Here is a 55609-nt window from a genome sequence, read left to right on the forward strand (position 1 = left end):
CGTCGCCGGGGTCGCCCTCGGGTCCGTCCGGATCCCCGTCGACGCCGTCGTCGAGATCCTCACCGGCCGGGCCGCCCCCTCCCCCTACCGCACGATCGTCCTCGACGTCCGGCTGCCCCGCGTCCTGCTCGGCGCGGTCGTCGGCGCCGGACTCGCCGTCGTCGGCACCGTCCTGCAAGCCCTCGTCCGCAACCGCCTCGCCGACCCCTTCCTGCTCGGGATCTCCTCGGGGGCCTCCACCGGCGCCGTCCTCGTGCTCGTCCTCGGCATCGGCGGCGGCGTGACCACCACCGTCGCCATGCCCGCCGGGGCCTTCGCCGGAGCCCTGCTCGCCCTCGTCCTCGTCTACGGCCTGGCCCGCCGCGGCTCCACCATGACCGGCGCCCGGCTCGTCCTCGCGGGCGTCGCCGTCTCCTACATCCTCTCCGCGCTGACCACCCTGCTGCTCGTCCTCGCCGGCCGGCCCGAACACTTCCAGGAGGCGATGTTCTGGTCCCTCGGCGGCCTCGGCAGCGCCCGCTGGGACACCCTCGCCCTGCCGGCCGTCGTCCTCGCCCTCGGCATCGCCACCCTGCTCACCCTCGCCCGCCCCCTCGACCTGCTCCTCGTCGGCGAGGAGGGCGCGACCGTCCTCGGCCTGGACACGGCCCGCTTCCGCGCCGCCGTCTTCGTCCTGGCCTCCCTCGTCACCGCCGTCATGGTCTCCGTCAGCGGAGCCGTCGGCTTCATCGGCCTGATGGTCCCGCACGCCGCCCGCATGGCCGTCGGCGCGCCGCACCGCCGCCTGCTGCCCGTCGCCGCGCTCGGCGGGGCGACCGCCCTGGTCCTGGCCGACCTCGCCGCCCGCACCGTCGCCGCGCCCCAGGACATCCCCGTCGGCGTCCTCACCGCACTGACCGGCGGCCCGTTCTTCCTCTGGCTCATGCGCCGCCGCGCCGAAGGGAGCCCGGTATGACCGAGCTGCGCACCCGGGAACTCTCGTACGGGACGCGCCTGCGCGGCGTCGACCTCACCGCACGCCCGGGCGAGACCGTCGGACTCGTCGGCCCCAACGGCAGCGGCAAGACCACCCTCCTGCGCTGCGTCTACGGCACCCTCACCCCCACCTCGGGCCAGGCGCTCCTCGACGGCGTCGACGTGCACGCCCTCGGCCCCAAGGCGCGGGCACGCCGCATCGCCACCGTCCCGCAGGACGGCGACGCCGAGTGGGAGCTGACCGTCCGCGAGCTGGTCGCCCTCGGCCGCTCCCCGCACAAGCGCTTCTGGGAGGGGGACTCCGGCGACGACCTCGCACGCACCGAGGCCGCCCTCGCCCGCGTCGGCATCGCGGACCTCGCCGACCGCCCCTATCCCACCCTCTCCGGCGGCGAACGCCGACGCGCCCTCGTCGCCCGCGCCCTCGTCCAGGAACCGGCCCTCCTGGTCCTGGACGAACCGACCAACCACCTCGACATCCGCTACCAGTTGGAGGTCCTGCGCCTCGTCCGCGACCTGGGCACCACCAACCTCCTCGCCCTCCACGACCTCAATCTCGCCGGCCTCTACTGCGACCGGCTCTACGTCCTCGCCGCGGGCCGGATCGTCGCCGAGGGCGCGCCCGCCGAGGTCCTCACGCCGGAGCTCCTCTCGGCCGTGTACGGGGTGGAAGCCGAGGTCGTACCGCATCCCCGGACCGGTACGCCGACCGTGCTCTACCTCCCGGGTCCGCCTGTCGAGCGCCATTCGTCCGTCATGTGAGATCACATTCCGAAACCCGGACCGGGAATCGATACGATGACCGCATGGTTTCCCACGACGTGAGCGAAGTGACGCCGGGCAGCGTGCTGCTCGTGGCGCGGTTGCACGTCGACCTGTGCCGCCTCGCCAGCGCAATGTGAGCGGGGGCGCACACCTGCGCACCCAGGAGCACGAACCCCCGCGCGGGGGCATTCAGAGCCGCGCGCCTTTCACGCCACTTCCGACAGGAGCCCACGCCATGGCCATCGAGGTCCGCATCCCGACCATCCTCCGCACCTACACCGACGGCGCCAAGGCCGTCGAGGGCAGCGGTGCGACGCTCGCCGAGCTCTTCACCGACCTCGAGACCCGTCACGCCGGCATCCAGGCCCGGATCGTCGACGAGGCCAAGGGTGGCGAGCTGCGCCGCTTCGTCAACGTCTACCTGAACGACGAGGACGTCCGCTTCCTGGACGGCATCAACACCAAGCTGGCCGACGGCGACAACGTCACGATCCTGCCGGCCGTCGCCGGCGGCATGGTCTGATCCACATGCGATACGACTCCCCGCTGGCGGCGGTCGGTAACACCCCTCTGGTCCGGCTGCCCCGGCTCTCGCCCTCGGACGACGTCCGCATCTGGGCCAAGCTGGAGGACCGCAACCCCACCGGCTCGGTCAAGGACCGCCCCGCGCTCCACATGATCGAGCAGGCCGAGAAGGACGGCCGGCTCACCCCCGGCTGCACCATCCTGGAACCGACCAGCGGGAACACCGGCATCTCGCTCGCGATGGCGGCCAAGCTCAAGGGCTACCGCATCGTCTGCGTCATGCCGGAGAACACCAGCGAGGAGCGCCGGCAGCTGCTCACCATGTGGGGCGCCGAGATCATCTCGTCCCCCGCCGCGGGCGGGTCGAACACCGCGGTACGGGTCGCCAAGGAGATCGCGGCGGAGAACCCCACGTGGGTGATGCTCTACCAGTACGGCAACCCGGACAACGCGGGCGCCCACTACGCCACGACCGGCCCCGAGATCCTCGCCGACCTGCCCTCCGTCACTCACTTCGTCGCGGGCCTCGGCACCACCGGCACCCTCATGGGCGTCGGCCGCTATCTCCGCGAGCACAAGCCGGACGTCAGGGTCGTCGCCGCCGAACCGCGCTACGACGACCTGGTCTACGGCCTGCGGAACCTGGACGAGGGCTTCGTGCCCGAGCTCTACGACGCCTCCGTCCTCACCACCCGCTTCTCCGTCGGCTCGGCCGACGCCGTGACGCGTACCAGGGAACTCCTCCAGCAGGAGGGGATCTTCGCCGGCGTCTCGACGGGCGCGGCGCTCCACGCCGCCATCGGCGTCGGCAACAAGGCCGTGAAGGCGGGCGAGAGCGCGGACATCGTCTTCGTCGTCGCGGACGGCGGCTGGAAGTACCTGTCGACCGGCCTCTACACGGCGGCGACCACGGAAGAGGCGATCGAGACGGTCCAGGGCCAGCTCTGGGCGTAGCCCTCGCGGGTCCCCCTCAGGACGGGGCCAGCTCTGGGCGTAGCCCTCGCGGGTCCCCCTCAGGACGCCAGATGGCGGACCTGGTCCCAGACGACCGGGTCCGCCGTTCCCACTCTGCGCCGGAACTCCCACACCGGGACCTCCCGCAGCTCGTCCGTCTCCAGGAAGCTGGGCCGCCCCCGGGCATCCCCCACCGAACCGGGCGGGAGCGCGATCACCCCGGGCCGCTCGTCGTGGTACTTGCTGGTGATCTTGGCGACGAGCGCGGAGTCCCCCCGCAGCGCCAGCACCAGACACGGACGGTCCTTCGAGCCCGGCCCGTCCTCGTAGGGCACGTCCGCCCACCAGATCTCGCCCGCCCGCGGCACCCGAGCGGGTGCCTTTCCCGGGGCGCGCGGCCGTACCGGAGGGCGCGCGGGCGGCCGCGTCCGCCCTCCGGGCCGCCGACCCGACCGCTTCAGGCCGTCCGCCACCGCCACGACCAGCGCGATCACCACGACCGCGACGAGCGCCGGCCACCAGGACGTGTCCATACCCCACGACGTTACCGGCGACCCGTATCCCGCGCTCTCCCGCCCCAGGTCCATCCGAACCGGTGACAGAGCCCGTGAGTTCGCCCACAACGGGACGCTGCGGAGGAGCGACGAGCCCTGACGCGCCTTACGCTCGACGCATCGCACGACCTCCCCCGCCGCTCTCCGCCCTCGGAGGTTCACGCTCCATGAAGCTCACCGTCGTCGGCTGCTCCGGGTCCTTCCCGTCCGCGGATTCGGCCTGCTCGAGCTACCTCGTAGAGGCCGACGGCTTCCGGCTGCTCCTCGACATGGGCAACGGCGCCCTGGGCGAGCTGCAGCGCCACATCGGTCTGTACGACCTCGACGCCATCTTCCTCAGCCACCTCCACGCCGATCACTGCATCGACATGTGCGGGTACTTCGTGGCCCGCTACTACCGCCACGAGGGCGGCCGCTGCGCGCCGATCCCGGTCTTCGCCCCGGAGGGCGCGGAACAGCGCCTGACCACGGCGTACGCGGACACGCCCTCGGAGAAGTCGATGAGCGAGGTCTTCGACTTCCGGAACCTGAAGTCCGGCTCCTTCGAGATCGGCCCCTTCTCCGTGCGTACGGAGAAGGTGTGCCACCCGGTGGAGGCGTACGCCATCCGGATCGAGCACGGCGGCCGTTCCCTCACGTACTCGGGCGACACGGGTGTCTGCGAATCGCTGCACGAACTGGCGGACGGCACGGATCTGTTCCTGTGCGAGGCGTCCTTCACCCACGGCAAGGAGGACATCCCGGCGCTCCACCTCAACGGCCGGGAGGCGGGCGCGGAGGCGGCCCGCTCCGCGGTGGGCCGGCTGGTCCTGACCCACATCCCGCCGTGGACGGACGGCGCCCAGAACCTGGCGGACGCGCGGGCGGTCTACGACGGGCCGTCGGAGCTGGCGTACGCGGGCGCGGTGTACGAGGTCTGAGGCGCCGCGCTTCGAGGAGTACGGGAAGGGCCCCGGAACCTTTCGGTTCCGGGGCCCTTCCGTGTGCCGCGCGTGGGCTCGGGGCTACTTCGCCTCGGCCTTCAGCAGCTCGGCGAGCTCCTCGTCGGACTCGCGGCCCGGCGTCGGGAGGTTGAACTTGGTGATCGCGAAGCGGAAGACCACGTAGTAGACCGCCGCGAAGCAGAGGCCGACCAGGGCGAGGCCCCACGGGTTGCTCGCGATGCCGAGGTTCAGCAGGAAGTCGACCGCGCCGGCGGAGAAGCCGAAGCCGTCCTTCATGCCGAGCGCCCAGGTCAGCGCCATCGAGACACCGGTCAGGAGCGCGTGGATCGCGTACAGCACCGGGGCGATGAACATGAAGGTGAACTCGATCGGCTCGGTCACACCGGTGACGAAGGAGGTGAGCGCGAGGGAGAACATCATGCCGCCGACGACCTTGCGGCGCTCGGGGCGGGCGCAGTGGACGATCGCGAGGCAGGCCGCCGGGAGGGCGAACATCATGATCGGGAAGAAGCCGGTCATGAACTGGCCGGCGGTCGGGTCGCCCGCGAGGAAGCGCGCGATGTCGCCGTGCTTGCCCTCGAACTCACCGGCCTGGAACCAGGGGAAGGAGTTCAGCAGGTGGTGCATGCCGATCGGGATCAGCGCACGGTTGGCGACACCGAAGATGCCCGCGCCGACGGCGCCGGAGCCGACGAGCCACTCGCTGAGGTTGTGCAGACCGGTGCCCAGGACCGGCCAGATCAGACCGAAGACGATGCCGACGATCAGACCCGCGAAGGCGGAGAGGATCGGGACGAGGCGGCGGCCGCCGAAGAAGCCGGCCCAGTCGGGCAGCTTGGTCCGGTAGAACTTCTGGTACAGCAGGGCGACGACGATGCCCATCACGACACCGCCGAGGACGCCGGCGTTGACCGGGGCGTCGTTCATGACGATCTTGCCGTCGACGACGGACGCGACCTGCGGCAGGTTCTTGTCGGTGAAGGTGGCGAGCACCTTCTGGAAGACCAGGTAGCCGGTGACCGCGGCGAGCGCGGTGGAGCCGTCCGACTTCTTGGCGAAGCCGATCGCGATACCCACGGCGAACAGCAGGGCCATGTTGTCGAGGATGGCGCCGCCACCGGCCGCCATGTAACCGGCGAGCTTGTTGATGAAGTCCGGGAGGGACTCCTTGCCGAGCATGTCTCCCTGGCCGAACCGGACCAGGAGCGCGGCGGCGGGCAGCACCGCGACCGGCAGCATGAGGCTGCGGCCGATGCGCTGCATGACAGCCATCGCGCCGGCGCCCTTCTTCTTGTCGGCCGCGGGGGCGGCGCTAGCCGTGGACACAACTTCCTCCAGGGGGTTCCCCCGGCCGGAGGCTGGGGGAGGGCAAGGCGCCGCCAGGGGACAGGTGATTTCCGGGGGACGGCGTCGTCTCAGGGGAACGCGGTGGGCTGGACCGCGTGGTCTACACCAATGAGTGGTGTAGACCAGTTTTAGCACGTGAGACTTAGATAAGGAACCTGCGAATTCTGTGTGCCCGGGCCATCGCTCGGCGTGAACGGCGAAGGGCCCCCGGACCGTGTGGTCGGGGGCCCTTCGCCGTTCGGACCGGGGGCGAAAGTCCGTATCGGCTACGCCTTCGTGACGTCCCGGTCCATCTCCTCGCCCACCTCGTCCGGCTCGCGGCCCGGCGTCGGGAGATTGAACTTGGTGATCGCGAACCGGAAGATCACGTAGTAGACCAGCGCGAAGGCCAGACCGATCGGAATGATCAGCCACGGCTTGGTCGCCAGGTTCCAGTTGATGACGTAGTCGATCAGACCCGCCGAGAAGCTGAAGCCGTCCTTCACCCCCAGCGCCCAGGTCACCGCCATCGACACACCCGTGAGCACCGCGTGGATCGCGTACAGCACCGGGGCGACGAAGAGGAACGAGTACTCGATCGGCTCGGTGATCCCGGTGACGAACGAGGTCAGCGCGACCGACAGCATCAGGCCGCCCACCTCCTTGCGCCGGTGCGGCTTGGCGCAGTGCGTGATCGCCAGCGCCGCCGCCGGAAGGGCGAACATCATGATCGGGAAGAAGCCCGTCAGGAACTGGCCGGCCTCCGGGTCGCCCGCCAGGAACATCGGGATGTCGCCGTGGACGATCGTCCCGTCCGGCTTCTCGTACGTGCCGAACTGGAACCAGATCGGCACGTTCAGGAACTGGTGCAGGCCGATGACGAGCAGCGCGCGGTTCGCCACGCCGAAGATGCCCGAACCCCACGCGCCGAGCCCGACCAGCCAGTCGCTGAAGTTCTCCAGCGCGTCGCCGATCGGCGGCCAGACCCACACGCACAGGGACGCGAAGGCGATCGCCACGAACGTCATGATGATCGGCACGAGCCGGCGGCCGTTGAAGAAGCCCAGCCAGTCGACCAGCCTCTTGCGGTGGTAGCGCTGCCAGAACCAGGCCGACAGCAGACCGATGATGATGCCGCCGAAGACGCCCGGGTTCTGGTACGTGTACCCGCTGAACACCTGTTCCGGCGCCAGGCAGCCGCCGTTGACGTCCACCGTGCCCTCGGGGCAGTCCTCGGGGAACTGCCGCAGCACGTTGTAGTAGACGAGGAAGCCGACCGTGGCCGCGAGCGCCGTCGAGCCGTCCGCCTTCTTCGCCATGCCGATCGCGACACCGATGCAGAAGAGCAGCGGCAGGCCGAGATTGCCGTCGAGGAGGGCGCCACCCGCGCCGGCCATCACCTTCGCGACGTTGTCCCAGCCGAGCCCGTCCGCCCCGAAGACGTCCGGCTGTCCGAGGCGGTTGATGATGCCGGCCGCCGGGAGGACGGCGATGGGCAGCTGGAGGCTGCGGCCCATCTTCTGCAGGCCCTGGAAGAGGCCGCCCCACATCGATTTCTTCGGTGCGGCGGCGGCGCTGTCCGTACTCATCGACGTCCTCCCTGACCCGGAACAAGCCGGGCCCGACTCGCGTTGCACACTGGTGTAGACCAGTTGCGATAGGCTCCCGGAGCCCGCTGAGGGCAGGTTGCCGGTGATCGTCATCATTCGACAGAACGCAGGCACCCGCTCGCGAAGTTGGGCCAACCGTGGGTTACCGTGACAAAGCGGACCATCGGTGCGCCGAGACTCACGTTCTAAGACGGAACGGACAGGGAGAGAACATGGCCAGCAAGGCTGAGAAGATCGTCGCCGGGCTCGGCGGCATCGACAACATCGAAGAGGTCGAGGGCTGCATCACCCGCCTCCGCACCGAGGTCGTCGACCCCTCCAAGGTCGACGAAGCCGCGCTCAAGGCCGCCGGCGCCCACGGCGTCGTCAAGATGGGCACCGCGATCCAGGTCGTCATCGGCACCGACGCCGACCCCATCGCCGCCGACATCGAAGACATGATGTAACACCAGCCCCATCGGCCAAGGGGCCCGTTCCGGCAGGGGAACGGGCCCCTCGCCATGTACGGCTACGCTCGTGCCATGTCTCGTATCGACGGCCGTACCCCCGAACAGCTCCGCCCCGTCACCATCGAACGCGGATGGAGCAAGCACGCCGAGGGCTCCGTCCTCATCTCCTTCGGCGACACCAAGGTCTTCTGCACCGCCTCCGTCACCGAAGGAGTCCCGCGCTGGCGCAAGGGCAGCGGCGAGGGCTGGGTCACCGGCGAATACTCGATGCTCCCGCGCGCCACCAACACCCGAGGCGACCGCGAATCCGTCCGAGGCAAGATCGGCGGCCGTACGCACGAGATCTCCCGCCTCATCGGCCGCTCCCTGCGCGCCGTCATCGACTACAAGGCCCTCGGCGAGAACACCATCGTCCTCGACTGCGACGTCCTCCAGGCCGACGGCGGCACCCGCACCGCCGCCATCACCGGCGCCTACGTCGCCCTCGCCGACGCCGTCGCCTGGGCCCAGACCAAGAAGCTGGTCAAGGCCGGCCGCAAGCCCCTCACCGGCACCGTCGCCGCCGTCTCCGTCGGCATCGTCGACGGCACCCCCCTCCTCGACCTCTGCTACGAGGAGGACGTACGCGCCGAGACCGACATGAACGTCGTCTGCACCGGCGACGGCCGCTTCGTCGAGGTCCAGGGCACCGCCGAGGCCGAGCCCTTCGACCGCAAGGAGCTCAACGCCCTCCTCGACCTCGCCTCCGGCGGCTGCGCCGACCTCGCCGAGATCCAGCGCAAGGCGCTCGAAGGAACTCTCTAGGACACCACGGCGTCTCCATGAACACGGGCGTACGGCCAAGCCGTACGCCCGTACATCCACATCCCCTGGGGAGGACCCGTCTTGAAGCGCCGTCTCGCACTCACCGTGGCCTCGGCAGCCGTACTCACCACCACCCTCGTCGGCTGCGGAGCACTCGACAAGGCGATGGACTGCGTCGCGACCGCCGACGCGATAGCCACCAGCGTCAGCAAGCTCGAGCAGGCCGCCTCCAGCGCCTCCAACGACCCGACGCAGATCAACGAGTCCCTGAACGAGATCTCCACCGAACTCGGCAAGCTCAAGGACACGACGGACAACGCCGACCTCTCCAAGGCCGTCGACGACCTCACCAAGGGCGTCGAGTCCGTCAAGACCTCCGTCAACAACGGAGACACCACCCCGGACATCAAGCCGATCACCGACGCGGCCACCGAGATCGGCAAGGTCTGCACCCCGGGATAATCGGGAGCATGACCCGACTGATCCTCGCCACCCGCAACGCCGGGAAGATCACCGAACTCCACGCGATCCTCGCCGACGCAGGACTCACCCACGAACTCGTCGGCGCGGACGCGTACCCGGAGATCCCCGACGTCAAGGAGACCGGCGTCACCTTCGCCGAGAACGCCCTCCTCAAGGCCCACGCCCTCGCCCAGGCCACCGGCCTGCCGGCCGTCGCCGACGACTCCGGCCTCTGCGTCGACGTCCTGAACGGCGCCCCCGGCATCTTCTCCGCCCGCTGGTCCGGCACCCACGGCAACGACCGCGCCAACCTGGACCTGCTCCTGGCCCAGCTCTCGGACATCGACGACGCCCACCGGGGCGCCCACTTCTTCTGCGCGGCGGCCCTCGCCCTCCCGGACGGCCGCGAGCGCGTGGTGGAAGGCCGCATGGCCGGCACCCTCCGCCACACCCCGGTCGGCACGAACGGCTTCGGCTACGACCCGATCCTCCAGCCGGAGGGCCACGAGGTGACGTGCGCGGAACTCTCCCCGGAGGAGAAGAACGCGATCAGCCACCGGGGCAAGGCGTTCAGGGCGCTGGCACCGGTGGTACGGGAGCTGCTGGGCTGAGACGCCGAAGAGCGCGCCACCCTGGGGGTGGCGCGCTCTTCGGAGTGCGGCCGGAGGGACTCGAACCCTCAAGGGATTTCTCCCACAACTACCTAAAAGTTGCGTGTAGGCCAATTCCACCACGGCCGCCAGCCGCCTGCCATGGTAGCGGGCAGGCGGCGGCGTGGGCACGGGTGCCACTAGGTTGACCGTCGGCGCCTGCCTCCTCGGCACCATGTATCGGTGACCGCGTGACAATTGGGGCACAGCAGCCGCAGGTTCTCCGCGCGGTCGTCACTCCAGTCGCCGTTGGTGTGGTCGATCTCGAGGGTCATGGGCTTTCCGTGCCATTCGGGGCCGGTGCCGCATTCCGCGCACTTCTCCGGCACACCGATCTCGCAGAGGGCCCGACGCAGGATCACTGTCCTCGTTCGGCGCCGACCGTCGTGCTTCACCAGTACGTCGACGGCGCCTCGCAGCGGGGTGGGGCCAGGCTTGCCCCGCTGGTGTGCCTGACCGAGGAAGTGGCTCGTCGAGAGGCGGTCCTCATTGATCCACCCCTTCAGGAGAGCTCTCTGGTGGGAGTTGTCGGGCAGACCGAGAAGCCGCAAAGTGCTCGCCACCGAGAGGGATCCCGATACGGCTTCCGCCAGCTCCGCCGAGTTCGGTCGGGGACCCGACCTGCGGTATCCCCGTCGGGGGAAGTGCGACACATCGATGCCGTAGTGCTCGAAGCGGCCCCACAAGTACCGACGAAGGTGCCCGTAGGGTCGGGTGCCGAAGAACGCGATGACCTCCTCGATGGTCCCGCACCGCTCGGCCGCTTCGACCAGGCGCTCCCGCGAGTAGCGGGTTCCCGCGCTCATGACGAGGTCCCTCGGCGACGGCCCTTGCCCCGTCCTCGGTATGTGTCCGTCGTCGAGTGGCAGTTGGGGCAGAGGAACCGCAGATTCTCGATCCGGTTGTTGCGCCAGTCGCCGTCGATGTGGTCGATCTCGAGCGGGAGCGGGTGGCCTCGCCAGAACGCTTCGTTGCCGCAGAGCGCGCATCGCTCGGAGACGCCCGCCGCTGCCATCGCAGGCTTCAGACGATCGTTCGGGATCCGCCGTGCCCGGCTCGGAACCTGTTCGACGAGCAGGGAGGCGGGTGACCGCCGCCGGGTCTCGCCCGCCCGCGATGGCGGCCTGAAGTGCGAGGTGTCGATCCCCAGCGCACGGATCCGTCGGCTGATGTGCGTGTGTCGGCCGCCGACCATCTCGACCCCCAGGCGCCGCAGGACCTCGCTCACGCTCGTCGAGGCCGCCACCACGGGCTCAAGCACCTCCCGCGTCCACCGCGCCCCCTCCCGCTCGAAGTGCGACGTGTCCACTCCCAGCGCGCGCATCCGGTCATGTACGTATCGCCGCGTCCCGCTCTTCGGATCCACCCCCAGCGTCACCAACGCCTCCGACAGCGTCCGCGCCGACCCCGCCGCCTCCGACAGACGCTCCCGTGTGTACGGACTCTCCGGCATCCCCGCCCCCTCCGCCTCGACCACCTGTTCGTGGTCCCGTACGGAGTAACGAGCCGAATATCGGACGGTCACGTCGCAGCCCGTCCGAAATGCGGAACTGCCCGCGCCGCTCGCTGCGGTGCGGGCCGTTCCGGAGGATTCTCAGATCCCCAGGTCCTTGATGATCTTGGCCACGTGGCCCGTCGCCTTCACGTTGTACAGGGCGCGCTCGACCTTGCCGTCCTCGTCGACGATCACGGTCGAGCGGATCACGCCCGTCACCGTCTTGCCGTACAGCTTCTTCTCGCCGAACGCGCCGTACGCCTCCAGGGTCTCCTTCGACGGGTCGCCCACCAGCGTCACCTTCAGGTGCTCCTGCTCGCGGAACTTCGCCAGCTTCTCCGGCTTGTCCGGCGACACGCCGATGACGTCGTAGCCCGCGCCCGCCAGCAGCTCCAGGTTGTCCGTGAAGTCGCAGGCCTGCTTGGTGCAGCCGGGGGTGAGCGCCGCCGGGTAGAAGTAGACGATGACCTTGCGGCCCTTGTGGTCAGCGAGCGAGATCTCGTTGCCGTCCGCGTCGGGCAGGCTGAAGGCGGGGGCGGTGTCGCCGGGCTGAAGTCGCTCGCTCATGGCTCTCCTCGGTATGTCTGGGCGTACACGACCGAGCCTAATGGGGGCCTGGGACAGACCGCGGACGGAGAAACTGAGAGACTGTCCGTCAACGACCGATTACGACTACGGAGGCAGCGCGGTGTCGGAGGCCAGGACCCCTGCGCAGATCGAGGCGGACATCGTCCGCCGGCGCGAGCAGCTCGCCGTCACTCTCGACGAGATCGGCATTCGGATGCACCCGAAGACGATCGTCGGCGACGCGAAGGCGAAGGTCGTCTCCACGGTCGACCACACCGTCGGACGAGCGGCCGTCGCCGTCAATCGGACCTTCTCCGACGTGAAGGCCCGGTTCACCCACGACGACGGCGCACCGCGTCTGGAGAGGGTGGTTCCGGTGGCGGTGGTCGCCGTGGCGCTCATCGGGCTGCTCGCGGTCTCCACGCGCAAGCGCAAGGGATGACCCCTCCCGAGTACGGCCCGCACGCCCGGACAGGTAGGTTCGAGTCGTGAGCGACAACACGCACGACAAGCTGCCCATCCGGATGCTCCACGACCGTGTGCTGGTCCGGTCCGACTCCCCGGAGGGGGAGCGGCGCTCGGGCGGCGGCATCCTCATCCCCGCGACCGCCGCCGTCGGCCGCAGGCTGGCCTGGGCCGAGGTCGTCGCTGTGGGTCAGAACGTCCGTACGGTCGAGACCGGCGACCGCGTTCTGTACGACCCCGAGGACCGTGCCGAGGTCGAGGTGCGGGGCGTCGCCTACGTGCTGATGCGGGAGCGCGATCTGCACGCCGTGGCCGCGGACCGGTTCGAGGGGTCCACGGACACGACCGGGCTGTATCTGTAGGACCGTTCCGGACGCGGAACGCTCCGGACCGAGGGCCTGGTGACCGGTGTCACCAGGCCTTTCGCATGGATTTTGCTAGGCTGGGGACACCCGACGAGACGCGCCGTACCGGGCCCGCTGCACCGCAGTACGCAAAGACGACGCACCCCTGTTGTTCCGTCTCGCGGAGGTGTTCGTCGTCATGGCCTGGGTCCTTCTCATCGTCGCCGGTCTGCTCGAGGTCGGCTGGTCGGTCGGCATGAAGTACACGGACGGGTTCACCCGTCTCTGGCCGAGTGTCTTCACGGGCGCGGGGATCGTCGCCTCCATGCTGCTGCTGTCCCATGCGGCCAAGACGCTTCCGATCGGTACGGCGTACGGCGTGTGGGTCGGCATCGGCGCGGCGGGTGCGGCGGTGCTCGGCATGGTGGTGCTGGGCGAGCCGGCCACCGCGGCCCGGATCTTCTTCGTCTGTCTGCTGCTGGTGGCCGTGGTGGGTCTGAAGGCGACCTCGGGTCACTAGGGCGCCCGGCGGCTCCGTCGGTATTCGCTTGCGCTCCCCTGCCGTTCGGGTCAGTGTCGCGTGACACCTGACGAAGGCAGAGGGCATGACCACGCAGACCCATCCGGTCGACCACGAGCTCATCGAGGCGGCGGCGGACGTCGCCCGCACGCGTTGCCGGGGCGACAACCACACCATGGCGGCGGCCGCCCGTGTCGAGGGCGGCCGGATCGTCACCGCGGTGAACGCCTACCACTTCACGGGAGGGCCCTGCGCGGAGCTGGTCCTCATCGGGGCGGCGGCGACCCAGGGTGCCTACGAGCTGAGCACGATCGTGGCGGTGGGCGACCGCGACCGAGGGGTCGTTCCTCCGTGCGGGCGGTGTCGCCAGGTCCTCCTCGACTACTTCCCGGCCCTGAAGGTCATCGTCGGTGCGGGCGATCGCCTGCGGACCGTCCCGATCGCCGACCTGCTGCCGGAGAGCTACGTCTGGGCGGACCACCAGCTCGGCGACGAGTAGCCCGGCGCCGGTCGGCACACTCCCGCCGCCGCGGGCGGGAGGAACCGGTGGCCGCGTCGGGGGCGGGGGAGGTCGCAGCCCCCCTCGGCACGGTCACCGGCCTGCGGTGGTCACCGGCCTGCGGTGGTCACCGGCCTTCGGCGGTCATGGGCCCGGGGAGGCCGGTGGCGGTGGCGGTGGGGGAGCGGCTTCGGGGGTCGACGCGGAGGTGGCGAGGGGAGGCGCGCTTCCCCCGCCCCCACCGCCGTCCGTGCCACCGCCGTCCGTGCCCCCGCCGCTCGTGCCCTGCCCCGGGCGTACCGGTTCCGGTTCCGGCTCGGGCTGCGGTTTGGGGCGCGCCGGCCGCTGAGGTGTGTGCGCCGTCTGGGGTGTCTGGGGGCTGAGCGGCGTCAGCGGGACCGGTGGCGTCCGGGAGTGCTCCCGTGTCCGCTGCGGGCCCTCCATGCCCTCCTCGGACTCGTCCCACTCACCCCAGTCACCCCAGTCCCCCCACTCCTCCGATCCGTCCTGTCGCGTCGGGTCCCAGGACTCCTCCGCGCCCTCCCCGAGTTCGAGTTCGAACTCCCTCGGCTCCGTCCCGGCCAGCGCGTCCCGGGTGAACTGGCCCCAGATCGCGGCCGGTGGCCCGCCGCCGTTGATCCGGGGCAGTCCGAGCGCCCCGTACAGCGACTTCTGCTGCCCCGTGTCCGGGTCCTGCCCCATCATCGTGACCACCGTCGCAAGATCCGGGGTGTATCCGGCGAACCACGCGGCCCTGTCGTCCTCCGCCGTGCCCGTCTTGCCCGCCGCGGGCCTGCCCGCTGTCATGGCCGCGGTGCCCGAGCCGAACTCCACCACGCTCCGCAGGACCGAGGTCGTCGTGTCCGCGGCCTCCCGGCTCACCGCCTGCCGGCTGGTGGAGGCGGGCAGTTCGAGGTCCTGGCCGTCCTTGGTGACCTTCTCGACGAGGCTGTACGTGCCGTGGCGGCCGTGGTTGGCGAGGGTGGCGTACGCCTCCGCCATGTCGAGGACGCTCGCGGTGGCGGGGCCGAGCGCGATGGAGGGGGAGGCGTTGAGGTCGGGGGTGCTCTTCGGGACGCCGAGGGCGACGGCCGTCTCCTTGACCCTCGCGGGCCCGACGTCCACCGCCATCTGGGCGTACACGGCGTTGACCGAGCTGTCGGTGGCGGACCGTACGGTGATGTCGCCGAAGGACTCGTCGTCCTCGTTGCCCGGGGCGTAGTGGTCGCCGTTCCAGCCCTGCACGGGACGCTTGTCGGTGCCGTCGTAGTACGTGTTCGGGGTGATCCGCTCGCCCTCCTGGGTGAGCGATCCGTGCTGGAGCGCCGCGGCGAGGACGAAGGGCTTGAAGGTGGAGCCGACCTGGTAGTCGCGGCGCGTGGCGTTGTTGACGTACTGCCGGGTGTAGTCGATGCCGCCGTAGAGGGCGAGGACCCGGCCGTTCGCCGGGTCGATCGCGGCGCCACCGACCCGGACGAAGCGGTCGGTGGGGTTCCGTGCGGGGTCGAGCTTCGACATGACCTGGTCCTCGACGGCCGTGACGAAGGCGTCCTGCTTCTCCTTCTCCAGGGTGGTGGTGATGCGGAAGCCGCCGCCGGCCAGGGTCTTCTCGTCGACGATGCCGTTGCCGGTCAGGTAGTCCTCGACGGCCTGGACGAGATAGCCGCGCTGCCCGGAGAGGCCGGTGGCGGGCCGGGCCGTCTGCGGGGACGGGAAGACGGTGTCGGTCCGTTCGGCGCGGGAGAGCCACTTCTCCTTGACCATGCCGTCCAGGACGTAACTCCAACGGCCCAGCGCCTTGGTGCGGTTCTCCGGGTGGGTGGCGACGTCGTAGGCACTGGGGGCCTTGAGCAGGGAGGCGAGGTACGCGCCCTCGGCGGTGTCGAGGTGCCCGGCGTCCTTGCCGTAGTAGGCGCGGGCGGCGGCCTGGATGCCGTAGGCGTTGCGGCCGAAGTAGCTGGTGTTCAGATAGCCCTCGAAGATCTCGTCCTTGCTCTTCTCGCGGTTGAGCTTGATGGCGATGAAGAACTCCTTCACCTTGCGGGTGATGGTCTGCTCCTGGCCCAGGTAGTAGTTCTTGACGTACTGCTGGGTGATGGTGGAGCCGGACTGCCGGCCCTTGCCGGTGAGGGTGTTCCAGGTGGCGCGGACCATCGCCTTGGGGTCGACGACGGCTCGGTCGGAGTAGAAGTCGCGGTCCTCCGCGGCGAGTACGGCATGCCGGACGGACTCGGGGACGTGCGGGAGACGTACGTTCTCGCGGTTGACCTCGCCGTCGCGGGCGATCTGAGTGCCGTCCGTGTAGAGGTACACGTTGGACTGCGCGATCGCGGCGGAGTTGGCGGGCGGGATGTCCACGAGCAGGTAGCCGGCGACCAGCCCTCCCAGGAGCAGCAGCGCGCCGAGGAGGAAGGTGCCGAGGAGCGCCCGCAGGATGCGTCGGGGGCGGGAGCGCCGGGGGCGCTCGGGGGGCGGGGTGGGGACGGTGGGGTCCCTGGGCGCCCAGCGGGGCCGGTGTGGCTGGTCCTCGCTCATGGTGGAGCACTCCCGTACCGGATGAAGGGGATGGGCTCCCCCATACTGCACGCAACGGGACGAAACCTGAGGAATGCGACTCGTAAAGCACTCGCGTTGGCGGCGCGCGGCGTACTAGGGTCGTGCGCTTTGGTGCCGTCGGGGCACGGACTTCGATGCCACCGGGGCGCGGGGGAGACGGCGAGGACAAGGAGAGGGAACCGGGATGCGGTTGCTGTACGCGACGGTGGCCGCGGGTGGGTTCCGGCGCTACGCCACGTACCGGATGGCCACGGCGGCGGGGGTGTTCACCAACACCGTCTTCGGTTTCATCCTGTCGTACACCTATATCGCCCTGTGGGACGAGCGCCCGCAGCTCGGTGGGTACGACATGGCCGACGCGCTCGCCTATGTGTGGATCGGCCAGGGGCTGATCACGGTCTGCGGGCTGATGGGCGGCGGGTTCGAGGAAGAGCTGATCGAACGGATCCGGACGGGTGACATCGCCGTCGACCTGTACCGGCCGGCGGATCTGCAGGCATGGTGGTTCGCGGCCAACGCGGGGCGGAGCGCGTACCAGCTGCTCGGGCGCGGGGTGGTCCCGATGCTGGTGGGCGTGTGGGCTTTCGACATCACGCTGCCCGAGCGGGCGTCGACCTGGCTGGCGTTCGCGCTGGCGATCGCGCTGGGCGCGACGGTGAGCTTCGCGATCTGGTACCTGGTGGCGATGAGCGCGTTCTGGCTGATGGACGGGCAGGGCGTGGTGCAGGTGGCCTGGCTGGGAGGGCTGTTCTTCTCCGGGATGCTGCTGCCGCTGAACGTCTTCCCGGGTGCGCTGGGCGAGGTGGCGCGGGTGCTGCCGTGGGCGTCGATGCTGCAGATCCCGGCGGACGTGTACCTGGAGAAGTACGAGGGCTGGGGCCTTCTGGGGGCGTACGCCTTCCAGCTCGGCTGGGCGGCGGTGCTGCTGGCGGCCGGGCGGCTGGCGCAGTCCCTGGCGACGCGGAAGGTGGTGGTGCAGGGTGGGTGAGACGCGTGTGCGGGGGCAGTCGCCGGGCGAGCCGGGCGTCGACGGATCCGACGCGCGCGGGGCCCACGGCGTTGCGACGGCCGGGGCGGGTCCGGCCTCCCGGGCGTCCTGGCCGGTGGAGTCCTGGCGGACGTACCGGATGGTCGCCGGCATGTGGATCCGCTCGACGATGACGTACCGGGCGTCCTTCGCCCTGACGCTCGTCACCTCCTTCACCGTCACCTTCTTCGACTTCGTCGTGATCCTGCTGATGTTCGGTCAGGTGAAGGGGCTCGGCGGCTTCGCCTTCGCCGAGGTGGCGTTCCTGTACGGCGCGACCGGCACGTCCTTCGGCCTCGCGGACCTGACGATGGGCTCGCTCCAGCGGATGGGGAAGCGGGTGCGGGACGGCTCGTTCGACATGTTCCTGCTGCGGCCCGCGCCGGTGCTCGCGCAGGTGGCGGCGGACAAGTTCGCGCTGCGGCGGCTCGGCCGGGTGGCCCAGGGGCTGTTCGTGCTGATCTGGGCGCTGCTGCTCCTGGACGTGGAGTGGACGGCGCCGAAGGTGCTGCTGCTGCCGGTGATGCTCGTCTGCGGCACGCTGATCTTCGCGGCGGTGATGGTCGTCGGCGCGTCGGCACTGTTCTGGGCGCAGGACGCGGCCGAGGTGACCAACTCGTTCACGTACGGCGGGAACACCCTCCTGCAGTACCCGCCGACGATCTTCGCCCAGGATCTGGTGCGGGGTGTCGTGTACGTCGTACCGCTGGCGTTCGTGAACTGGCTGCCCGCGCTGTACATCCTGGGCCGGCCCGCGCCGGCCGGGGCGCCGTCGTGGCTGGCCTTCGCGTCGCCGCTGGTGGCGCTGGTGTGCTGTGCCCTCGCGGGGCTGGCGTGGCGCGCGGGACTTCGTTCGTACCGAAGCACAGGGAGCTGAGGCATGGCCTTCATCGAGCTGGAGGGTGTGGAGAAGGTCTTCACCGTCCGCAGGCGGGCGGGGCTGCTGCGCCGGGAGAAGCGTGAGGTCCGGGCGGTCGACGGGATCGGCTTCGGCGTGGAGCGCGGCGAGATGGTCGGTTACATCGGCCCCAACGGCGCGGGCAAGTCCACCACCATCAAGATGCTCACCGGCATCCTCACCCCGAGCGGGGGCCGGCTGCGGGTCGCGGGCATCGACCCGGCACGGGAGCGGACGCGGCTCGCGCACCGGATCGGGGTGGTGTTCGGGCAGCGGACGACGCTCTGGTGGGACCTGCCGCTGAGGGACTCGTACCGGCTGATGCACCGGATGTACCGGATCCCGGACGAGCGCTTCGCCGCCAACCTCGCCCGGTGCGTGGAACTCCTCGAACTGGGCGAGCTGCTGGACGTGCCCGTACGGCAGCTGTCGCTCGGCCAGCGGATGCGCGGCGACATCGCGGCGGCGCTGCTGCACGATCCGGACGTGCTCTACCTGGACGAGCCGACGATCGGCCTCGACGTGGTGTCGAAGGCGCGGGTACGGGAGTTCCTGCGCGAGCTCAACGCCACGCGGGGCACGACCGTGCTGCTGACGACCCATGACCTGACGGACATCGAGCAGCTGTGCAAGCGGGTGATGGTGATCGACCACGGCCGGCTGATGTACGACGGCGAGCTGGCGGGGCTCCACGAGGTGGGGGCGAGCGAGCGCCAGCTGGTGGTGGATCTGGAGCGCGAGCTGCCGCCGATCGAGCTGCCGGGCGCGCGATTCGTCCGGTCGGAGGGCCCGCGGCAGGTGCTCGCCTTCCCGGCCTCGGCATCGGCGGCGCCGCTCGTGGCGGCGGTGGCGAAGGCGTATCCCCTGGTGGACCTGTCGGTGCGGGAGCCGGACATCGAGGCCGTGATCGCGAAGATGTACGGAGAACGGGAACTTGAGGTGCGCCCGGGAAGTCCCTGATGTAGGGAGGTGGGGTGATGAGCGACACGAGGAGCGGGGCGCGGGCCGGGAAGGCCGGCGAGGCGCCCGGCGAGGCGCGGCGGCCGTTGGTGGCGTTCGCGTACACGGCGGCGGACGCGGAGCGGCATCGCGGGGTGCGCCGGATGAAGGCCCTGGCCACGGGTCTGCTCCTCGTGGTGGCGGTGATCTACGCCCTGGCGACGTGGGCGGAGAACGCGGGATGGGGCGCCTGGACCGGCTATGTGGCGGCGGCCGCCGAGGCCGGCATGGTCGGCGCGCTGGCGGACTGGTTCGCGGTGACGGCTCTGTTCCGGCGGCCGCTGGGCCTGCCGATCCCGCACACGGCGATCATCCCGACGAAGAAGGACCAGCTGGGCACGACGCTGGGTTCCTTCGTCGGCGAGAACTTCCTCTCGGCGGACGTCGTACGGGGCAGACTGCACGCGCTGGGCATCGCGGGCCGCCTGGGAGCGTGGCTGGCGGAGCCGGACCACGCGGACCGGGTGACGCGGGAGCTGGCCACGGCACTGCGGGGGGCCCTGACCGTCCTGCGGGACGCGGACGTCCAGGCGGTGGTCGGCGAGGCGATCACCCGTCGCGCGGAGGCGGCGGAGATCGCGCCCGGGATAGGGAAGACGCTGGAGAAGATCGTCTCCGACGGGGCGCACCACAGGGCCGTCGACCTGGTGTGCGCGCGGGCGCACGACTGGCTGGTCTTCCACGCGGACTCGGTGATGGACGCGGTCCAGGGCGGCGCGCCGGGCTGGACGCCGCGGTTCGTGGACCGCCGCGTGGGCGAGCGGGTCTACAAGGAGCTGCTGCGCTTCGTCACGGAGATGCGGGACATGCCGGGGCACCCGGCGCGCGGGGCGATCGACCGCTTCCTGACGGACTTCGCGGCGGACCTCCAGGCGGACACGGACACCCGGGCGCGGGTGGAACGCCTGAAGGCGGACCTGCTGGCACGTCCGGAGGTCCAGGACGTCATCGCCTCGGCCTGGTCGTCGGTGCGGGGCCTGATCATCGCGGCGGCGGAGGACGACAGGAGCCAGCTGCGCCTGCGGGCGCGGGCGTCCCTGATCTCGCTGGGCGCCAGGCTGGTGACGGACGGCCGCCTGCAGGCCAAGGTCGAGGGCTGGGCGGAGGACGCGGCGGCCTATGTGGTCACGACGTACCGCGCGGAGATCACATCGCTGATCAGCGACACGGTGGCGAGCTGGGACGCGGACCAGACGTCGAAGAAGATCGAGGCGAACATCGGCCGGGACCTCCAGTTCATCCGCATCAACGGCACGGTGGTGGGCGCGCTGGCGGGCCTGCTGATCTACACGCTGAGCCACGCGGCGGGCGGCTGAGGGCGGGGGCTGGGGGCGTCGGGGGTGGTGGGGGCTCGCGGTGGCGCCGGGAGGGGCGGTGCGGCGCTGGGGTCTGGCGGGCTCCGGGACCCGGGAGGGGCGGTGCGGCGCTGGGGCGGTGGCGCCGGGCGCCGGGAGGGGCGGTGCGGCGTCGGGGCGGTGCGGGGTCAGGCGGGCTCCGGGGCCCGGGAGGCGCAGTGGCGAGGTAGGGGGGGGAGGCGCTGGGCGGGAGGGGGTAGGGGACCAGCCCGCCCAGCGCTCATGGGGAGGGCACCGTTGAATACGCGGGGGAGCCCCGGCGCGTTCAACGCTCCCTCGAATTCATCCCTTGTTCCGGGTGACGGCCCACGAGGTCCCGGCCACGGCGCCGGCGACGGAGAACACGGCGGGCCAGGCCCCGACCTTCTTGGCCAGCGGGTGGGACCCGGCGAACGCGGCGACGTAGACGCCGGTCAGCGCGGCAGCGGCCTTCCCGCCGGCGACCTGCTGCCACTCCCGCGCGGCGACGGCCCCGGCCCCGGCAAGCACGACGCCCCCGAGGGGCCGCTTCTTGGTCCACCGCGCGACGGCGTACCCACCGACGAGTCCGACGGCGGCTATGGCGGGTGCGGGGATGCGGGGCATGGTGGGGCCTTTCTCGGTTCAGTTTCGTCGAGCAGATGCCGGCAAGTAGGAGATCACCGATTGATCAAATTTCGGCCAGCGGTGGCTGATTGATCGGAGAGGTGCCTGAAGTAGCTCGATTCCTTGGCAACATGTTCGCATGGTTGCGTATAGAGCTGTCTTCGGGCACGTCAATGACATCCTGCCGGGCACGCATTTCGGCTCGCGGAAGGAAGTGAAAGCTGCCGGCCTGCACAAGGAGGAGCAGGCGGGTATCTCGTGGGGTCGTGACACCGAAGGTAAGCGTGTGGCGGACGCCATCGTCTTGAACAACGGATACGAAGACGATCGTGATGACTGGGCCGACATCCTCTATACCGGGGCCGGTGGACGCAACCCCAACACTGGCCGCCAGGAAGCGGATCAGACGTGGGAGAACCCAGGGAATGACGGCCTTCGACGCAGCCGGATCATGGGACACGCGGTCCGCGTCATCAGAGGTTTTGAGGGGGAGCCTGACTTCTCGCCTGTCTCCGGATACCGCTACGACGGCCTGTACAGGGTGGTGGCGGAGAAGGAGGAGACGGGAAACGCCGGCTTTCAGATTCTCAGGTTCAAGCTGACTCGGTTGGTGGACGAGGAACAGGAGCTGACTTCGCTGGAGCAGCAGGTCGAGGACATCGTCCAGGGCGAAGCCCCGCGGAGGACTGCCACCGTAGAGCGCATCATTCGAGATACGGCGGTCGTCCGCAGGGTCAAGCGGTGGTACGGGTACCGCTGCCAAGTCTGTCGCGTGGCGCTGCCTGTGGGAGCCGACGGCAGGAACTATGCCGAAGGCGCCCACATACAGGCGCTCGGATCTGATCGTGGTCCGGACGTGGAGAGCAACGTTCTCTGCCTGTGCCCCAATTGTCACGTCCGCCTCGATCGTGGCGCTCTTTACCTGACGGACAACCTGGACGTAGTGGACCGGTTTCCCGAAGGTGGAGGCTCAGTGGTGCATCCGCTCTGGACGGTGGAGCAACACCGCATCAAGGCGCGATTCGCCCGTGCCCACCGCAGGTTTTGGAAGATCATGGATGACAACCAGCCGTAGTGAGCGGCGCCCCGCGAGCGCCTAGCTGTTCGCGCCCCCGTGGCACCCCCCATACCCCCGCCCCGACCCGCACCAGCAGGACGCCCCCCGGGCCGGCGGCCAGGCTGTGGCTCGGCCTCGGGCTGCCAGGGTGGTGGCGTACTGGGGGAGGAGGTCCGCGTTCGCGGGGGACGAGGACTCCGAGGCGGCGAAGGCCTCGTACGACGGGACCGTGGCCGGGACGATGCCCAGGTTGGGGGTGCCCGCCGCCGACAGTTCGCGGAGGGATGCCTCGATGTCCGTGAGGTGCGCCCGGTACGTGGGGTACTCCGCCTCCAGCTCCGGGTACGAGGCGAGGAGTTCGTCCAGTTCCCGTTCCGGCCAGTGGAGGACCGCCACCGGGAACGGGCGGGACAGGGCCGTGCGGTAGGAGCCCAGTTCGCTGCGGAGGCGCGTGATCTCGGCCTGGAGCTCCGCCGGGTCCGAGGAGCCGAGCGACCACAGGCGCTTCGGGTCGTGCAGCTCGTCCAGGGAGACGTCCCCTGTGTGCAGCGTGTCCGCCAGGGTGTCCCAGTTGTCGTGGGGCAGCGCCAGCATCCGGCGGACCCGGTGACGGGTGGCGAGCAGCGAGGTGGTGGAGTGCGGGAACTCCGCCGGCACCGACTCCGGTGCCAGCAGGCCGGCCGCCTCCGTCGCGTACGCCTCCGCGAGCTCCAGCTCGTCATGGGCTTCCAGCGTCTCGACCGCGATCTCCCACGGCCCCGCGTCCGCCGGTGCCGACGCCCGCACGCCTTCGATGATCGCCCGCGCCTCCGCCTCGTGGCCGTACTCCCACAGGTTCGCCGCCTTCAGCGCCCTGATCAGGTGGGGCGAGGCGGGCGAGGAGGCCAGGAGTTTGTCGTACAGCGCCGTCGCCTGCGGCCGTTCGCCCGCGAGCTCCAGATGCGCCGCTGCCCGGAGGAGCAGCGGTTCCTGGTCCTCGGGGTACCGCGCGGCGGTGCGCAGCAGACGCTCGGCTTCGGTGGCGTGGGCGGCAGGCGTGTCGGGGCGCATGTCGACCACCGTACTGCTGTACGGCCCTGGAGAGTTGGCGCGTCAGCCCTTATCGTGCCCCGCGTGCGGGACAGGGTGCCGGTCGTCGTTCAGACACGCGGGGTGCGGAGCACACCCGCGCGGGTGCTGTGGGTCGGCGCCGAGGCCGTCGTCACCTGCGGGGTTGTCCTGCTGCTCCTCGTCGTCCATCAGCTCTGGTGGACCAACCAGCAGGCCCGCGCGCAGGCCACCGAGCAGGTCCGCGCCCTCGAACGGGAGTGGGAGGGATCACCTCCGGCGCCGACGGTGGAGGAGCCGGCGGTGTCGCCCTCCGTGAGCGGCACTCCCGCGCCCGCCGGGTCCGCCCCCTCCCGGGCGGCCGAGCCCCAGGTCACGCCCGCCGTCCGCCCGCCCCTCTCCTCCGCGTACGCCATCCTCCGCATCCCCCGCATCGGCCTCACCGCCCCCGTCGCCCGTGGCGTCGGCAAGCGGTCCGTCCTCGACCGCGGGTACGTCGGCCAGTACCCCGGCACCGCCGCCCCCGGGCGCCCCGGCAACGTCGCCCTCGCCGGGCACCGCAACACCCACGGCGAGCCCTTCCGCTACATCAACCGCCTCCGTCCCGGCGACCGCATCCGGCTGCAGACCAGGGAGCGGGAGTACGAGTACGTCGTCGACCAGGTGCTCGCCCAGACCGCGCCCCGCGACACCGGCGTGATCCAGCCCGTGCCCCGATCCCTCGTCAAGCCCTCCTACGGGTACTCCGCTCCCGGCTCCTACCTCACCCTGACCACCTGCACGCCCGAGTTCAGCTCCGCGTACCGGCTCGTCGTCTGGGCGAAGCTCGTACGGTGACGCCCACGCCCACCCCCGCAGATCCGGAGGCTGCCGGTCCGGTCGGACGCGTCCCGCCCCCGCGCCGGCGACTCCTCGTTCCCGTCGACGCCGATCGTGTATAACGGCTGGGAGACGAGACGACGGATGACGACCGGGAGGGCGGCGCGGTGATCGGCAACCTGCTCCTGCGCGTACTCGCTCCCCTCTTCTTCCTGCTCGCGCTCGCCGATCTCCTCCTCTCCGACGGTTCGAGCCTCTCCGCCGCCGTCGCCCTCGCCGCGACCGGCGTCGTCTGCGCCCTCATCGGCGCTCCCGCCCCGGCGTCCGTACCGCCGACCCGGGTACGCACCACCCTGCGCGATCGCGAGCGGCGCACCGCCTTCCTGCCGCAGCGCGACCCCGACGCCTCCGGCCGCCGCAGGCCCCGGGCACCCGGCCGTCCCCTCCCGACGGCCGCGTAGGAACACCAGCACCACCCTGCGCGGATCCGTCCTGCCGAGACATCTCTCTTCCGGCACGACGAGACCCCTCGGAGGGTTCCCATGTCCGTTTTCGCCACCCTGGTCGAGCAGCTCGCCGACCTGCTCCAGCCGCTCTTCGCCACCACCGCGACCGCCGCCGCCATCGTCCTCTTCACGATGCTCGTCCGGCTCGCGATCCACCCCCTCTCGCGGGCGGCCGCCCGCGGTCAGAAGGCCCGCACCCGCCTCGCCCCGCAGCTCGCCGAGCTCCGCGCCAAGCACGCCAAGGACCCCGAGCGGCTCAAGAAGGCGGTCATGGAGCTGCACGCGAAGGAGAAGGTCTCGCCCTTCGCCGGCTGCCTGCCGAGCCTCCTGCAGGCGCCCGCCTTCCTCCTCATGTACCACCTGTTCTCCGGCGACCGCATGACCGGTCACACCCTCTTCGCCGCCCCGCTCGGCGACCACTGGGCCGACGCCCTCGGCCACGGCGGCCCCTTCGGCCCGGCCGGCCAGGTCTATCTCGTGCTCTTCGCGATCGTCGCCGCCGTGGCGGCCTTCAACTACCGCCGTACGAAGCGGCAGCTCGCCGCGCAGCCCCTCGACACCGGCCTCCCGGCGACGCCCGGCGCGGACACGATCAACAAGGTGATGCCGCTGCTCTCCTTCGCCACCCTGATCACCGTCGCCGTCGTCCCGCTCGCCGCCGCCCTCTACGTCGTCACCAGCACCACCTGGACCGTCTTCGAGCGGGCCGTCCTCTTCCGCGAGCAGCGCCCCGCCGAGGCCCTTGCTACTCAGGCGTAAGGGTCCAGTCCGTGAACGGGGTCTTGCCGAGTGGTCGAAACTCTTGGAGGATCGACCAACCTCCGATGGCCGCAACCCATCGGCCGGGGATCTGTAGGGCCTGACCCTGGGCCCACCTCGACCAAGGGAGAAGACCATGAAGCTGCTGCGAGTCGGTCCGGCGGGGGCCGAGCGCCCCGCCCTGCTCGACCAGGACGGGACGCTGCGGGATCTGTCGGCCCTGGTCGACGACGTCGACGGCAGCCTGCTCGCCGACGCGTCCGCGCTCGACCGGATCCGGGCGGCCGTCGGTGCCGGAGTCCTCCCCGCGCTCGACGCGACCGGGCTGCGGATCGGCCCGCCGGTCGGGCGGATCGGCAAGGTCGTGTGCATCGGGCTGAACTACCACGGGCACGCGGCCGAGACCGGCGCGGCGACCCCCGCCGAGCCGGTGGTCTTCCTCAAGTCCGCCGACACGGTCGTGGGCCCCGACGACACCGTGCTCGTACCCCGCCGCAGCACCAAGACGGACTGGGAGGTCGAGCTGGCGATCGTCATCGGCCGTACCGCCCGCTACCTGGAGACCGACGAGGAGGCCCTCGCGCACGTCGCCGGCTACGCGGTCGCCCACGACGTCTCGGAGCGCGAGTTCCAGATCGAGCGCGGCGGCACCTGGGACAAGGGCAAGAACTGCGAGACGTTCAACCCGCTCGGCCCGTGGCTGGTCACCGTCGACGAGGTGCCGGACCCGCAGGCCCTGTCGCTCAAGCTCTGGGTCAACGGCGAGCTGAAGCAGGACGGCCACACCTCGGACCAGATCTTCGGTGTCGCGGAGGTCGTGCGGTACGTCAGCCAGTTCATGACCCTGTACCCGGGCGACATCATCAACACCGGCACCCCCGCCGGCGTCGCGATGGGGCAGACCGAGCCGAAGCCGTACCTGCGGGCCGGTGACGTGGTGGAGCTGGAGATCGAGGGACTCGGCCGCCAGCGGCAGGAACTCAAGGACGCGTAGCCGACGCCGTGAGCGGCGCGCGGCGGTCGGTGCGGACACCGGCCGCCTGACCGGTTCGGCTGCCGCCTACGGTTCGGCCGGGGGTGCCTCGTCGCCGGTTCCGCGCCCTAGGCGGCGAAGCCGTCCAGGAGCAGGCCCAGTGCCTCGACCACCAGCGCGTGGTCCTCGGCCTGCGGCAGCCCCGACACCGTGACCGAGCCGATCACCCCCGCGCCCTCGACCGCGATCGGGAACGAACCGCCGTGGGCGGCGTACCGGTCGGGGTCGAGGCGCGACGACTGCTCGAACGTCGTGCCCTTGGCCCGGAAGCGGGCACCGACGAGGAACGAGCTCTCGCCGTACCGCTCCACGACCCGCCGCTTGCGGTCGATCCAGGCGTCGTTGTCCGCGCTCGACCCCGGAAGCGCGCAGTGGAAGAGCTGCTGTGCGCCGCGCCGGATGTCGATCGCGACGGGCGCCCCCCGCTCGCGCGCGAGGCCGACCAGGAGCGAGCCGAGGAGCCAGGCGTCGTCGTACGTGAAGTGGGGGAGGGTCAGGCGGGCTTCCTGGGCCTCGATCTCGGCGACCTCGCTCACAGCGTCACCGCGATTCCCTCGCGCGCGGAGCGCTTCGCCGCCTCCAGGACGTCCAGGGTGGCCGCGGCCTCGGCGGCGGTGACCGGGTTCGGGCCGGTGCCGCGGAGGGCGGCGGCGACGGCCGCGTAGTACGCCGGGTAGTCGCCCGGCAGGGTCTCGACCGGGGTGCCGCCGCCCGTGAGCGGGGACTCGCCGGAGCCGAGGGTGCCCCACAGCGACTCCGGCTCCACGCCCCACGGTGTGCCGGGCGTGGGCAGCAGGCCCTCGCGCAGGTCGGCCTCCTGGGGGTCGAGGCCGTACTTCACGAACCCGGCGCCGGACCCGAGGACGCGGAAGCGCGGGCCGAGCTGGGCGGTGGTGGCACTGGCGTAGAGGTGGGAACGGACGCCGTTCGCGTGCGTGATCGCGATGAACGTGTCGTCGTCGGTCTCCGCGCCCGGGCGACGGACGTCCGCTTCCGCGTACACACGCACCGCCGGACCGAAGAGGACCAGGGCCTGGTCCACGACATGGCTGCCGAGGTCGTACAGCAGCCCGCCGATCTCCTCCGGGGCGCCGGACTCGCGCCAGCCGCCCTTGAGCTGCGGGCGCCAGCGCTCGAACCGCGACTCGAAGCGCTGGACGTCGCCGAGCGCGCCGTCCGCGAGGAGTGCGCGCAGGGTGAGGAAGTCGTTGTCCCAGCGGCGGTTCTGGAAGACCGAGAGCAGCAGGCCCCGCTCCTCGGCGAGCGCGGCGAGGGCCCGCGCCTCGGCGGCCGTGCCGGCGACCGGCTTGTCGACGACGACCGGGAGCCCCGCTTCGAGCGCGGCGGTGGCGAAGGGGACGTGCGTCTTGTTGGGGGAGGCCACGACGATCAGATCGAGCTCGTCCGCCCGCGCCCAGAGCTCGTCGGGGGAGTCCGCGACCCGTACGCCCGGGTGCGCGGCGCGCGCCTGCGCCTGGCGCTCCGGGTTGCCCGTCGTGACCGTGTCGAGGACGAGGCCCTCGGTGGCGGCGATCAGTGGGGCGTGGAAGACGGAGCCCGCGAGGCCGTAGCCGACGAGTCCGACGCGGAGGGGGGCGGTGTCGGTGCCAGTCATGCGCCCCACTTAAGCAACGCTGTTGCCAAAGTGCAAGCGAGGGGGAGAATGGGGTGGTGAACAGGAGTGTCAGGGGTCTCAGGGGCGGCGCGGCCGGTGGAGTCGGTGGAGTCGGCGGGGCCGGCGAGGTGGGTGCGGCCGGTGTGGCGGGGGCCGCGGGGGCGGTCGGCGCGGCGGGCCTCGCCGGCGCCAATCTGCCGGCCCTGCGCAGCCACAACGCCGCGCTGGTGCTCGACCTGCTCCGTACGGCGGGGGAGGCCGGGATCAGCCGCCTGGAGCTGGCGGACCGGACCGGACTCACTCCGCAGGCGGTCAGCAAGATCACGGCGCGGCTGCGGGCGGAGGGCCTGGCGCGGGAGGCCGGCCACCGCGCCTCGACCGGCGGCAAGCCGCGCACCGTCCTGCGGCTGGTCCCCTCGGCCGCGTACGCGGTGGGGGTGCACCTGGACCGCGACGAGCTGACGGCCGTCCTGGTGGACCTCGCGGGTGTACGGGTGGCCGTGCGCCGGGCCCCACTGGACCTGGGCGCGGGCGCGCCCGCGGTGTTCGAGGTCGTGGAGCGGGAGGTGGAGGCGCTGAGAGGGGCCGACGCCTTCGGCCGGTGCGGGGGTGAAGGGGATGCGGGAGGCGAAGCCTCGGCGGTTCCGGGCGACGGCCCCGGCCGCCCCGCCCTCCTCGGTGTCGGCGTGGCCATGCCCGGGCCCCTCGATCACCCCACCGGGACCCCCGGGCGGGTCACCGGGTACCCGGAGTGGGAGGGGGTCCCGCTGCGGGACGAGCTCGCGCGGCGCCTCGCTCTGCCCGTCGAGCTCGACAAGGACACCAACGCCGCCGCCCTCGGGCTCGCCCTCCGCGCCCCGGTCGCCGACTCGTTCGCGTACCTCCACCTCGGTACGGGTCTCGGCTCCGGCCTCGTCCTCGACGGCGCGCTCCACCGGGGCGCGCGGACCGGCGCGGGGGAGTTCGGGCATCAGACCGTCCAGCTCGACGGCCCGCCCTGCGGCTGCGGCGGGCGCGGGTGCCTGGAGGTCCTGTGCCTCGCGGCCGTGGCGCGCGGCGAACTCCCCGAGGCGGCCAGGATCCTCGGCGCCGGTGCCGTGAATCTCGTACGGCTCCTGGACATCGACCGCGTCGTCCTCGGGGGCCGGGCCGTGACCGCCGCGCCCGAGGTCTTCGTGCACGGCGTGGCCGCGGTCCTCGCCGGCGCCGGCCTGGGAACCCCGGTCGCCGGCACCGCCACCCCGTACGCCGTCGCCGAGGGCGCGGCGCAGCTGATCCTCAGTCCGATCTTCGGAAAATAGGCTGATCGGGCGGAACGGACAGGCCGTCCGGGGGGTACCACCCGCGTCGCTCCCCGGCCCCGCCGCGCCCGGGTGGCAGCGTCGCGGCCGTCCCGTACGCCCGCGAGCAGCAAAGGCACCCGCCCATGCGACTGCGCAACGCCCTCGCCCTCGGTGTGACCGCTGCGACGACCGGAACCGCCGTCCTCGCGCTCGCCGTCGCCCCGTCCGCGGCGGACTCCGCCCCCGGCCAGCCGCCAGGATCCGGAACGGACTCCGGAACCGAGCGCGCCGGCCCGGGAGTCGAGCGCCCCGACGGCGACACGAGCGACCCGCTCGCCGCAGGAGCCGGCCCCCTCGGCCCCGGACACGGCCGCCTCGCCCCGGCCGCCGATCCCCTGGCCGCCCCATCGGCGCGTCTCGGCCCGGCGGGCGATCCCCTCGCCCTCGGAGCAGACCACCGCCTCGCCCCCGCCGCCGACCCTCTCGCCCCCGCCGCCGATCCCCTCGCCGCCGTCACCCCCCTCACCGCCCGGCCCGAGCGCCCCGTCGCCGGGGCGAGTCCCGTCACCGGGGCGAGTCCAGGCACCGCGGCGCGTCCAGGCACCGCGGCGCGTCCCGGCTCCGCCGTGTCGCGCACGGACAAGGCGCCCGCCTGTGGTGACGCCGCCGAGCCCGTGTTCCCCCTCGACACCCGGATCCACGGTGGCCCCGGCACCTTCGTCCCCGGCACCGGCTACCGGACCTTCGAGGTCGATCTCACCAACACCACCTCCGTGGCCTGCCACAACATCCACCCGGTCCTCGTCCTCGCCGACCGCGACCGTGTCCTCACGCCCGCCCAGATCCTGCTCGACTTCTACGACTCGGGGGCGAGCCGGTGGCGGCCCGTGCAGTTCGAGCAGACCGAGGAGGACGAGAACATCGGGGTGTTCAACGACTTCCCCGGCTTCGCCGTGCCCGCGGGCCGCACGGTCACCGTCACCGTCCGCCTCGCGTTCCACGAGGACACCGCGCCCAACGAGGTGGTCGCCAACGCGGCGATCGTGCAGCGCCGGGGGGACGACGGGGACTGGGTGGGCGAGTCCGGCGACTACCGTCTCGCCATCGCGCCGGAGGAGTCGGCCGGCACGGACACCGGTACGCACCCGAGCCCCGTTCCGAGTCCCGTTCCCGACCCCGTCCCGCCGACCGGCCAGGCGACCCGTCCACCCGCCCCCACCCGACCCGAACTCGCCCTCACCGGACCCGAGTCGACGACCGCTCTCGTCTCCGTCTCCGGTGCGGCGCTCCTCTCGGGCGCGGCGCTGGTCGTCGCCGCACGCCGCGGCCGGCGCCGGGTGTAGAACCCTCCGGTCACCCTCCGTACACCCACCCGTTCATTCCCATCTGCGAGCATCCCCCGGTGGACTACCCGAACGACCAGGCACCTGGCGCCCCCATCCGCTCCGGCATCCCCGAGCACGGCCGCATCCCCAAGTACTACGCGGTGAAGGCCAAAGTCGCCTCGCTGCTGGACGAGTTGGGCGAGGGCGGGCTCCTGCCCACCGAGCGGGAGCTCGCCCTGAGGTACGAGGTCTCGCGGGAGACCGTCCGTCAGGCCCTGCGCGAGCTGCTCCTCGAAGGGCGGCTGCGCCGCCAGGGGAGAGGGACGGTCGTCGCCGGGCCCAAGCTGGAGCAGCCGCTCTCGCTGGCGAGCTACACCGAGGGGGTGCGGCGCCAGGGGCGCCGGCCCGGTCGTTCCCTCATCACCCTCGACCGCTTTCCCTGCCCCGAGGCCCTGGCGCCCGAGATCGGCGCCCGGCGCGGCGAACCGGTCTGGCACATGGAGCGTGTGCTGCTCGCCGACGACGAGCGGGTCGGCCTGGAGAGCACCTACGTCTCCGAGGCCCGCGCCCCGCGCCTCGACGTGGAGTTCGACCCCGACTCCTCCTTCTACGCCTACCTCCGGGAGAAGCTCGGCATCACCTTCGGCGACGCCGACGAGCGCATCGAGACCGTTCTCGCCACGCCGCGCGAGGCCCTCCTCGTCGGCACCCCGCCCGCGCTCCCGATGCTGCTGATCCACCGGATCTCCCGGGACACCTCCGGCCGGCCCCTGGAGCGCGTGCGCACGCTCTATCGCGGCGACCGCTTCAGCTTCACCGCCCACCTGGGGCATCAGGGCTGATCCCACGGCGGGCGCAGCGTCAGCCACCCCTCTCAGATCACGAGAAGGTAACGGGTCTGGTCCAACCTTGTCGGGCCGTTCACCGTCCCGTCGCCCTTCGGATCCGTCCGGGCCACCCGCCGCCAGGACGGTGAACGGCATGAAGGTGATCGTCGTAGGAGCCGGCGTGGTGGGAACCATGCACGCCTGGCACGCAGTGGAACGCGGCCACGAGGTCGTGCACATCGAGCGCGAGGCCGAGGCGCGCGGGGCCTCCCTCCGTAACTTCGGCCAGATATGGGTGAGCGGCCGCGCGGGCGGGGAGGAGCTGGAGACCGCGCTGCGCGCCCGTGAACTCTGGGAGGGCATCGGCGCCCGGGTCCCCGGAATCGGCTTCCGGCCGATCGGCTCGCTCACTCCCGTGCGCAACGAGCTGGAACGGGCCGTCGCCGAGGCCGCCCTGGCCCGGCCCGACGCGGCGGCCCGCGGCTACAAGCTGCTGACCGCCGACGAGGCGCGCGCCGTCAACCCCGCCCTGCGCGGGACGTTCGAGGCGGCCCTCTGGTGCGAGCGGGACGCGGCCGTCGAGCCGCGCACCGCCCAACTCGCCCTTCGCGAGGCCCTCCTCGCCGGCGGGTCGTACACCTTCCTGCCCGATCGCGAGGTGCGGGACGTCGTCGGCGGGAACGCCGTCCGGGACGACCGGGGCGAGGTGCACACCGGCGACGTCGTCGTCCTCTGCACCGGCGCCGCGCTCGGCGGCCTCGTCCGCGAGATCGCCGGAGACATCCCGGTCCGCCGCGTGCGGCTGCAGATGATGCAGACCGACCCGCTCAGCGAGCCGCTGACCACCTCCGTCGCCGACGCCGACTCCTTCCGCTACTACCCGGCGTACGCGTCCGACGCCCTGGACGCCCTCAACGCGGGCCTGCCGCAGGACCCGACGGCCGCCGCCCACAAGATGCAGCTCCTGATGGTCCAGCGCCTCGACGGCGGACTGACCATCGGCGACACCCACGAGTACGAGCACCCCTTCGCCTTCGACACCCTCGAAGACCCCTACGAGCACCTGACCCGCGTCGTGGAGTCCTTCCTCGGCCGTCCGCTGCCGAGGATCCGACGGCGCTGGGCGGGCGTGTACGCGCAGTGCGCCGACACCACCCGGGTGGTGCACCGCCAGCAGGTCCGCGAGGGCGTGTGGCTGGTGACCGGACCCGGCGGGCGCGGCATGACCTGCTCGCCCGCCATCGCCGAGACGACCGCGAACGAACTGGGCTGGTGAGCACCGTGACAAAGAAGCACAGGCACGACCTCGTCGTACTGGACATGGCCGGCACCACGGTCGCCGACGGCGGCCTCGTCGAGCTGGCCTTCACGGCCGCCGCCGAGCGCCTCGGCGAGGACCCGGCCACGATGATCGACTACGTCCGCGCCACGATGGGCGAGTCCAAGATCTCCGTCTTCCGCCACCTCTTCGGCGGCGACGAGAACCGCGCCCGGCAGGCCAACCTCGCCTTCGAGACGGCGTACGGAGAGCTGGTCGCCGACGGCAGGATCGCCCCGGTGCCCGGCGCGGCCGAGGCGATCGCCGAACTGACGGAGCAGGGCCGGACGGTCGTCCTGACCACCGGGTTCGCCCGGGTCACCCAGGACGCGATCCTCGACGCGCTCGGCTGGCGCGATCTGGTCGGGCTGACCCTCTGTCCGGCGGACGCCGGCGGCCGGGGACGCCCGTACCCGGACATGGTGCTCGCCGCCCTCCTCCGTACGGGAGCCGTCGACGACGTCCGGCAGCTCGTGGTCGCGGGCGACACCTCCTACGACATGCTCAGCGGGGTCCGCTCGGGCGCCGGGATCGTGGCGGGTGTGCTGACGGGGGCGCACGACGAGGCCGCGCTCAGGGAGCACGGGGCGACGCACGTGCTGGCGTCCGTGGCGGATCTTCCGGGGGCGATGGAGCGGGCGGAGGCGGACCGGTGACGGCGCCGGCGACCGCGGCCGCCGGTACGACGGGGGAGGCACACGCGGCCGGCGGGACGGGCAAGGCCCACGCGGCCGGTGCCCGTAGCGGCATCCGCTTCGACTCCGTCTCCGTCGCGTACGGGAACCACACCGTTCTCGACGCGCTCGACCTGACCGTCGAACCCGGCGAGGTCATGGCCCTCCTGGGGCCCTCCGGCTCCGGCAAGACCACCGCGCTGCGCGCCGTCGCGGGGTTCGTGCGACCGCTCTCCGGGCGGGTGTTCATCGGCGACCGCGACGTCACCGGCCTTCCGCCGCACCGGCGGGGCATCGGGATGGTCGTCCAGCAGTACGCCCTCTTCCCGCACATGCGGGTCGAGGACAACGTGGCCTTCGGTCTGAAGGCGCGGAAGGAGCCGAAGGGCCGGATACCCGGGCGGGTCGCCGAGGCCCTGGAGATGACCGGGATGGCGGCCTACGCCAAGCGCTATCCGCGTGAGCTGTCCGGCGGACAGCAGCAGCGTGTCGCCATCGCGCGGGCGCTGGCCATCCGGCCGAACGTGCTGCTGCTCGACGAGCCGCTGTCCGCGCTCGACGCGCAGCTGCGCTCGGGGATGCTGGCGGAACTGGCGCGGCTGCACCGTGAGTTGCCGGACGTCTCGATCCTGTACGTCACCCACGACCAGGTGGAGGCGCTGACCCTCGCGGACCGGATCGCCGTGATGGACCGGGCCCGGCTCCAGGACTGCGGCACGCCGCAGGACCTCTACCGGCGTCCGCGTACGGAGTTCACCGCCTCCTTCGTCGGCAGCGCGAACCTGCTGCCGGTGACGGTGGGCGAGGGCGGGGTGGTGTTCGGCGGCACCGTACTGGAGGTCGCGGCCGACGGTGTCGCGCGGGGGGCGGGCGCCACGCTCTGTGTGCGGCCGCACCTCGTCGGCCTCGGCGACGGGCCCAACGCGCTGCGGGGGCGGATCGCGGAGGTGCAGTGGCGAGGGGCGACGCACCGGCTGTACGTGGAGGTCGGCGACGGCCACCGCGTCACGGCGGATGTGCGGGAGCTGCGGGAGACGCCGGCGCTCGGCGACGAGGTCACGCTGCACTTCGCGCCGGAGGACGGCGTGCTGCTCGGAGCCGGGGTGTCCGATGGGTGAGCCGTCGGCACCGGTCATGGCGGCGGAGCGGACCCGTGGCGGAGCACCTGGGACACAGCCCGCGACGGCGCCGTCCGTCGTCACCCTCCCCGGGACTTCTCCCGGGGGGACCCGCGCCGCCCTCGCGGAACGCGTGCCCACCGCGGTCCTGTGGGCCCTGCCCCCCGTCGCCGTTCTCGCGCTCGCCTTCCTCTACCCGCTCGCCCTCGTCGTCCAGGAGTCCCTCGCCCCCGGCGCGTACGCCGAGGTCCTCGGGTCGGCGGCGTTCCGGGACGCGCTGGTCACCACCGTGTGGCTGGCCGTCGGGGCGACCGTCGGCTGTCTCGTCCTCGGGTTCGTGCTCGCGCTCGTCATCGCGTTCGTGCCGTTTCCCGGGGCGAGGGCGGTGTCGAAGTTCATCGACGTCTTCCTCTCCTTCCCTTCCTTCCTCGTCACGCTCGCGCTCCTCTTCCTCTACGGCACGGTCGGCATGGCCAACGGTCTGTGGACGGACGTCACGGGAGCCGAGGCGGGGCCGTTCCGGTTCCTGACCACGCCGTGGGGCGTGCTCCTCGCCGAGATCACCTACTTCACGCCCTTCGTGATGCGCCCGCTCCTCGCGGCGTTCTCACAGATGGAGACCGCCCAGCTGGAGGTCGCCTCCTCCCTCGGGGCGGGGCCGGCGCGCATCGTCCGGCGGGTGATCCTGCCCGAGGCGCTGCCCGCGCTCGCCGCCGGGGGAAGCCTCGTCCTGGTCATGTGCCTGAACGAGTTCGGGATCGTCCTCTTCACCGGCGCCAAGGGCGTGACGACCCTCCCGATGCTCGTCTACGGCAAGGCGATCCTCGAGTCGGACTACGCCGCCGCCTGTGTCGTCGCCGTCGTCAACGTCGCGATCTCCGTGGGTCTCTACGGCCTCTACCGGGTGGTGAGCCGTCGTGTTGGTGCATAGCCGCAAGGGCAGGTGGACGGCGTGGGCGGTCTTCGCGGTCCTCTTCGTGCCGCTCTTCGCCCTCCCGCTCCTCGTGATCGTGGCCGCCTCGTTCTCCACCAACTGGTCCGGGGCCTTCCCCTCCGGGCCGACGGCGGAGCACTATGCGGCCGCCGTGCGCGGTGAGTCCCTGCAGGCGCTGACCACCAGCCTGGTCACCGCCGTCGCCGCCAGCCTGCTCGCGCTGACCGTCGGCACCTGGGCCGCGCTCGCCGCCTCCGCCCTCGGCAAGAGGGGCAGGAGGGTGCTCGACGCGCTCTTCATGCTGCCGGTCGCCGTGCCCTCGGTCGTCGTCGGCCTCGCCGTCCTGGTCGCCTTCTCGCAGCCGCCCGTGCTGCTGAACGGCACGCGCTGGATCGTGATCCTGGCGCACACCGTCCTCGTCACGGCCTTCGCCCATCAGTCGGTCTCGGCGGCCATCCTCCGCCTCGACCCGAGGTACGAGCAGGCGGCGGCCAGTCTGGGCGCCCGACCCTCGTACGTACTGCTCCGGGTCAAGCTCCCGCTCCTGCTGCCCTCGCTCAACGCGGCGGCCGGGCTCTGCTTCGCCCTGTCCATGGGCGAGTTGAGCGCCACGATGATGCTCTACCCGCCGGACTGGCTGCCCCTCCCGGTGCTGATCTTCACGGCCACCGACCGCGGCTCGCTCTTCACCGGCTCGGCGCTCGCGGTGGTCCTCATGGCCGCGACGCTGCTCGTCCTGCTCGCCGTCTCCCGTATCCGCACCAAGGCGTCCTACCGCTGATTCCCCCAGGAGAGAACGACGTTATGCGTACCTCGTCCATGTTCGTCAAGTCGATCGCCGCCGTCACCGGCAGCCTCGCCCTCGCCGCCTCCCTCACCGCCTGCGGGGGTTCCTCCGCCGCCTCCGACGAGAAGGTCGTCACCGTGTACAGCGCGGACGGTCTGAAGGGGGAGAAGGGCGACGGCTGGTACGACAAGGTCTTCGCCGACTTCGAGAAGCAGACCGGCATCAAGGTCAAGTACGTCGAGGGCGGTTCCGGCGAGATGGTGCAGCGTGCCGTCCGCGAGAAGAACAACACGCAGGCCGACGTCATCGTGACCCTGCCGCCCTTCATCCAGCAGGCCGACTCCAAGGGGCTGCTTCAGGCGTACACCCCGAAGGGCGCCGAGCAGGTCGACGGCGGGAACAAGGCCGCCGACGGCACGTGGACCTCCGTCGTCAACAACTACTTCGGCTTCATCCACAACAAGCAGCGGCTGAAGGAGGCTCCCACGACCTGGGAGCAGCTCCTCGACCCGAAGTACGAGAACAAGCTGCAGTACTCCACCCCCGGTGTCGCCGGTGACGGCACCGCCGTGGTCATCAAGGCGATGCACGACTTCGGCGGCCAGGAGCCGGCGATGGAGTACCTGAAGAAGCTCCAGGCCAACAACGTCGGCCCGTCCTCCTCCACCTCCAAACTGGCGCCGAAGGTCGACAAGGGCGAGATCCTCGTCGCCAACGGCGACGTGCAGATGAACTTCGCCCAGTCCAGGTCCATGCCGAACCTCGCCATCTGGTTCCCGGCCAAGGAGGGCTCCAGGCCCACCACCTTCGCCCTGCCGTACGCCGCCGGTCTGGTGAACAAGGCCCCGCACAGCGAGAACGGCAGGAAGCTGCTCGACTTCATGCTGGGCGAGCAGGCCCAGCGTCAGGTCAGCGCGATCGGCGGCGGCTTCCCCGCCCGCAAGGACGTCAAGGCCACGGACGCCAACGCCATCGCCCTCGCGAAGATCATGGAGGGTGTCGAGATCTTCGAGCCCGACTGGGCCGACATCGACAAGAACCTGACCGGCTACGTCGACGCCTGGAAGACGGCCACCGGAAGCTAACCGCGGGCTTCCGAGAGTTCACCGCACGGACCCTGGAATCCCTCCGCATGTAGCGGAAAGATAACGGGTACGGACCAACGCCCCCGAGGATTCGGGGGCGTCGGCGTGTCCTCACCCCCTTCCACGGAGGATCCAGATGCCGATCACCGGCATGTCCACGGCCCCGACCACCGGAGTTCCCCGCCGTACCGTGCTCGCCGCCGCGGGCACCGCGGCGGCCGTCGCCGCCACCGGCGTGGCCACCGCACCCGGCGCCCGGGCCGCCGCCCCCACGCTCCCCAACGGCACCAGCAAGGACAAGGTGCTCGTCGTCGGCATGGACGGCCTGCGGTACGACAGGATCGACGCGGCCAAGGCCCCGGCCCTCAAGTCCCTGATGGCGAACGGCACGTACGGCATGTCGCTGCTCTACGCCAACCCGATGGCCGCCACCTCCTCGGGCCCCGGCTGGTCGACGATCTCCACCGGGGTCTGGCCCGACAAGCACGGCGTGAAGGACAACACCTTCGCCGGAAAGAACTACGGCCGGTACCCCGGCTTCCTGGCCCGCCTGAACCAGGTCCGCCCCGACCTCTCGCTCTTCGCCGCCGTCGACTGGCCCGAGCTGGACACCCACGGCACGGTCACCCCCGGCGCCGACGCCAAGCTCGTCTACGACAACGACTACGCGGTCAACGACAAGGTCATCACCGACGCCACCGAGGACATCCTCCGGAACCAGAACCCGGACGTCCTCTTCGTCTACTTCGGCGAGACCGACGAGATGGGCCACTCCCACGGCGCCGCCAGCCAGAAGTACCTCGACGCGATCGCCGTCCAGGACGGCTACCTCGGCCGCCTGCTCGCCGCGATCAAGGCCCGCCCCTCCTACGCCACCGAGCGCTGGACGGTCATCGTCACCACCGACCACGGCCACACCGACGGCGGCGGCCACGGCGGCTCCGCCATCGAGGAGCGCCGCACCTTCGTGCTCGCGCAGGGCCCCGGCATCGCCGCCGGCGCCCGCCCCATCGACACCCGTCTCGTCGATGTCGCCGCCACCGTCTTCCACCAGCTCGGCATCGCACCCGACCCCTCCTGGGGGCTGGACGGAAAGCCGATCCAGCAGCGCTCCACCGACCCGTTCGACACGCTGCACGCCTCCCTCGGCGGCCGCGTCGACGAGACCGGCATCCCCGCCGGTGTCCTCGGCTTCACCCACACCGCGCCCAGCGGCTGGTCCGTCATCAACAACGCCATGGGCACCGGCGGCATGACCGAGTGGCGCGGATGGGCCTTCGCCACCGACGAGTTCTGGTCCCGTACCCAGCGCGACCAGTCCCGTGAGCTCAACATCCGCTCCCGTGGCGTCTTCGCCGTCGCCGACTCCGACGAGTGGGCCGACACGTCGCACTCCGGTACGTACGACTCGACCCTGGTCACCCCCGCGTACAGCGTCTCGGGCAAGACCCGGGCGACGCTCCGCTTCACCACCTTCTACCGCCAGGAGGGCAGCCAGAGCGCCCAGATCCTGGCGGTCTTCAACGGCGGCACCCCGACCGTCGTCAAGAGCTACACCTCCGACGTGATCTCCCAGCCGCAGTCGCTCACCGTGAACGTTCCCGCCGGGGCGTCCAGCGTGAGCTTCCGCTTCCGCTACACCGGCTCCAACAACTGGTACTGGGTGATCGACGGGGTCGAGATCACGACCTCTTGATTACTCTGGGGGCGTCGCCACAGCGCTGTCGCGGCGCCCCCAGCACACCGCACGATTTCTGTACGGCAGGAGTCCCCGCACATGGCAGAGCGCAAGCCGATCGAATCCTGGCTCACCGACATGGACGGAGTCCTCATCCACGAGGGCGTCCCGATCCCCGGCGCCGACGCGTTCATCAAGAAGCTGCGGGAGACCGGGAAGCCCTTCCTCGTCCTCACGAACAACTCGATCTACACCGCGCGCGACCTGCACGCGCGGCTCGCCCGCATGGGCCTGGACGTGCCCGTGGAGAACATCTGGACCTCGGCGCTCGCCACCGCCCGGTTCCTCGACGACCAGCGTCCCGGCGGCACCGCCTACGTCATCGGCGAGGCCGGTCTGACCACCGCGCTGCACGACATCGGCTACGTCCTCACCGACCACGACCCGGACTACGTGGTCCTCGGCGAGACCCGCACCTACTCCTTCGAGGCCATGACCAAGGCCGTCCGGCTCATCAACGCGGGCGCCCGGTTCATCTGCACCAACCCCGACGAGACCGGCCCCTCCCTCGAAGGCCCGCTCCCGGCCACCGGCTCGGTCGCCGCGCTGATCACCAAGGCCACCGGCAAGGACCCGTACTTCGCGGGCAAGCCCAACCCGCTGATGATGCGCACCGGCCTCAACGCGATCGGCGCCCACTCCGAGTCCAGCGCCATGATCGGCGACCGGATGGACACCGACATCCTGGCCGGCCTGGAGGCGGGGATGCAGACCTTCCTGGTCCTGACCGGTCTCACGACCCACAAGGAGGTCGACCGCTTCCCCTTCCGGCCCTCCAAGATCGTCGACTCGATCGCCGACCTCGTGGACCGCGTGTAGCGGCCGGCGGCCCCGGGGAGTGCCCCGGTCGGGCCCCTGCGGATGCGAAACGACCGGAACCGGGTGAACCTGCCAGTACCAGGAGGTCACGATGCGTTCAGGTCCCATTGCTCTCCGTGCCGCAGGGGCGGCCGCCATCCTGGTACTGGCACCCATGGCCGGTACCGCCTTCGCCGGGGACGGCGTCAAGGTCACCGTCACCCCGTCCACGGTGAAGCCCGGCGCCGATGTCGACATCCGCGTCCAGGGCTGCAAGGGCACCACGGGCGCCGCGAAGTCCCACGCCTTCATCGCCGACGCCGAACTCACCGGCCGCGACCACGTCCTCTTCGGCGACACCACGGTCAAGTCGGGCCTCCAGAAGGGCACGTACAAGGTCAGCGTCACCTGCGACGGCCGGGAACACCGCGACGTCGGCGTGGTCCACGTCGAGAAGCACCGGCCCGAGACGACCCATCCGGCCACCCTGGAGCCGACCCACCGGCCGACGTACCACCCGAGCCCCATCGCCCCGGTCAAGGCCGGTGGCGGAGGCGCCGCCATGGCGGTCCCGGCACCCGCCGCGCCCGGTGTCGCGCAGACCACGATCGAGAGCGGCCTCGGCACCCCGTACACCCTCGTCGGCCTCGGCATGGCCGCGATCGCCGCCGTCGCCGTCGCCTTCCGCAGCGCGCGCCGCCGCCGCGCGGGCACGACGCCGGGCGCGGACTGACCGTGTCCGAGGCGAGCCGCCCGGCCGGCGCCGGGCGGATGCTGACCGGCGTGGCCTGGGCCCTCCTGCTCCTCGGATTCTGGCTCTGGGGCCGTGAGATCACCGACGGTCCCGCCGCCGGATCGGCCCCGACCACCGGTGACATGGCCGCCGTCGGCCGCCCGTTCGGCGCCCCGCTGCCCCCGGCACACCAACCCCTGAGCCCCGCGGAACCGCGCAAGGTCGAGATCCCCTCCCTCGGCATCGCCGCGCCCGTCGTCGGGCGCGGCCTCGACGCCTCCGGCGCGGTGGACCCGCCGCCGTACGAGATGCCCCACTCGGTCGGCTGGTTCCGCACCGGCACCCGGCCGGGCGCCGAGGGCGCGGCGCTCTTCGTCGGCCACGTCGACACCGCGACCAGGCCCGCCGTCTTCTACGGCCTGAGCTCCGCACGCCCCGGTGAGATCGTCAGGGTGACCCGGACCGACGGCTCGGTCGCCGAGTTCACCATCGACGACGTCCAGGTCGTCCCCCGGGAGCGCTTCGACGCGCGGAAGGTGTACGGGCAGCGCCAGGCCCATCGGGCCGAGCTGCGCCTGATCACCTGTGGCGGCACCTTCGACCGCGCGGCCGGCGCGTACACCGCCAACGTCGTCGTCTCCGCGTACCTCACGGGCACGAGCGGGCCCCACGCGCGCGGGGTCTGACGTACGGAGAGGGCTGACGGACAGGGCCTGACGTGCGCAGACGGCCCGCCCGTGGAGTGGGCCCGACGCGCGAACGCGCGCGACGCGCGGGCGGGCCGGGAGACGGAGCCGCCGCTACCGGCCCGGCCGGCGGACCACGTCCCGCGCGCCCGACGGCCGGGCCGGTCCTCGACCGCGGGCGCGCGGGCTGCGGGAGGAGCCCGGCGCCGCCGCGGGAGGTTCGGGTGCCGCAACTGTAGAACGGGCTTCCGGTCCCGGCCCAGACCCCCTTTGTGCCACGATTGTCCTGACTGGTTCCGTACGGTCCCGTACACCCAAGGGGGAGTGGATGTACGCACATCGCACCGGACGTGCCCGCCTGGCCTGCGCCGCGCCGCTGGCCGCGGCCCTGCTGCTGTCGGCCTGCGCGTCGCCCGGCACAGGCCCGGGAGAGGGCGGGGACAAGGACGCCGCACCACCGCGGTCCGGCGGTCAGCAGCCCAAGGAGACGGACCCCTTCTGGGTCAATCCGCAGGGCAAGGCGGCCCGACAGCTCGCCGCGTACACGAAGGCGGGCCGCGCCGCGGACGCCGAACTCGTCGAGAAGATCGCCTCCCAGCCGGCCGGGGAGTGGGTCGGCACGGACCGGCCCGAGGACGAGACGAGGGCGCTGACCGAGGCCGCCCACCGGGCCGACCGGGAGGCACTGCTCGTCCTCTACAACATCCCGCACCGCGACTGCGGCCAGCACTCCGCGGGCGGCGCGGCCGACGCCGGCGCCTACCGCGACTGGGTCGAGCAGGTCGCCCGGGGCATCGGGGAGCGGCGCGCCACCGTCGTCCTGGAGCCGGACGCGGTGATGCACATGGTCGACGGCTGCACCGAGCAGCAGTACCACGAGGAGCGGTACGAGCTCCTGAAGGGTGCCGTCCAGCGGTTGAAGCGGCAGCCCGGCGTCACCCTCTACCTGGACGCGGGGAACTCCGGCTGGGGCAAGCCGGAGGAGATCTTCGAGCCGTTGCGGCGCGCGGGTGTCGCGGACGCCGACGGCTTCGCGGTCAACGTCTCCAACTTCCAGACCACCGAGGCCAGTACGGCCTACGGCAAGCAGCTGTCGGACCGGATCGGCGGCAAGCCCTTCGTCGTCGACACCAGCCGCAACGGCAACGGCCCCTACACCGAGGGCGATCCGCGGGAGAACTGGTGCAACCCGCCCGGCCGCGCGCTCGGCGAGCCCCCGACCGTCCGTACCGCGGATCCACGGGTCAAGGCGTACCTGTGGATCAAGCGGCCGGGGGAGTCGGACGGCGACTGCAAGGGCGGCCCGAAGGCGGGGGAGTGGTTCGAGCGGTACGCGCTCGACCTGGCCCGCGGCGGCGAGTAGGCGCGGTCGGGTCCGTCGGCGCCGGTCGTGACCGGTCGGCGCCGACGGACCCGGTCAGGGCACCCGCACCCAGCGGGCCTCGGAGGGGGTGCCGCGCGCGTCCGTCACGAAGAGCATGTACCAGCCGGACGGGACCAGCGCGCGGTTCTCCGGTACCCCGAGTTCGACCCCGTCGGCGGTCTTCCTCAGCGTCAGGGCGATCGTGCGCTGGTCGACGTCGGTGACGTGGGTGACGGCGCTCGGCCTGATCAGCTTCGCGGAGGTGATCGCCGCCGCCCGCTCCGTGCGGAACACCCCGGTGGTCCCGCGGGCGATCGCGCGCGGCCCTTCGCCGAGTTCGGGCCGGACGCCGTCGCGGTAGAGGTAGGGCGGGGTCCAGAGCTCGATGCGCTGCTCGAAGGCGCCGGGCCGGGTGTTCGCCGGGTCGGAGAAGAGCGAGTCCGAGCCGAAGATCATGACTCGGCCGTCGGGGAGCAGCAGGGAGCCCGAGTGGTAGTTGCGGCCCACTCTCGGGTCGGCGACGCGCGTGTACGTTCCGCTTCTCGGGTCGTAGGTCCGTGCCTGGAGGATGTCGGAGCCCCCGCGTCCCCGGTAGTCCTCCGAGCCGCCCGTGACGAACACGGTGTCGTCCGGGAGCAGGGAGGCGCTGGGGTAGCGGGTGCCCTTCTCCAGGGCGGGGCCGTCACGGAAGCGAGGGTCGGCGGCCTTCAGGTCGACGAGCCGGGTTCTGGCGCTGGCCTTGTCGGACTCGCCGACGCCACCGCCGCCGATCACCATGAACCGCTGGTCCTGGGCGGGCGGGAGCATGACGGTCGCGGAGGTCTCCATGCGGTCGGGGTCGCTCAGTCCGGGGACCTTGGTGAAGGTGTTCGTCCTCAGGTCCCAGATCCCGGGGTCGCGGCCGACGTCGGCGGGGCCGTAGCCGGCGTTCGAACCCGAGTAGAAGAGCTTGCCGTTCGACATCAGGAAGATCGCCGGGTAGGTCGGGAAGCGCCGTTCGATCCCGGTGTACGTCCACTTCCTCGTCCGCGGGTCGTAGATCTCGTCCTTGCCGGGCACGATCTGCCCGATCTCGTCGAGTCCGGAGAGGGCGAGGACGCGGCCGTCCCGGAGCGTGGTGAGGGTGGGGTACCAGCGGGCCTCGTTCATCGGGTCGACGGTGATGTACCGCTCGGCGACGGGATCGAACTCGTAGGCCTCCCTGATCCCCTGGAAGTCCTTCTTGTCCAGGGCGAGTTTCTGCGCGATGCCGTACACGTTGCGCGCGTCGGAGCCCTTCATGCCGGCCACCCGGTAGTTGTCCTCGGTGCCGGTCTCGTACGCCTTCCCGGACCGCTCGGCCTCGACGTAGATGCGCCCGAGGCCGGGGGTGTTGTGGAGGAAGCGCCCGGTGCTCCGGTCGAAGACCTTGGTGGCGCGTTCGACCAGGACGGGGTCCTTGGAGACGAAGGTCCTGCCGTTCGCCTTTCCGGTGAAGCGGGTGCCCGCGGGCAGGGTGATCGGCTTGTCCGGGTCCTCGTTGTGGACGATCATCAGGCCGCCGGCCTTGGTGACGTCGCCCTCCAGCTTCTCGTACCGCTTCGTGCCGCCCGCCACCAGGAGCTTCCCGTCCGGCAGTTGGGTGTGCCCGGCGCAGAACATGTCCTTCGGGGTCGGGATCTTCGTGAAGTTCCCGGTCTTCGGGTCCCACAGCACCGACTCGAACTTCTTCGCGTCGAAGTTCTTCTGGTTGTTTCCCGAGCCGGCGATCAGCAGCACCTTCCCGGTGTGCAGCAGGGCGGCGTGGATGGCGTTGACCCGGAACTCCGCCGGCACGTCGAGGAAGTCCCAGCGGCCGTTCGCCGCCTTGTACCCGGGCCGGTCGATGGCGTACTCGTGGTAGCGCTCGGAGCCGAACCGCCACAGGGCGGGTGCGTTCATCCCGGCGACCGCGACGATCACGGCGGCCCCGATCGCCACCCGCCGGAGCCGGTTGCGACGCGCGTCGGCGATCATTCCTTACGCCCTCCCAGCGCGCTCTCCACGGGCGGTTGCGATGCCTCGGCCCGGCGGGGCCGCTGCGCCGGTACGTGGACGGCCGCGACCGGAGCCTCGGCGCGCCGCCGCCGCTCCGCATGGATGCCGTACCGCCAGGCGAGGATCGGCGCCGCGGTGATCAGCAGCGCCAGCGAGGCCCAAGTGATCATCGCGGGATGGTCGTGCCCGAGGACGAACGCGGAGGCGAGCGAACCCCCGAAGACGACGATGAAGAAGAGATGGATCCGGAAGGTGCCGAAGAGGGTGTCCGGGCTCGACGAGTCGCCCTTGGGCGTCACCACGAACGAGCTCTTGCGTCGCAGCACGGCGTCCATCAGCGAGCGGGCGTAGATCGGCGCGGAGAGGGCCGACATCATCATGCCGGCCAGACCGCCGGAGCCCTCGGGCTCGTGCGGCGAGACGTTGTGCCGGCGGTTCCAGACGTAGAGCCCGATCTGGAGCGCGGAGGCGTTGCCGTACAGCATCATCCACATCGCCGGGTCGATCTGGACGCCCGAGGCGCCCATGCCCAGGAAGAGCGCGCAGCTCAGCGCGGCGAGGATCCAGTTGAGGGCCGACATCGGATAGAAGATGATCATCATGGTGTAGTTGAAGAGCTTGCCGGGCGGCAGCGTCCCGAAGCCCTTCCAGTACTGCTTGAGGATGGTCTCGTACGTCCCGCGGGACCAGCGCAGTTGCTGGGTGAAGAAGTCGGTCCAGGCGGTGGGGCCCTCGCCGACGGCGAGCACGTCGGGCGTGTACACCGAGCGCCACTTGCGGCCCGTGGCGGGGTTGCGGTGCCGGTGCATCTCGAATCCGGTCGCCATGTCCTCGGTGATCGAGTCGTACAGTCCGCCGATCTGCTGGAGCGCCCGGATCCGCACGGCGTTGGAGGTGCCGACGAACATCGGCGCGCCGTAACGGTTGCCGGCGCGCTGGATCAGGGCGTGGAAGAGGAACTGCTGGGACTCGGCGGCCTTGGTGACGAAGGTGTCGTAGTTGCCGTAGACCTGCGGCCCGATGACGAAGCCGACGTCCGGGTCGCGGAACCAACCGAGCATCCGTTCCAGGTAGTTGGGGAGCGGGACGTGGTCGGTGTCGACGGAGGCGAAGAAGTCGTAGTCGTCGCCGTGCGCCTGCAGCCACGCGTTGTAGTTGCCGTGCTTGGTCTTCGCGCGGTGCGGCCCCTCGGACTGGTTCCAGGCGGGGACGCCCTTCCGGGTGAAGTGGCGCACCCCGAGCCGCGCGCAGACCGCCTTGACCTCGGGGTCGTCGCCCTCGTCGAGCAGCCAGACGTGCAGGGGTCCGCGGTGGCGGATCTTCACGGCCGCCCGGAGGGTCTTCGTCACCATGGTGAGCGGTTCCTTGCCGGGGACGAAGGAGGTGAGGAAGGCGACCCGGGTGCCGGCCTCGGGGACCACGGGGACCGGGTCGCGGGCGACCAGGGTCGCGTGGGCGTTCGACAGGACGTTCATGGTGCGGAAGAGCTCGATCAGGCCGATCGACACCAGCATCACGATGTCGAGGGCGCGGAGCAGGTCGTCGTCGAGGTTCGGGTCCCGCTCGGTCCAGTGCTGAGGCTGCATCAGCCAGACGAACAGGCCGAGCGACACGAGCGGCGCGGCGCCGAGCAGAAGCGCGGCGCGCAGCCGGTGCGGTTCCTGGGAGATCAGCGAGCGGTAGCGCACCCGGTAGGGCCGGCTCGGATCGGGCTCGGTCAGTGGTCCGGCGAGCCGGCTGTAGTGCTCGTAGTCGTAGCGTGGCAGTGTCGTCACGGAACGGAGCCGGGTACCCCCGGCGGGCGTCCATGCAGACGTCATGAGCCCATCCCCCCGTGCGCGGCCGCGGGCGGGGCCCCCACCCCGCACTCGACGCGGCCACACGTCGTCCCCAACCCCCCAGGGACGAAGCCAGAGTCCACGACCCCGCTTCTTGATCGCAAGGGCGAAACAAGCTGTTTACCGCCCAAAGCCGGGCGCTCTGGTTCCGCTGTGACGAAAGGGACGACGCGGGCTCATGAGACGACCGAGGCCCCCTCACTGATGGTGAGGGGGCCTCGACTGCGCGTGCGCCGCCAGGGACTCGAACCCCGGACCCGCTGATTAAGAGTCAGCTGCTCTAACCAACTGAGCTAGCGGCGCCTGCTGACCTGCGTAACTCTACCCGACGTCCGGGGGTGGTTCCGACCATTACCGGTCCCTCCCGGCCTGTCGGATGGTCGTATCAGGCCGTCGATCCGTCAAAATGCGATATGTCCAGACAGTTGAGACACTGGCGCCCGTGCACCAGCGCCCAAAGATCTTGACGAGTGTGGAGGGGAATCGCATGAGCCTTCCGGTCTTCGAGGAGTTCGAGCCCGCGGCCGACTGCGGCTGCGCGGGCTGCACCGGGCAGCGGCGCGATCGCGCCCTTGGCCTGCCCGTACGCGCCGGGGGACACCCGGCGGCACACGGCGCGCGCCGCGCGCTGGTCCTGGTGACGGCGGCGGGCGTGGTCCTGGGGGGAGGGGGCGCGCTGGCGACCGAGGCGGGGGCGGCGGGCCCGGTGAGGGGCGCGGCCGGTGGACATCCGGCCGGTGCGGTGGACGGGGTGGGCGGACGGGCCGGCCTGCCGGTGGCCCTGGCGACGGTGCCCGGGCCCGACACGCCGCAGGGAGGCGCGGGCCCGCTGCACGGCGGAGCACACGGGCCCGGCTCCGTTCCGCAGCCCCCGAGCGGCGGCGACCCGACGACCGGTCAGGTCTCCGCCCAGCCCCTGCGGAAGACCACCCGCGCCGAGATCATCAACCGCGCCAAGCGGTGGGTGAGCGCGCAGGTCCCCTACTCCATGGAGACGTACTGGTCCGACGGCTACCGCCAGGACTGCTCGGGCTACATCTCGATGGCGTGGAACCTGCCCGGCAACGAGTGGACCGGCAGCCTGGACGGCTTCGCCGAGCGGATCGACCGGGCGGATCTCCAGCCCGGCGACATGCTCCTCTTCCACAACCCGGCCGATCCGGCCAAGGGCTCGCACGTCACGCTCTTCGGCGGGTGGACGGACCACACCCACACGTCGTACATCGCGTACGAGCAGACCAAGCCCCGCACGCGTCGGCAGGCCACGCCGCTCGCCTACTGGGTCGACGCGGACCGGTACGTGGCCTACCGCTACAAGGGAGTGGTCAGCGCCCAGCGCGGTGGCGCGTCCCCGACGACGGTGCCGCAGCCGGGCGCCGCCGCCGCGAAGACGACCCCGTACCCCGGCGCGGCGATGTTCGGGCCCGGCGCGAACAACGCCCACGTCACCCAGCTCGGGCGGCTGCTGATCGCGCGGGGAGCGAAGCCGTACTACACCCAGGGCCCCGGTCCGCGCTGGGGCGAGGCGGACCGTCGGGCGACCCAGGCGTTCCAGCGGGCGCAGGGCTGGAAGGGCGCGGAGGCGGACGGACTTCCGGGGCCCGCGACCTGGCGGCTCCTGGTGTCCGGGCAGGGCCGGAGCATCGGCGGTTCGAGTGGTTCCGGCGGCCCGAGCACAGATGCGCAGGGGTTCCCCGGGCGTGGCTACTTCCGTCCGGGCCAATCCAACGCATATGTGGAGAAGCTGGGCAAGCAGCTGGTGAAGCGGGGCTACGGCAAGCACTACCTGTCGGGTCCCGGTCCGCGCTGGGGCGAGGCGGACCGTCGCAATGTCGAGGCGTTCCAGCGGGCACAGGGATGGCGCGGCGGCGCGGCCGACGGCCACCCGGGCCCGGAGACCTGGCGGCGCCTGTTTCGATGACCCCGAGAACATGAGGTGGATCCCATGACCCGTTCGACCCCAGACCCCGACTCGGGCGCGGCGGCGAGCCGCGACGCGGCCCGGTCGGCGATCCGCCTGACGGACGAGACGCGCCCACCGAGACGGCACCTGCCGGAGACCTCCCGCAACGGCCCGGCGCCGGGGGCGGGCGGGGACGACGGTTCCCGCGCCGCGGCCCCGGAGGGGCAGGCGGACGGCGTCACGGGTGAGGACCGCGCGAACGAGGGACCGGTTCCGTCGCCCGCGTCCGGGGCGGCCGGCCCCGCGGGCCCGCTGAACGCGACCGCGGACCGCGCGTCGGGGTCCGGCGCGGACCGGACCGGCGCGGACGACCGCGCCCGAGCCGGCGCCGGCGTGGGCGTGTCGGGGACGGCGGGCGCCGGTCCGGACGCGCCGGCGGGCGCCTCGGCTCCGGCCGCCGGTCTCGGTCAGGGCAACCGGGCCGGTTCGGCCGGGGCCTCGACGACCGGTACGTCACCGGAGGCGGGCGGCGGCGCCGGAGCGTCCGGTGCGACGGGGTCCGGCGCGGACGGCCGGCCCGGCGCGTCGGCGGTCGCCGGTGGTGCGGCGGGGGTTGTTCCGGACGAGCGGTCCGGCCGGCCCGCCGCCTCGGCGGGTACCCCGGGCGCGACCTCCGGCGCGGACGACCGGATCGTTTCCGCCGCGACGTCGGCACCCGCCTCGGGGGCACCGGTCACGACGGGCGGCGAGGCCCGTCGGCCCGGTTCGCCCGGCGCGGCGAGCACGTCGGCTGGGGGCGCGGACGGGAGTTCGGGCGCGACGGCGGCCGATGCCGGCCACCGGCCCGGTTCGCCCGGCGCCGCCGCGGGCGGTGCGGCCGGGACGGACGCCCGGCCCGGTTCTCCCGTCGGCCCGGCGGGTCCGGCTCCCGGCTCGGATGTGCACGGTGGGCCGGGGGCGGAACCCGGTGTCCCCGCCGACTGGCCCGGCTCGCCGTGGGGTTCGGTGACCCTGTCGGGCGGCCCGCAGGCGCCCGGCGTGTCCACGGCACCCGACGGAGCGCCCGGGACCGGCCGGCCCGGTTCCCCCGTCTTGTCGGCGGCCCGGTCGGGCGCGCCGGGCGCGGCGGTCGGCGCGGCTGCGCGGAACGGCGCACCCGTGCCCGCTACCGGCCCGGACCACCGGCCCGGTGCTCCCGCCGCCGGTTCGGTCCCCTCGTCGGAGACCGTCACCACGCCGAGCGGCCCGGGCTCGCGGACCGGCGTGTCGGCCGCCGCCGGGAGCGGTCCGGCGCCCGGATCGACCGTCGCCCAGGCGAGTTCGGGGAAGCCGACCGGCGGGGCGCGCACGGCGGAGGCGCCGAGCGCGCGGTCCGACGGGTCCTCTGCCCCCGAGAGCGCGCGGTCCGGTTCCGTGACCCCGCCCACCGCGTCGGTCATGCCCGGTGGCGCGGCCGGTCGGCCCGACGGGCCGGGAGCCGGCAAGGGTGAGCGGCCCCGCACCGACGACCGGCCCGGTTCGCCCGCCGACCCGGCGGGCAAGCCCGTCGCGGTCGGGGCCGTGGGCGAGTTGCGGCGGATCATCGGGGTGGCCGACGTCGGTGTGATCGCGGTGCCGGTCGCCGCGGAGGCGCTCGCCGCGCCCGCCGCGCCCGCCCCGCCCACCGCGGTCGCGGCCATCGCGCCGCGGATCGGGGGCCGGCGGAAGACCGTGATCGGGGCCGAGACCACCGGGTCGATCCCCGTCCACCTGCTCTTCCGGGACGAGCCCGAGCCGGACGACGACGGCGGGCCCGCCACCATCGCCATGGCACCCCCCGTCGCGGCCAGGGCCGTCATCCCCGCACCCGCCCGCCCCGAGCCCTCCCGCCCCGCCCCCACCGCCGACCCCAAACTCGTCGAGCGCGAAGGCGCCGTCCTGCCCGGCTGGATCGGGGTGGTCGGCGGTCTTCTCGCGCTCGCCGGGTGCGCGTCCGTCCTGTGGTGGGCCGGGGCGGTGCCCGCGGAACTGGCCAGGATGCTCCGGGTGACCCCGCGTCCGTACCACGGCATCCACCTCGGGCAGTGGGCCCTGCTCGCCCTCGGTGTGCTGGCCGTCCTGTTCACCCTCGGGGGTCTCGGCCGCGGCCGTGTCGGCTACGCCTGGGTCCTCACCCTCTTCGGCGACTACCGCGGCAGCGTCCGCCGCACGGGGCTCGTCTGGGTCAGCCCCCTCCTCCTGCGCCGCCGCGTCGACGTCCGGCTCCGCCACTGGCGCAGCGAGCCGCTCACGGCGGTGGACGCCAAGGGCACGGCCCTGCGCGTCGTCGTCCTCGTCGTCTGGCGCGTCCGCGACACCGTCCGTGCCGCCCTCGGGGTCGACGGTCACGAGGAGTACCTGCGCGAGCAGGTGGAGGCGGCGATGGCCCGGGTGCTGTCCCAGCTCCCGGCGGACGCCTTCCACGAGGACGCCCCGACCCTCCGCGACGCCGAGGCCGTCGGCGAGGCCCTGACCCGGATGCTCTCCGCGGAGTGCGCCCCGGTGGGCATCGACGTGTTCTCGGCGCAGCCGACCCGTATCGAGTACGCCCCCGAGGTCGCGGCCGCGATGCAGCGCCGGCGGATCGCCGCGATCGACGCCAAGCACCGGGACAGCGTGCTGACCTCCGTCGTGGACGCGGTGGACGACGTGGTCCACCGGCTGACCACGCGTGGTCTGGTCGAACTGGACGACTACGAGCGCAAGGCGCTGGTCAAGGACCTGACGGTGGCCTTCTACACCGGCCGTACCGGTCCTGTGGAAGGCGCGTGATTGGTATGGACATGTTCAACTTCCGTCAATACCTTGGTACTTGGTCTAGACCGGAATAGCTCCTACCGCACCACACCGCACGCGTGCACCACGGGTCACCGAACTCCCCCACGTTCACCTGGAGTGACACATGCGCAAAAAGATAGGCGTGGCGGCGGTGGCGCTCGGCGTCGCCGGCGCCTCGCTCTTCGCCACGAGCAGTGCCAGTAGCCACGGCTACACCGACTCCCCGATCAGCCGCCAGAAGCTCTGCGCCAACGGCACCGTGACGAACTGCGGAAACATCCAGTGGGAACCGCAGTCCGTCGAGGGCCTCAAGGGCTTCCCCGCCGCCGGACCCGCCGACGGGAAGATCTGTTCCGCCGGTCTCTCGCAGTTCGCCCAGCTCGACGACCCCCGCGGTGGCGCCTGGCCCACCACGAGGGTCACGGCGGGGCAGAGCTTCAACTTCCGCTGGCAGTTCACCGCCCGCCACAGCACCACCGACTTCAAGTACTACATCACCAAGAACGGCTGGAACGGCACGCAGAAGCTCACGCGGGCCGCGCTCGACCCCCAGCCGTTCCTCACCGTCCCGTACAACAACCAGCAGCCGCCGGCCACGCTCTCGCACTCCGGGACCATCCCGGCGGGCAAGACCGGCAGGCACCTGATCCTGGCGGTGTGGACGATCGCGGACACCGCGAACGCCTTCTACGCCTGCTCGGATGTTCAGTTCTGACGGATAGTCAGTTATCGTCCGGCGCATGACCGTGGCGGAGCTCGTGCAGCGTCAGTGGGGCGATCACAGGGTCGGACTGAGGAGCCACGAGACGGTCCTCACCCACCACCAGGTCGCCGCCGGTGCCGCCGCGCGTGCCGCGCTGCTCGTCGATCTGCTGCCCCGGGGTGCCGAGCCGCACCTCGGGGTACTCCTCGACAACACACCGGAATTCCCGCTCTGGCTGAGCGCGGCGGCCCTCGCGGGGGCCGCCGTCGCCGGCATCAACCCCACCCGCCGGGGCGCCGAACTCGCCCGCGACATCGTCCACACCGACTGCCGTGTCCTGGTCACCCAGCGCGCGTACCTTCCCCTGCTCGACGGGCTCCCCCTGCCGGGCGTACGGGTGCTGGTGACCGACACCGACGCGTACCACGCGCTCCTCGCCCCCTTCGAGGACGCCGAGCCGGGCGAGGCCGTGGCCCGCCCGGTGCGCCCCGACAGCCGGCTGCTCCTGTACTTCACCTCGGGCTCGACCGGCGCCCCCAAGGCGGCGATCTGCAGCCAGGGGCGCCTCGCGGCCGCGGGCGCCTCGCTCGTCTCCCACTTCCGGCTGCGGCCCGAGGACGTGCACTACATCTGCATGCCGATGTTCCACGGCAACGCGGTCATCGCGGACTGGGCCCCGGCGCTCGCCGCCGGAGCGACCGTGGCGCTGCGCGCCCGGTTCTCGGCCTCCCGCTTCCTGGCGGACGTCCAGGAGTTCGAGGCGACGTACTTCACCTACGTGGGGCGCGCGGTGCAGTACCTGCTCGCCACACCGCCGCGCCCCGACGACCGCGAGCACCGACTGCGCCTCGGCTTCGGCACGGAGGCGGGGGCGGTGGACGCGGCCCGATTCCAGGAACGGTTCGGGGCCCGGCTCGTCGAGGGGTACGGCTCCTCCGAGGGAGGCGCGGCGATCCAGCGGACCCCGGACACCCCGACCGGGGCCATCGGCCGGGCCGCGCCCGGGGACGACCTCGCGGTGGTGGACCCGGCGACCGGGAAGGAGTGCGAGACCGCCGATCTCTCACCCGAAGGCCGGCTCCTCAACGCCTCCGCCGCCATCGGCGAACTGGTCAACCGCGGCCGAAACCCCTTCGAGGGCTACTGGCGCAACCCCGAGGCGGAGTCGGCCCGGCTGCGCGGAGGCTGGTACTGGACCGGCGACCTCTTCTACCAGGACACCGACGGCTTCCTCTACTTCGCGGGACGGACGGACGACAGGCTGCGCGTCGACAGCGAGAACCTCGCCGCGGCCGTGATCGAGCAGATCCTCTCCCGCTGGGACCGGGCCGCCGGCGTCGCCGTCTACGCGATACCCGACCCGGTCGCGGGGGACCAGGTGATGACCGCGATCTCCCTGCGCGAGGGCGCGACCTTCGACCCGGCCGCCTTCCAGGACTTCCTCGCCGCCCAGCCGGACCTGGGCACCAAGATGCCGCCGCGGTTCGTACGCCTCGTCCCCGCACTGCCCCTGACGGCCACGAACAAGATCCACCGCGTGGCCCTGCGCCGGGAGGCGTTCCTCTGCGCGGACCCGGTCTGGTGGCGCCCCGAGGCCGGGAGCCCGTACGAGCCCCTGACCCCGGAGGCGCTCACCGGGCTCCGCGGCGCGTACGCCGCACACGGCCGGTCACCCCTGGGGCCCGGCGCCCGGGGGTAGGGCCAGGCATACCCCCGTACACCCACCAGACCGATGGTCCCGCCCGCGGACCCGGCCCTACGGTGGGGGCCATGGAGCCCCGAAACCCCTGGCAGGCCCTCACCCGGCCCCGATTCCCGCGCGGCGAGTGGCCCTGGCGGTCCGCCGGCTACCTCGCCACCGGCGCGGTCACCGGAGCGGCCGCCCTCCTGGTCCTGCTCCTCCTCGTCGTCTTCTCCTTCGTCCTCGTCGGGCTCCCGCTCCTGCTCCTCGCCGGGGTGGCCCTCGGCGGCGTCGAGCGCCGACGGCTCCGGCTCGTCGACCTCGACCCGGCCACCGATCCGCACCGCGTCCCCGACACCCCCGGCCTCGCCGCCTGGCTCCGCGTCCGGGTCAGGGAACAGGCCACCTGGCGGGAGCTCGCGTACGCCGTTCTGCACGCCACCGTCCTGTGGCCGCTGGACCTGATCGTCCTCGCCGTCGCCCTCGGCCTGCCCGCCGCACTGATCACCACCCCTCTCCAGCTCGCCGCCGACGGGGAGGAGGCCAAGGTCGTCAAGGCGTACCTGGTCACCTCCTATCCGCAGGCGTTCGCCGCCGCCCTCCTCGGAGCGGTCCTCCTCGTCGCCCTCCTCTACCCGCTCGCGGCCCTCGCCGGCGCCCGCGCCGCCCTGAGCCGCGCCCTGCTCGCCCCCCGCGAGGCCGAACTGAGGGACAGGATCGGCGAGGTCACCGCCTCGCGGGCCCGGCTCGTCGACGCCTTCGAGGCCGAGCGGCGCCGGATCGAGCGCGATCTCCACGACGGCGCGCAGCAACGCCTGGTCGCCCTCACCATGACCCTGGGCCTCGCCCGCCTCGACGCCCCGCCGGGACCCCTCGCCGACCAGCTCACCGAGGCCCACGCGGAGGCCGGCCGGGTCCTGACCGAGCTGCGCGAACTGATCCACGGCATCCACCCGCAGGTGCTCGCCGACTACGGCCTGGGCGCGGCCCTCGCCGACGCCGCCGACCGCTCCGCCGTCCCCGTCGGCACCGACATCGACCTGCCCCGGCTGCCCACCGCCGTCGAGAGCGCCGGCTACTTCGCCGTCTGCGAGGCCCTCGCCAACGTCGGCAAGCACAGCGGCGCCACCGAGGTCCGGATCACCGCCCGCCACGCGTCCCGGCGACTGCGCATCGACATCGAGGACGACGGCAGGGGAGGAGCGGACCCGGAGCGGGGAAGCGGCCTCACCGGACTCGCCGACCGCCTCGCCGTCCTCGATGGCACACTGACGATCATCAGCCCGGTCGGCGGCCCGACCCTCCTGCGAGTGGAGATCCCTTGTCCCGCACCGCCCGATCGCTCCGTGTCGTCCTCGCCGAGGACAGCGTCCTCCTCCGCGAAGGGCTGATCGGGCTGCTGGCCCGCTTCGGCCACGAGGTCGTCGCTGCGGTCGGTGACGCCGACGGGCTGCACGCGGCCGTCACCGAGCACGATCCGGACATCGTCGTCACCGACGTCCGGATGCCGCCCGGCTTCCAGGACGAGGGGCTGCGCGCCGCGGTCGCCCTACGGGCCGACCGCCCGGGTCTGCCCGTCCTCGTCCTCAGCCAGTACGTGCAGCGGACCTACGCCGCGGACCTCCTGGACGCGGGCGACGGCACCGGGGTCGGCTACCTCCTCAAGGACAGGGTCGGCCAGGTCGAGGAGTTCCTGGACGCCCTCACCCGGGTCGCGGAGGGCGGAACGGTCGTGGACCCCGAGGTCGTACGGCAGCTGCTGCGCCGCCACCGCGATCCGCTGGAGGCGCTGACCCCGCGCGAGCGCGAGGTCCTGGCCCTGGTCGCCGAAGGGCACTC

At 72.0% G+C, this 55609-nt stretch carries 56 protein-coding genes and 2 tRNA genes (2 of these 58 only partly in view); 43 read left to right on the top strand and 15 right to left on the bottom strand.

The window, feature by feature from the left end:
* The 5 genes from AB0D99_RS05985 to AB0D99_RS06005 all read left to right on the top strand — a co-directional run.
* Positions 1–955, top strand: partial view of an iron ABC transporter permease gene (locus tag AB0D99_RS05985; RefSeq protein ID WP_362357387.1) — the 3' portion only. 170 nt of this gene lie to the left of the window's left edge; only the last 955 of its 1125 coding nucleotides appear in the window; the start codon falls outside the window, past its left edge; it ends in the stop codon at positions 953–955.
* Positions 952–1737, top strand: coding sequence for an ABC transporter ATP-binding protein (locus AB0D99_RS05990; protein WP_362357389.1), 786 nt, complete (start codon positions 952–954; stop codon positions 1735–1737). Before AB0D99_RS05985 ends, AB0D99_RS05990 begins: the two co-directional genes overlap by 4 nt.
* 44 nt (positions 1738–1781) lie before the next feature.
* Positions 1782–1877 (top strand): putative leader peptide, encoded by a 96-nt coding sequence (locus tag AB0D99_RS05995; RefSeq protein ID WP_329120100.1) that lies wholly within the window; start codon positions 1782–1784, stop codon positions 1875–1877.
* A gap of 98 nt (positions 1878–1975) precedes the next feature.
* Positions 1976–2263, top strand: a complete 288-nt coding sequence (locus tag AB0D99_RS06000) for a MoaD/ThiS family protein (protein ID WP_362357392.1) — start codon at positions 1976–1978, stop codon at positions 2261–2263.
* Positions 2264–2268: 5 nt separating this feature from the next.
* Positions 2269–3219: a cysteine synthase gene (locus AB0D99_RS06005; RefSeq protein ID WP_362357394.1), complete on the top strand. Its 951-nt coding sequence runs from the start codon at positions 2269–2271 to the stop codon at positions 3217–3219.
* Positions 3220–3278: 59 nt separating this feature from the next.
* On the opposite strand, the gene AB0D99_RS06010 is transcribed toward AB0D99_RS06005, so the two are convergent.
* Positions 3279–3752 (bottom strand): type II toxin-antitoxin system PemK/MazF family toxin, encoded by a 474-nt coding sequence (locus AB0D99_RS06010; RefSeq protein ID WP_362357396.1) that lies wholly within the window; start codon positions 3750–3752, stop codon positions 3279–3281.
* A 188-nt stretch (positions 3753–3940) separates the two neighbouring features.
* Between AB0D99_RS06010 and AB0D99_RS06015 the strand changes: the two genes are divergently transcribed.
* Positions 3941–4693: an MBL fold metallo-hydrolase gene (locus AB0D99_RS06015; RefSeq protein WP_362357398.1), complete on the top strand. Its 753-nt coding sequence runs from the start codon at positions 3941–3943 to the stop codon at positions 4691–4693.
* A gap of 84 nt (positions 4694–4777) precedes the next feature.
* Here AB0D99_RS06015 and AB0D99_RS06020 read toward each other — a convergent pair whose 3' ends face one another.
* Positions 4778–6043 carry a PTS transporter subunit EIIC gene (locus AB0D99_RS06020; RefSeq protein WP_362357400.1) on the bottom strand — a complete coding sequence of 422 codons (1266 nt, stop codon included), beginning with the start codon at positions 6041–6043 and terminating at the stop codon, positions 4778–4780.
* Between the two features lie 287 nt (positions 6044–6330).
* Entirely contained in the window at positions 6331–7632 is a 1302-nt protein-coding gene (locus AB0D99_RS06025) for a PTS transporter subunit EIIC (protein WP_362357402.1), read from the bottom strand.
* Between the two features lie 158 nt (positions 7633–7790).
* Here AB0D99_RS06025 and AB0D99_RS06030 point away from each other — a divergent pair, with 158 nt between their 5' ends.
* From AB0D99_RS06030 to rdgB, 4 genes are all read left to right on the top strand, one after another.
* Complete coding sequence (locus tag AB0D99_RS06030; protein WP_362357404.1) at positions 7791–8099, top strand: PTS glucose/sucrose transporter subunit IIB; 309 nt, start codon at positions 7791–7793, stop codon at positions 8097–8099.
* A gap of 75 nt (positions 8100–8174) precedes the next feature.
* Complete coding sequence (gene rph / locus AB0D99_RS06035) at positions 8175–8906, top strand: ribonuclease PH (protein WP_362357406.1); 732 nt, start codon at positions 8175–8177, stop codon at positions 8904–8906.
* 81 nt (positions 8907–8987) lie between these two features.
* Positions 8988–9368, top strand: a complete 381-nt coding sequence (locus AB0D99_RS06040; RefSeq protein ID WP_362357408.1) for a hypothetical protein — start codon at positions 8988–8990, stop codon at positions 9366–9368.
* 8 nt (positions 9369–9376) lie between these two features.
* On the top strand, positions 9377–9979 hold the full coding sequence (gene rdgB / locus AB0D99_RS06045; protein WP_362357410.1) for an RdgB/HAM1 family non-canonical purine NTP pyrophosphatase: 603 nt from the start codon (positions 9377–9379) through the stop codon (positions 9977–9979).
* A 45-nt stretch (positions 9980–10024) separates the two neighbouring features.
* Here the strand turns inward: rdgB and AB0D99_RS06050 are convergent.
* The 4 genes from AB0D99_RS06050 to bcp all read right to left on the bottom strand — a co-directional run bounded on the left by AB0D99_RS06050 (position 10025) and on the right by bcp (position 12080).
* A tRNA-Leu gene (locus AB0D99_RS06050) sits at positions 10025–10108 on the bottom strand.
* A 50-nt stretch (positions 10109–10158) separates the two neighbouring features.
* On the bottom strand, positions 10159–10824 hold the full coding sequence (locus AB0D99_RS06055) for an HNH endonuclease signature motif containing protein (RefSeq protein ID WP_362357412.1): 666 nt from the start codon (positions 10822–10824) through the stop codon (positions 10159–10161).
* Positions 10821–11471, bottom strand: coding sequence for an HNH endonuclease signature motif containing protein (locus AB0D99_RS06060; RefSeq protein WP_362357691.1), 651 nt, complete (start codon positions 11469–11471; stop codon positions 10821–10823). Before AB0D99_RS06060 ends, AB0D99_RS06055 begins: the two co-directional genes overlap by 4 nt.
* A 141-nt stretch (positions 11472–11612) precedes the next feature.
* Positions 11613–12080, bottom strand: coding sequence for a thioredoxin-dependent thiol peroxidase (bcp, locus tag AB0D99_RS06065; protein WP_362357414.1), 468 nt, complete (start codon positions 12078–12080; stop codon positions 11613–11615).
* A gap of 121 nt (positions 12081–12201) precedes the next feature.
* Between bcp and AB0D99_RS06070 the strand changes: the two genes are divergently transcribed.
* The 4 genes from AB0D99_RS06070 (at position 12202) to AB0D99_RS06085 (ending at position 13908) form a co-directional block, all read left to right on the top strand.
* The gene (locus AB0D99_RS06070) at positions 12202–12522 is read left to right on the top strand and encodes a DUF3618 domain-containing protein (RefSeq protein ID WP_362357416.1); all 321 of its coding nucleotides are present in this window, start codon (positions 12202–12204) and stop codon (positions 12520–12522) included.
* A gap of 46 nt (positions 12523–12568) precedes the next feature.
* Complete coding sequence (locus AB0D99_RS06075; protein WP_362357418.1) at positions 12569–12907, top strand: co-chaperone GroES; 339 nt, start codon at positions 12569–12571, stop codon at positions 12905–12907.
* Positions 12908–13088: 181 nt separating this feature from the next.
* Positions 13089–13409: a multidrug efflux SMR transporter gene (locus AB0D99_RS06080; RefSeq protein WP_362357420.1), complete on the top strand. Its 321-nt coding sequence runs from the start codon at positions 13089–13091 to the stop codon at positions 13407–13409.
* A gap of 85 nt (positions 13410–13494) precedes the next feature.
* Positions 13495–13908: a cytidine deaminase gene (locus AB0D99_RS06085; protein ID WP_362357422.1), complete on the top strand. Its 414-nt coding sequence runs from the start codon at positions 13495–13497 to the stop codon at positions 13906–13908.
* A gap of 144 nt (positions 13909–14052) precedes the next feature.
* On the opposite strand, the gene AB0D99_RS06090 is transcribed toward AB0D99_RS06085, so the two are convergent.
* Positions 14053–16443, bottom strand: coding sequence for a transglycosylase domain-containing protein (locus AB0D99_RS06090; RefSeq protein WP_362357424.1), 2391 nt, complete (start codon positions 16441–16443; stop codon positions 14053–14055).
* Between the two features lie 205 nt (positions 16444–16648).
* Between AB0D99_RS06090 and AB0D99_RS06095 the strand changes: the two genes are divergently transcribed.
* The 4 genes from AB0D99_RS06095 (at position 16649) to AB0D99_RS06110 (ending at position 20704) form a co-directional block, all read left to right on the top strand.
* Complete coding sequence (locus AB0D99_RS06095) at positions 16649–17452, top strand: ABC-2 family transporter protein (protein ID WP_362357426.1); 804 nt, start codon at positions 16649–16651, stop codon at positions 17450–17452.
* Positions 17453–17591: 139 nt separating this feature from the next.
* Positions 17592–18368 carry an ABC transporter permease gene (locus tag AB0D99_RS06100; RefSeq protein WP_362357693.1) on the top strand — a complete coding sequence of 259 codons (777 nt, stop codon included), beginning with the start codon at positions 17592–17594 and terminating at the stop codon, positions 18366–18368.
* Between the two features lie 3 nt (positions 18369–18371).
* Complete coding sequence (locus AB0D99_RS06105; protein WP_362357428.1) at positions 18372–19349, top strand: ATP-binding cassette domain-containing protein; 978 nt, start codon at positions 18372–18374, stop codon at positions 19347–19349.
* 17 nt (positions 19350–19366) lie between these two features.
* Entirely contained in the window at positions 19367–20704 is a 1338-nt protein-coding gene (locus AB0D99_RS06110; RefSeq protein ID WP_362357430.1) for a DUF445 domain-containing protein, read from the top strand.
* Positions 20705–21025: 321 nt separating this feature from the next.
* On the opposite strand, the gene AB0D99_RS06115 is transcribed toward AB0D99_RS06110, so the two are convergent.
* Positions 21026–21328 carry a hypothetical protein gene (locus AB0D99_RS06115; RefSeq protein ID WP_362357432.1) on the bottom strand — a complete coding sequence of 101 codons (303 nt, stop codon included), beginning with the start codon at positions 21326–21328 and terminating at the stop codon, positions 21026–21028.
* Positions 21329–21467: 139 nt separating this feature from the next.
* Between AB0D99_RS06115 and AB0D99_RS06120 the strand changes: the two genes are divergently transcribed.
* Positions 21468–22403: a YDG/SRA domain-containing protein gene (locus AB0D99_RS06120; protein ID WP_362357434.1), complete on the top strand. Its 936-nt coding sequence runs from the start codon at positions 21468–21470 to the stop codon at positions 22401–22403.
* A gap of 21 nt (positions 22404–22424) precedes the next feature.
* Here AB0D99_RS06120 and AB0D99_RS06125 read toward each other — a convergent pair whose 3' ends face one another.
* A complete protein-coding gene (locus AB0D99_RS06125) occupies positions 22425–23435 on the bottom strand; it encodes a hypothetical protein (protein ID WP_362357436.1) in 1011 nt (336 codons plus the stop codon).
* A 102-nt stretch (positions 23436–23537) separates the two neighbouring features.
* On the opposite strand from AB0D99_RS06125, the gene AB0D99_RS06130 reads away from it, so the two are divergent.
* The 4 genes from AB0D99_RS06130 to AB0D99_RS06145 all read left to right on the top strand — a co-directional run bounded on the left by AB0D99_RS06130 (position 23538) and on the right by AB0D99_RS06145 (position 26510).
* Entirely contained in the window at positions 23538–24269 is a 732-nt protein-coding gene (locus AB0D99_RS06130; RefSeq protein ID WP_362357438.1) for a class E sortase, read from the top strand.
* Between the two features lie 149 nt (positions 24270–24418).
* The gene (locus AB0D99_RS06135; protein ID WP_362357440.1) at positions 24419–24712 is read left to right on the top strand and encodes a DUF6412 domain-containing protein; all 294 of its coding nucleotides are present in this window, start codon (positions 24419–24421) and stop codon (positions 24710–24712) included.
* 81 nt (positions 24713–24793) lie between these two features.
* A complete protein-coding gene (gene yidC, locus AB0D99_RS06140; protein ID WP_362357442.1) occupies positions 24794–25516 on the top strand; it encodes a membrane protein insertase YidC in 723 nt (240 codons plus the stop codon).
* Between the two features lie 136 nt (positions 25517–25652).
* Complete coding sequence (locus AB0D99_RS06145) at positions 25653–26510, top strand: fumarylacetoacetate hydrolase family protein (RefSeq protein WP_362357444.1); 858 nt, start codon at positions 25653–25655, stop codon at positions 26508–26510.
* 107 nt (positions 26511–26617) lie between these two features.
* On the opposite strand, the gene AB0D99_RS06150 is transcribed toward AB0D99_RS06145, so the two are convergent.
* Both AB0D99_RS06150 and AB0D99_RS06155 read right to left on the bottom strand, forming a co-directional pair.
* Entirely contained in the window at positions 26618–27085 is a 468-nt protein-coding gene (locus AB0D99_RS06150; protein WP_362357446.1) for a heme-degrading domain-containing protein, read from the bottom strand.
* Entirely contained in the window at positions 27082–28164 is a 1083-nt protein-coding gene (locus AB0D99_RS06155) for a Gfo/Idh/MocA family oxidoreductase (RefSeq protein ID WP_362357448.1), read from the bottom strand. The genes AB0D99_RS06150 and AB0D99_RS06155 overlap by 4 nt, the downstream gene beginning before the upstream one ends.
* Before the next feature lie 143 nt (positions 28165–28307).
* Between AB0D99_RS06155 and AB0D99_RS06160 the strand changes: the two genes are divergently transcribed.
* The 14 genes from AB0D99_RS06160 (at position 28308) to AB0D99_RS06225 (ending at position 42833) form a co-directional block, all read left to right on the top strand.
* Complete coding sequence (locus AB0D99_RS06160; protein WP_362357695.1) at positions 28308–29465, top strand: ROK family transcriptional regulator; 1158 nt, start codon at positions 28308–28310, stop codon at positions 29463–29465.
* A gap of 125 nt (positions 29466–29590) precedes the next feature.
* Entirely contained in the window at positions 29591–30790 is a 1200-nt protein-coding gene (locus tag AB0D99_RS06165; RefSeq protein WP_362357450.1) for an LPXTG cell wall anchor domain-containing protein, read from the top strand.
* A 59-nt stretch (positions 30791–30849) separates the two neighbouring features.
* On the top strand, positions 30850–31614 hold the full coding sequence (locus AB0D99_RS06170) for a GntR family transcriptional regulator (protein ID WP_362357452.1): 765 nt from the start codon (positions 30850–30852) through the stop codon (positions 31612–31614).
* A 139-nt stretch (positions 31615–31753) separates the two neighbouring features.
* Positions 31754–32875, top strand: coding sequence for a TIGR03364 family FAD-dependent oxidoreductase (locus tag AB0D99_RS06175; protein ID WP_362357454.1), 1122 nt, complete (start codon positions 31754–31756; stop codon positions 32873–32875).
* Positions 32876–32919: 44 nt separating this feature from the next.
* Positions 32920–33573: an HAD family hydrolase gene (locus AB0D99_RS06180; RefSeq protein ID WP_362357697.1), complete on the top strand. Its 654-nt coding sequence runs from the start codon at positions 32920–32922 to the stop codon at positions 33571–33573.
* A 92-nt stretch (positions 33574–33665) separates the two neighbouring features.
* Positions 33666–34709 (top strand): ABC transporter ATP-binding protein, encoded by a 1044-nt coding sequence (locus AB0D99_RS06185; RefSeq protein WP_362357699.1) that lies wholly within the window; start codon positions 33666–33668, stop codon positions 34707–34709.
* 16 nt (positions 34710–34725) lie between these two features.
* Complete coding sequence (locus AB0D99_RS06190) at positions 34726–35640, top strand: 2-aminoethylphosphonate ABC transporter permease subunit (RefSeq protein WP_362357701.1); 915 nt, start codon at positions 34726–34728, stop codon at positions 35638–35640.
* Complete coding sequence (locus AB0D99_RS06195; RefSeq protein ID WP_362357456.1) at positions 35627–36424, top strand: ABC transporter permease subunit; 798 nt, start codon at positions 35627–35629, stop codon at positions 36422–36424. The genes AB0D99_RS06190 and AB0D99_RS06195 overlap by 14 nt, the downstream gene beginning before the upstream one ends.
* A 23-nt stretch (positions 36425–36447) precedes the next feature.
* Positions 36448–37515 carry a 2-aminoethylphosphonate ABC transporter substrate-binding protein gene (locus tag AB0D99_RS06200; RefSeq protein ID WP_362357458.1) on the top strand — a complete coding sequence of 356 codons (1068 nt, stop codon included), beginning with the start codon at positions 36448–36450 and terminating at the stop codon, positions 37513–37515.
* A 136-nt stretch (positions 37516–37651) separates the two neighbouring features.
* Entirely contained in the window at positions 37652–39211 is a 1560-nt protein-coding gene (locus AB0D99_RS06205) for an alkaline phosphatase family protein (protein ID WP_362357460.1), read from the top strand.
* 81 nt (positions 39212–39292) lie between these two features.
* Positions 39293–40072: an HAD-IIA family hydrolase gene (locus AB0D99_RS06210; RefSeq protein ID WP_362357463.1), complete on the top strand. Its 780-nt coding sequence runs from the start codon at positions 39293–39295 to the stop codon at positions 40070–40072.
* Between the two features lie 154 nt (positions 40073–40226).
* Positions 40227–40784, top strand: coding sequence for a hypothetical protein (locus AB0D99_RS06215; RefSeq protein WP_362357465.1), 558 nt, complete (start codon positions 40227–40229; stop codon positions 40782–40784).
* A 38-nt stretch (positions 40785–40822) separates the two neighbouring features.
* Entirely contained in the window at positions 40823–41470 is a 648-nt protein-coding gene (locus tag AB0D99_RS06220; protein WP_362357703.1) for a class F sortase, read from the top strand.
* A 328-nt stretch (positions 41471–41798) separates the two neighbouring features.
* Complete coding sequence (locus AB0D99_RS06225; protein ID WP_362357467.1) at positions 41799–42833, top strand: glycoside hydrolase family 6 protein; 1035 nt, start codon at positions 41799–41801, stop codon at positions 42831–42833.
* Positions 42834–42887: 54 nt separating this feature from the next.
* On the opposite strand, the gene AB0D99_RS06230 is transcribed toward AB0D99_RS06225, so the two are convergent.
* The 3 genes from AB0D99_RS06230 to AB0D99_RS06240 form a co-directional block, all read right to left on the bottom strand.
* The gene (locus tag AB0D99_RS06230) at positions 42888–44828 is read right to left on the bottom strand and encodes a kelch motif-containing protein (protein WP_362357469.1); all 1941 of its coding nucleotides are present in this window, start codon (positions 44826–44828) and stop codon (positions 42888–42890) included.
* Positions 44825–46669 (bottom strand): cellulose synthase catalytic subunit, encoded by a 1845-nt coding sequence (locus AB0D99_RS06235; protein ID WP_362357471.1) that lies wholly within the window; start codon positions 46667–46669, stop codon positions 44825–44827. Before AB0D99_RS06235 ends, AB0D99_RS06230 begins: the two co-directional genes overlap by 4 nt.
* 247 nt (positions 46670–46916) lie before the next feature.
* Positions 46917–46990: transfer RNA gene (locus AB0D99_RS06240), tRNA-Lys, on the bottom strand.
* A 184-nt stretch (positions 46991–47174) separates the two neighbouring features.
* On the opposite strand from AB0D99_RS06240, the gene AB0D99_RS06245 reads away from it, so the two are divergent.
* From AB0D99_RS06245 to AB0D99_RS06270, 6 genes are all read left to right on the top strand, one after another.
* Positions 47175–48608 (top strand): peptidoglycan-binding protein, encoded by a 1434-nt coding sequence (locus tag AB0D99_RS06245; RefSeq protein ID WP_362357473.1) that lies wholly within the window; start codon positions 47175–47177, stop codon positions 48606–48608.
* 672 nt (positions 48609–49280) lie between these two features.
* On the top strand, positions 49281–51380 hold the full coding sequence (locus AB0D99_RS06250; protein WP_362357705.1) for an SPFH domain-containing protein: 2100 nt from the start codon (positions 49281–49283) through the stop codon (positions 51378–51380).
* A gap of 130 nt (positions 51381–51510) precedes the next feature.
* Positions 51511–52101: a lytic polysaccharide monooxygenase auxiliary activity family 9 protein gene (locus AB0D99_RS06255; RefSeq protein ID WP_362357475.1), complete on the top strand. Its 591-nt coding sequence runs from the start codon at positions 51511–51513 to the stop codon at positions 52099–52101.
* Between the two features lie 25 nt (positions 52102–52126).
* Positions 52127–53788 carry an AMP-binding protein gene (locus AB0D99_RS06260; RefSeq protein WP_362357477.1) on the top strand — a complete coding sequence of 554 codons (1662 nt, stop codon included), beginning with the start codon at positions 52127–52129 and terminating at the stop codon, positions 53786–53788.
* A 71-nt stretch (positions 53789–53859) separates the two neighbouring features.
* Positions 53860–55161, top strand: coding sequence for a sensor domain-containing protein (locus tag AB0D99_RS06265; RefSeq protein ID WP_362357479.1), 1302 nt, complete (start codon positions 53860–53862; stop codon positions 55159–55161).
* Positions 55092–55609, top strand: partial view of a response regulator transcription factor gene (locus tag AB0D99_RS06270; protein ID WP_362357481.1) — the 5' portion only. It continues 145 nt past the right edge of the window; 518 of the gene's 663 nt are visible here — the first part of the coding sequence; it begins with the start codon at positions 55092–55094; the stop codon falls past the right edge of the window. The genes AB0D99_RS06265 and AB0D99_RS06270 overlap by 70 nt, the downstream gene beginning before the upstream one ends.

Source organism: Streptomyces sp. NPDC047971, from assembly GCF_040653355.1.
Classification (GTDB): Bacteria; Actinomycetota; Actinomycetes; order Streptomycetales; family Streptomycetaceae; genus Streptomyces.

Coding starts and splice junctions, on each gene's coding strand:
- AB0D99_RS06010 (WP_362357396.1), bottom strand. CDS start 3,752: ATGGACACGTCCTGGTGGCCGGCGCTCGTCGCGGTCGTGGTGATCGCG.
- bcp (WP_362357414.1), bottom strand. CDS start 12,080: ATGAGCGAGCGACTTCAGCCCGGCGACACCGCCCCCGCCTTCAGCCTG.
- AB0D99_RS05995 (WP_329120100.1), top strand. CDS start 1,782: ATGGTTTCCCACGACGTGAGCGAAGTGACGCCGGGCAGCGTGCTGCTC.
- AB0D99_RS06265 (WP_362357479.1), top strand. CDS start 53,860: ATGGAGCCCCGAAACCCCTGGCAGGCCCTCACCCGGCCCCGATTCCCG.
- AB0D99_RS06115 (WP_362357432.1), bottom strand. CDS start 21,328: ATGCCCCGCATCCCCGCACCCGCCATAGCCGCCGTCGGACTCGTCGGT.
- rph (WP_362357406.1), top strand. CDS start 8,175: ATGTCTCGTATCGACGGCCGTACCCCCGAACAGCTCCGCCCCGTCACC.
- AB0D99_RS06085 (WP_362357422.1), top strand. CDS start 13,495: ATGACCACGCAGACCCATCCGGTCGACCACGAGCTCATCGAGGCGGCG.
- AB0D99_RS06235 (WP_362357471.1), bottom strand. CDS start 46,669: ATGACGTCTGCATGGACGCCCGCCGGGGGTACCCGGCTCCGTTCCGTG.
- AB0D99_RS06105 (WP_362357428.1), top strand. CDS start 18,372: ATGGCCTTCATCGAGCTGGAGGGTGTGGAGAAGGTCTTCACCGTCCGC.
- AB0D99_RS06095 (WP_362357426.1), top strand. CDS start 16,649: ATGCGGTTGCTGTACGCGACGGTGGCCGCGGGTGGGTTCCGGCGCTAC.
- AB0D99_RS06025 (WP_362357402.1), bottom strand. CDS start 7,632: ATGAGTACGGACAGCGCCGCCGCCGCACCGAAGAAATCGATGTGGGGC.
- AB0D99_RS06100 (WP_362357693.1), top strand. CDS start 17,592: ATGGTCGCCGGCATGTGGATCCGCTCGACGATGACGTACCGGGCGTCC.
- AB0D99_RS06155 (WP_362357448.1), bottom strand. CDS start 28,164: ATGACTGGCACCGACACCGCCCCCCTCCGCGTCGGACTCGTCGGCTAC.
- AB0D99_RS06175 (WP_362357454.1), top strand. CDS start 31,754: ATGAAGGTGATCGTCGTAGGAGCCGGCGTGGTGGGAACCATGCACGCC.
- AB0D99_RS06165 (WP_362357450.1), top strand. CDS start 29,591: ATGCGACTGCGCAACGCCCTCGCCCTCGGTGTGACCGCTGCGACGACC.
- yidC (WP_362357442.1), top strand. CDS start 24,794: ATGTCCGTTTTCGCCACCCTGGTCGAGCAGCTCGCCGACCTGCTCCAG.
- AB0D99_RS06005 (WP_362357394.1), top strand. CDS start 2,269: ATGCGATACGACTCCCCGCTGGCGGCGGTCGGTAACACCCCTCTGGTC.
- AB0D99_RS06145 (WP_362357444.1), top strand. CDS start 25,653: ATGAAGCTGCTGCGAGTCGGTCCGGCGGGGGCCGAGCGCCCCGCCCTG.
- AB0D99_RS06055 (WP_362357412.1), bottom strand. CDS start 10,824: ATGAGCGCGGGAACCCGCTACTCGCGGGAGCGCCTGGTCGAAGCGGCC.
- AB0D99_RS06210 (WP_362357463.1), top strand. CDS start 39,293: ATGGCAGAGCGCAAGCCGATCGAATCCTGGCTCACCGACATGGACGGA.
- AB0D99_RS06060 (WP_362357691.1), bottom strand. CDS start 11,471: ATGCCGGAGAGTCCGTACACACGGGAGCGTCTGTCGGAGGCGGCGGGG.
- AB0D99_RS06225 (WP_362357467.1), top strand. CDS start 41,799: ATGTACGCACATCGCACCGGACGTGCCCGCCTGGCCTGCGCCGCGCCG.
- AB0D99_RS06000 (WP_362357392.1), top strand. CDS start 1,976: ATGGCCATCGAGGTCCGCATCCCGACCATCCTCCGCACCTACACCGAC.
- AB0D99_RS06205 (WP_362357460.1), top strand. CDS start 37,652: ATGCCGATCACCGGCATGTCCACGGCCCCGACCACCGGAGTTCCCCGC.
- AB0D99_RS06215 (WP_362357465.1), top strand. CDS start 40,227: ATGGCCGGTACCGCCTTCGCCGGGGACGGCGTCAAGGTCACCGTCACC.
- AB0D99_RS06190 (WP_362357701.1), top strand. CDS start 34,726: ATGGCGGCGGAGCGGACCCGTGGCGGAGCACCTGGGACACAGCCCGCG.
- AB0D99_RS06080 (WP_362357420.1), top strand. CDS start 13,089: ATGGCCTGGGTCCTTCTCATCGTCGCCGGTCTGCTCGAGGTCGGCTGG.
- AB0D99_RS05990 (WP_362357389.1), top strand. CDS start 952: ATGACCGAGCTGCGCACCCGGGAACTCTCGTACGGGACGCGCCTGCGC.
- AB0D99_RS06200 (WP_362357458.1), top strand. CDS start 36,448: ATGCGTACCTCGTCCATGTTCGTCAAGTCGATCGCCGCCGTCACCGGC.
- AB0D99_RS06230 (WP_362357469.1), bottom strand. CDS start 44,828: ATGATCGCCGACGCGCGTCGCAACCGGCTCCGGCGGGTGGCGATCGGG.
- rdgB (WP_362357410.1), top strand. CDS start 9,377: ATGACCCGACTGATCCTCGCCACCCGCAACGCCGGGAAGATCACCGAA.
- AB0D99_RS06090 (WP_362357424.1), bottom strand. CDS start 16,443: ATGAGCGAGGACCAGCCACACCGGCCCCGCTGGGCGCCCAGGGACCCC.
- AB0D99_RS06015 (WP_362357398.1), top strand. CDS start 3,941: ATGAAGCTCACCGTCGTCGGCTGCTCCGGGTCCTTCCCGTCCGCGGAT.
- AB0D99_RS06125 (WP_362357436.1), bottom strand. CDS start 23,435: ATGCGCCCCGACACGCCTGCCGCCCACGCCACCGAAGCCGAGCGTCTG.
- AB0D99_RS06220 (WP_362357703.1), top strand. CDS start 40,823: ATGCTGACCGGCGTGGCCTGGGCCCTCCTGCTCCTCGGATTCTGGCTC.
- AB0D99_RS06260 (WP_362357477.1), top strand. CDS start 52,127: ATGACCGTGGCGGAGCTCGTGCAGCGTCAGTGGGGCGATCACAGGGTC.
- AB0D99_RS06110 (WP_362357430.1), top strand. CDS start 19,367: ATGAGCGACACGAGGAGCGGGGCGCGGGCCGGGAAGGCCGGCGAGGCG.
- AB0D99_RS06180 (WP_362357697.1), top strand. CDS start 32,920: ATGGCCGGCACCACGGTCGCCGACGGCGGCCTCGTCGAGCTGGCCTTC.
- AB0D99_RS06255 (WP_362357475.1), top strand. CDS start 51,511: ATGCGCAAAAAGATAGGCGTGGCGGCGGTGGCGCTCGGCGTCGCCGGC.
- AB0D99_RS06245 (WP_362357473.1), top strand. CDS start 47,175: ATGAGCCTTCCGGTCTTCGAGGAGTTCGAGCCCGCGGCCGACTGCGGC.
- AB0D99_RS06120 (WP_362357434.1), top strand. CDS start 21,468: ATGGTTGCGTATAGAGCTGTCTTCGGGCACGTCAATGACATCCTGCCG.